Consider the following 56,990-nt stretch of genomic DNA (forward strand, 5'->3'; position numbering starts at 1 on the left):
ACGCGCGGGCGTTGGTGAACGCGGAGCGGCTGTTCGGGCGTGCCCGTGGCAGCGGCAGCGTGCTGCACCTGTTCGTCGGCAACGTCGTCGACGCGGCCTTCGCGACCGGCGACGAGGTGCACCACGGTCCCCGCTCGCAGGCCGGCGCCATCGCCCATCTGCCGGTGCCGGGCGGCACGGAGACCTGCCACTGCGGACGGGTGGGCTGCCTCCAGGTCGAGCTGAGCGAGCGGACGCTGTGCCGCCGGGCGCGGGCGGCCGGGGTCGTCGAGGGGACCAATCCGCGGCATGTCCTGCGTGCCGCGCAGGACGGCGACCCGGTGGCCCTGCGGTTGCTGACCGACCGGGCGCGGATGACCGGGCGGGCGGTGGGGCTGCTGCTCGACGTGCTCAACCCGGAGACCGTCGTCGTCACCGAGCTCGGCGTGCTGAGCCGTGAGGACTGTCTCGCCGCGCTGCGCGACGCGGTCGGCAGCGAGCGGGCGGCCGCCGTCGCACCTACGAGTTTCGCGGATTCCGTGCTCGCGGTGGCCGGCGGTTCGGTGGCTCTGGATGTGCTGTACCGGGATCCGCTGAGCACGTCACCTGAGGCTATTTAATTCAGAAACTCGGAATGTTGACAAGGGGCACCGATGGCCGGGAACCTACTGCTCATGAGCCTGTTCGTGAGCTGTCGCACCCTCTGTTGCTGACTCGCCGCCGCGTGTGAAGCGCTCATTTCCTCCTGCCTGAATTCCCTTTCCCGGCCTCTTTCGGCCCGGAATTCGGCATGCCTTCTTTCCTTTTGAACCCACGGAGTCCTGCCATGCCCGCATCCCCCGTGTCCGGTGTCGACCGACGGCTCTTCCTCACCTCCCTGCTCGGCGCCGCCGCCGGCGTCGCCGGACTCAGCGGCTGCGCCGACAGCAGCGCGGCCGCAGCGAGCAAGGGTGCCTCGACCGCCCCGCTGGCGAAAAAGGTGCCCGCCGGTACGAGCCTGAAGATCTCCTCCTTCCAGAACACCCAGCAACTCCAGTTCAGACTGGCCAAGTTGGGCGATCCGCCCTTCAAGGTCAGCAACTGGCTGAACATCGGCGCCGGGCCCGATGTCATCAACGCCTTCCGGGCCAAGTCGCTGGACCTCGCCAACAACGCGGGCATCCCGCCGATCCAGGCGTACTACCAGGGCTTCGACGCGAAGATCGTGGCGATCAACATCACCCGTAAGCCCAACTACCTCTTCGCCACCAAGCCCGGCAGCGACATCCGGTCGGTCGAGGACTTCAAGGGCAGGCGGCTCGCCTTCTCGCAGGGCCAGGCGCAGGGCGTCGTCCTGCTGCGCGCGCTGAAGAAGGCCGGGCTGAAGTACGACGAGGTGGAGCTGGTCCCGCTGACCAGCAACCAGTTCCTCACGGCCCTGCAGTCCGGGCAGGTCGACATCGCCCCGCTCGGGAACAGCCAGGCGCCCGCCTATCTGAAGCAGTACGAGGGCAAGGGCGCCCGCGTCATCACCACCGACGTCGTCGACCTGCTCAACCTGCTGTGGGCGCCGGCCTCGGTGCTGAACGACCCCGCGAAGGCCGCCGCGGTCGCCGCCTACATCCCGTACTGGGCCAAGGGCCAGGTGTGGACGTACGAGCACCCCGACGTCTGGAACCGGGAGTTCTACGTCAAGACGCAGAACCTGACCCTCCCCCAGGCCGAGGCGATCACCGAGCTCGCCAACAAGCCGCTGTTCCCGCCGAGCTGGGACGAGGCGATCGAGTGGGAGCAGGAGACCGCGGATCTGCTCGCGGAGGGCGGCTTCGTGAAGAAGTTCGACGTCGGCGGGCTCTTCGACCACCGCTTCGAGGGCATCGCCGCGAAGTCCGTACCGGCCGAGTACCGGAAGTGACCACCATGACCACGACCACCCTGCACAAGGCCGCCGTCGTCGTCGACGACGAACGGCCCCGCAAACGGCGCCGCGGGCTCGCCCCCGGCAAACGCCTGCCCGCCGCCCGGCTCGCCGGGCCCCTGCTGGTGCTCGCCCTGTGGGCCGTCGCGTCCGCCGCCGAGGCGCTCGACCCCGCCGCGATACCCGCGCCCTGGACGGTGGTGGAGACCGGCGCCCAGCTGTGGACCGACGGGACGCTGATCACCGACATCCTCACCTCGTTGCAGCGGGCCGCGTCCGGCTTCGCGATCGGGCTGACCGCCGGCGTCGTACTGGCCCTGGCCTCCGGGCTCACCCGCACCGGGGAGGCGCTGATCGACGGCACGGTCAACCTCAACCGGGCCATCCCCACCCTCGGTCTGATACCGCTGTTCATCCTCTGGCTGGGCATCGGCGAGACCTTCAAGATCGCGATCATCGCGATCGTCGTCTACATCCCGATCTACCTCAACACCCACGCCGCCCTGTCCGGCATCGACAACCGGTTCGTCGAACTCGCCGAGGTGCAGGGCCTGTCGAAGCTGCGCTTCATCCGGGAGATCGTCATCCCCGGCGCGCTGCCCGGGTTCTTCGTGGGACTCCGGCTCGGCGTGACCGGGTCCTGGCTGGGCCTGGTGGTCCTGGAGCAGATCAACGCCACCAGCGGCCTGGGCTACATGATGTTCCAGGCCACGAACTACGGCCAGTCGGACGTCATCCTCGTCGGCCTGGTGGTCTACGGCATCTTCGGCCTCGTCTCGGACAGCACGGTCCGTCTCATCGAACGGAGGGTGCTGTCGTGGCGCCGCACACTGAGCAGCTGACCCGTCCCGCCGTCCAACTCAGGTCGCTGACCCGCTCGTTCGACGAACGCGTCGTGCTCGACGGCATCGACCTGGACATTCCCGCCGGCCAGTTCGTGGCCCTGCTGGGGCACAGCGGCTCCGGCAAGAGCACCCTGCTGCGAGCGGTCGCCGGGCTCGACCACGAGGTCACCGGCAGCGGTCAGCTCACGGCTCCGGACCGGGTGTCGGTCGTCTTCCAGGACTCCCGGCTGCTGCCCTGGCGTCGCGTCCTCGCCAACGTCCTGCTCGGACTCGACGGCAGCCAGGCGGAGCAGAAGGGCCGCGACGCCCTCGCCGAGGTCGGGCTGCGGGGCCGCGAGCGGGCCTGGCCTAACGAGCTGTCCGGCGGCGAGCAGCAGCGGGCCGCGCTGGCCCGCTCGCTGGTCCGCGAGCCCGAACTGCTGCTGGCCGACGAGCCGTTCGGGGCGCTGGACGCCCTCACCCGGATCAAGATGCACAACCTGCTGCGGGAGCTGTGGGAACGCCACCGCCCCTCCGTACTGCTCGTCACCCACGACGTCGACGAGGCGATCGTGCTCGCCGACCGGGTGCTCGTGCTCGACCGGGGCCGGATCGGCCTCGACCTGACCATCGACCGCCCGCATCCACGGACGTACCGGGATCCGCTGCTCGGCGAGTACCGCGAACGGCTGCTCGCGGCGCTGGGCGTAACAGAGGACCACTGATGACCAGACAGCTCCACCTCAACGCCTTCCTGATGAACACCGGCCACCACGAGGCCTCCTGGCGGCTGCCCGAGAGCGACCCGTACGCCCATGTGGACCTGGCCCACTACGTCCGGCTGGCCCGGGTCGCCGAGCGCGGCACCTTCGACTCGCTCTTCCTCGCCGACGGCCCGCAGCTGTGGAACAACCTCGCGCAGCGGCCCGCCGGCGCCCTGGAGCCGCTCACGCTGCTGACCGCGCTGGCGACGGCCACCGAGCACATCGGCCTGATCGCGACCGCGTCCAGCTCCTACAACTCCCCCTACAACCTGGCCCGCAAGTTCGCCTCGCTCGACATCATCAGCGGCGGCCGGGCGGGCTGGAACATCGTCACCACGGCGGGTGCGGAGGCCGCCCGCAACTTCGGCCTCGACGCGGAGCCCGCGCACGCCGAGCGGTACGCGCGGGCCGCCGAGTTCCTGGACGTCGCCCTGAAGCTCTGGGACAGCTGGGAGGACGACGCGATCGTCGCCGACAAGGCGGCCGGCGTGTGGGGTGACGACGCCAAGATCCATCCGCCCCGGCACCGGGGGACGTACTTCAGTGTCGAGGGCGCCCTCAACGTGCCGCGCAGCCCGCAGGGCTATCCGCTGCTCGTGCAGGCCGGGTCGAGCGAGGACGGCAAGCACTTCGCGGCCCGGTACGCGGAGGCGGTGTTCACCGCCCAGCAGACGATCGAGGACGCGCGGGCCTTCTACGCCGACCTCAAGGCGCGTACGGCGGCCGCCGGCCGCGACCCCGAGCACATCAAGGTGCTGCCCGGCATCGTCCCGGTGATCGGCTCGACGGAGGCCGAGGCGCGGGCGGCCGAGCAGGTCCTGGAGGACCACATCGTGTACACGCACGGGGTGGGCCGGTTGGAGAGCCTGCTGCAACTGGAGCCAGGGGCACTGGAGTTGGACGCCCCGCTCCCCGACGACCTGCCGTCCGAGGACGCCGTGGAGGGCGCCAAGAGCCGGTACACGCTCGTGGTGGAGCTGGCCCGGCGCGATCGGCTGACCGTCCGGCAGCTGATCGGGCGCCTCGGCGGCGGCCGCGGTCACCTGACCTTCGCCGGTACGCCCGAGCAGGTCGCCGACGCCGTCGAGACCTGGTTCACGCAGGGCGCCGCCGACGGCTTCAACATCATGCCGCCGGTGCTCCCCTCCGGCCTCGACGCCTTCGTCGACCACGTCGTCCCGATCCTGCGCGCACGCGGCCTGCTCCGCGAGGAGTACGGCCCGCGCCGCACCCTGCGCGAGCGCTACGGCCTGCCGCGCCCCGCCAACCAGTACACCGCCCGCGAGAACGCCCTCGTCTGAAAGGACCGCCCATGTCCGGCATCGAAATCCACAAGGTCACCGCACACATCGGCGCCCGTGTCTCCGGCGTCGACATCGACCGGCCGCTCGGCTCCGACACGGTCGCCGCCCTGCGCGAGGCCCTCAACGTCCACAAGGCGCTCGTCTTCGACGACGTGAACCTGGACGACGAGACCCAGCAGTCCTTCGTCCGCCACTTCGGCGACGTCACCACCGCCCACCCGACGGTCTCCTCGATCGCCGGGACCCCGAACGTCCTCCCGGTCGACAGCGAGCGGGGACGCGCCGCCAACCACTGGCACACCGACGTCACGTTCGTCCTCAACCCGCCGCAGGCCACCACCCTGCGCTCGATCACGATCCCGCCGTACGGCGGCGAGACCCTGATCGCCAGTTCGGCGGCGGCCTACCGCCAGCTGCCCGAGCCGCTGCGGAAGCTGGCGGACACCCTGTGGGCGGAGCACACCAACGACTACGACTACGCCGTGGCGGACGAGGAGGTCGACGAGCGACAGGCCGCCAATCGCGCCGAGTTCACGTCGATCAAGTACCGCACGGTCCACCCGGTCGTCCGCGTCCATCCGCTGACCGGTGAGCGCGGCCTGTTCATCGGCGGGTTCGCGCAGCGGATCGTGGGGCTGTCGCCGGGTGAGTCCCGCAAGATCCTCGACCTGCTCCAGACGTACGTCACCCGGCCGGAGAACATCCTGCGGCACCGCTGGTCGGAGAACCAGTTGGTCGTCTTCGACAACCGGATCACCCAGCACTACGCCGTCGACAACTACGACGGGCAGCCGCGCCGCCTGCACCGGGTGACGGTCGCCGGTGACGTGCCGGTCGGTATCGAGGGCAAGGCGAGCTACTCGATCGAGGGGGACGCGTCGCACTACACCGCCGTCGCTGCGTGACAGTGGCGTCACTCACCGTGCGGTGAGTGTCCGCATAGTGGTCAGTCTCTCCTTCTGAACGGAGAGGCTGACCACACTGTGGGCGTTTTTTGCCCTCTCACGCATTGGACGAGCCGCGCCCATGCAGAACAGCACCTCCACTCGGACGCCCGCGAAAGCGGACGACGTCCCCCTCTCCCACGGTCTCAAGCAGCGTCACCTGTCGATGATCGCCCTCGGCGGCGTCATCGGCGCCGGCCTGTTCGTCGGATCCGGGGCGGGTATCGCCGCCGCCGGCCCCTCGATCGTCATCGCCTATGTCATCTCCGGCCTTCTCGTGATGCTGGTGATGCGGATGCTCGGCGAGATGTCGGCCGCGTATCCCTCATCCGGTACCTTCTCCGCGCACGCCGAGCGGGCGATCGGACCCTGGGCGGGCTTCACGGCCGGCTGGTCGTTCTGGGTGCTGCTCTGCACGGCCGTCGGCCTGGAGGGCATCGGTGCCGCGAAGATCGTGACGGGCTGGCTGCCGGGCACGCCGGAGTGGGCCTGGGTGGCCCTGTTCATGGTCGTCTTCTGCGGCGCGAACCTGGCCGCCGTGAAGAACTTCGGCGAGTTCGAGTTCTGGTTCGCCGCGCTGAAGGTCGGCGCGATCGCACTGTTCCTGGTGCTGGGCGGGCTGGCCATCGCCGGTGTCCTGCCCGGCACGGACGCGCCGGGCACCGCGAACCTCACCGGTGAGGGCGGATTCCTGCCGAACGGCAGCGAGGGGCTGATCATCGGCCTGCTGGCCTCGGTGTTCGCCTACGGCGGCATGGAGACGGTCACCATCGCGGCCGCCGAGTCCGAGAACCCGGTCAGCGGTGTCGCGCGCGCGGTCCGCACGGCCATGTGGCGCATCGCGCTGTTCTACATCGGCTCGATGGCGGTCGTGGTCACCCTGATCCCCTGGGACTCCAAGGAGGTCGTCGAGAAGGGCCCGTACGTCGCCACCCTCGACCATCTGGGCATCCCAGGCGCCGGCCAGCTGATGAACGTGGTGGTGCTGGTCGCCCTGCTGAGCGCCATGAACGCCAACATCTACGGCTCCTCACGCATGGCGTACTCCCTGGTCCAGCGCGGCCAGGGCCCCGCGGCGCTGGGCCGGGTCTCGGGCGGCGTCCCGCGCGTCGCGGTCCTCGCCTCCTCCGTGTTCGGCTTCGTCTGCGTCGTGCTGTCCTACTGGCGGCCCGACGACGTCTTCCCTTGGCTGCTGAACATGATCGGCGCGGTCATCCTGGTCGTCTGGATCCTCATCGCCGTCTCCCAGCTCCGGCTGCGCCGCCGCCTGGAGCGCGAGACCCCGGAGAAGCTCGTCGTCCGCATGTGGGCCTTCCCGGTGCTGACCTGGGTCGCGATGGCCGGCATGGCGGGGATCTTCGTCCTGATGGCCCGCGAGCCGGACACCCGGGTCCAGTTGTACTCGACGGGCGTCATGACGGTCCTCCTGGCGGCCGTCGGCTACGCCTGGCAGCGCAGGCGCGCCAACGCCTGACACGCCCCGTACCGCAAGAGAGCCCCCGCGTGATCCACACGGGGGCTTTTTGCTGTTAGCTTGTTGTTGCAAGCTACTTGCAATAAGAGCTCTGAGGGGACCCTTCATGCCCGTCTACACACTCCCGGAACTGCCCTACGACTACTCCGCGCTCGCGCCCGTGATCAGCCCCGAGATCATCGAGCTGCACCACGACAAGCACCACGCGGCCTATGTGAAGGGCGCCAACGACACGCTGGAGCAGCTGGCCGAGGCACGGGACAAGGAGTCGTGGGGGTCGATCAACGGCCTGGAGAAGAACCTGGCCTTCCATCTGTCCGGGCACATCCTGCACAGCATCTACTGGCAGAACATGACCGGCGACGGTGGTGGCGAGCCGCTCGCCGCGGACGGGGTGGGCGAGCTGGCGGACGCCGTCGCCGAGTCCTTCGGGTCCTTCGCGAACTTCAAGGCGCAGCTGTCCAAGGCCGCCGCGACCACGCAGGGTTCGGGCTGGGGCGTGCTGGCTTACGAGCCGCTGAGCGGGCGGCTGATCGTCGAGCAGGTCTACGACCACCAGGGCAACGTCGGCCAGGGCGCCACGCCGATCCTCGTGTTCGACGCCTGGGAGCACGCCTTCTACCTCCAGTACAAGAACCAGAAGGTCGACTTCATCGAGGCCATGTGGCAGGTCGTCAACTGGCAGGACGTGGCCCGGCGTTACACCGCGGCCAGGTCCCGCACGGACGTACTGCTGCTGGCTCCCTGAGCCGGCGAGAACGTCCTGCCTCGTGATCGTCTTCTCACCCTTCACGAACGGCAGGCGGAATGACGGAAGCCCCCGCGAGGACCTGACTCGCGGGGGCTTCCCATGTCGGGTGGCTTCACCGGCATTTCACGCCGCCGATCCACCGTGTGTGGCATGAACAGACCCAGATGGCTGGCAGCGCTGCTGCTGGCGCTGCTCGTCCCGCTCGGCTCGGCTCCGCCCGGGATGGCCGACGACAAGCGGCCGCCGGGGGCGGCGAAGGGCCGCGACCTCTCCATGCAGCAGGACAACCCGCTGCTGGCTTCCCCGTTCGGGCCCGTCGAGAAGCTGCGCTACGACCTCTGGCGCGAGTTGCCCAAGGCGGACAAGGACGAGGCGTGGAACCCGTCCCGCAACGGCGCGGCCGTCTACCTGGACCCGACGGTGCTGGACTACGACGACCAGATCATGCCGCTCCTGAAGGAGACCACCACCCTCAGCTACACGGGTCGCGAGGCGTGGGCGGCATCGGTCGTCCGGGTCGATCCGCTGCGGGAGTATCTGAAGCGCGCAGCCGTCCAGCGGCTCGACGACGCGAAGTGGGGCGAACTCGTCGTTGTCAGCGCGTTGAACATCCAGAAGGACAAGAACCAGAAGGAGAAGACGAGGCACTCCGAGGACGTCATCCAAGAGGTGCTGGACAAGTACGGCATCGGTGACGAGGCGGAGCTCCTCGGCAGCTCCGAACGACAGAACTGCTCGCGATGCGCCCGCCTGTACCGCCCGGACACACCGCTCGTCTTCGGGCACCCGTACGGCATCAGCGTGCGGGAGTACGTCGACCGGGAGGTGGAGATCGCGTGGGCGCGGAACAAGGTTGTGCACCTCGGCCCGGAGGCGGAGCGCAACGCGGAGAAGGGGGTGAGGGAGAAGTACGCGAAAAGGGTGGAGCGGCGCAACGGCACCGCCAAGGACAAACTGGTGACCGACCTCGGCGAGGTGCGGCGCGGTCTGGAGGCGCGGTACGGCCACGAGCCCTCCCCCGCCTTCTCCGTCGACCCGAAAGAATGCCCTGACCAGGGAACCGGAACTCAGTCACTGGGTCTCCAGCAGACGTCGGTACTCACGGCCGCAGCCAAGGCGGCCAACCCCTGCGACGACGCGGAGGACACCCCGCGCGCCGCCACGGGTCTGGGCAGCATGCTCGCCGCCCCCGGTCTGAGCACCGGTGGCATCGACTTCTCCAGCATGGAGTTGCGCTATCTCTCGGACCCCGGTGACGGAAGCGGCCTGCAGTACTCGTTCAGCGCCGACTTCAAGCCGCTGAAGGGGGACGCCCGCACCGCCACGGGGCGCGCGGCCCTGTCCCAGTCCTCGGACGCCTTCTTCGTCTGGCTCTCCCTCACCCCCCAGAACTTCTGGGTCAACCTCAACCCCGACGAGCCGGAGCGCATCGTCGACGGCCGGCTGGGGCGTACGGATGCCGGGAAGGTGCTGCTGGAGGCCGATCTGGAGATGAAGAAGACCGTCGGCAAGCTCATCCATCCCCACAGCAAGCTCGGCCGCAAGTTCTGGAACCGGGTCCGGGGCGACTGCATGTCGTTCCGGAACTGGATCCTGCCCGCCCCGGCGTCGGTTCACCAGGACGGGGACAGGCTCTACATCCTCGACGCGCCCCTCGACGTCAAGATGGAGACCCAGTACCTGAAGGACAACGGGGCGTCGTCCGCGGCCTCCTGCCCCGAGCAGGACAAGGCCACCGAGGACCACAACGAGGCGCTCTTCCGCGACCTGATCCTGCCCAGGCTCAAGAAGGCCATCAACACCGCCCCCGAGTACGCCGAGCTGCGCCGCGTCTATCTGGCCCGGGTCGCCGCCGAGTGGTACCGCGACCTGAGCCGGACCAAGGACACGACGTACGGCGGCCTCATCGACAGCGGCGACATCGAGAGCTGGCGGCGCACCGGCGACTGGCAGCCCACCGACACCTTCGACCGGTACGTCGACTCGTACACCAAGGGCGAGTTCAAGGTCACCGACCGGACCACCGAGGGGAACACCACCTACGTACGCAGCTACGTCTACGGCGGTGTCGACCTCACCAGGATCCCCTTGAAGACCGTCCCGGACGACCGTTTCACCTCGGACTTCGCGGGGCTCCCGCAGAGCGTCGACCGTTCGCTGAGCGCGCCGTCGGCCACCGCCGGGGACGAGACCGTCTGGCTCGGCTCACCGACCCCGCGCCAGGCCAGGGCCGGTATCGGCACACCGGCGGAGCGGGAGGCGCAGGGGAAGCAGGAGGGGCAGGCGGAGCAGGAGGCGCAGGAACCCGTGTCCTCGGGTACACGGGCGCTGTGGCTGCTGCCCGCGCTGCTCCTCGCGCCGATCGCGCTGCTGTGGCTGCGGCGACGCCGTCTGGACGCCGCTCGTCGGGCAAGTCACCTGCGCCGAAACTCTGTCGGGCGGCCACGGAGGTGAGGCGAGGGAGGTAGGCGGAGGGACGGCCGCGCCCGGTGGCCGTCCCTCGTCCTCGTAGATCAGGGCTTGCGGCCCACTCCGCCGTGCTGGCCGATCGGGCGGGGCTCCTCGTCGGAGGGGTCGGGGCGCCACAGGGGGACGGAGACGACGCCCGGTTCGATGAGTTCCAGGCCCTCGAAGAACGCCTCGATCCTGTCGACCGGGCGCAGGAAGTACGGGACGGCGCCGGTCTCGTTGTAGGAGTCCTGGGCGTTCTCGTAGTCCGGGTCGGTGCCCCGGGAGCCGTCGTTGACGCAGAGGTAGCTGCCGGAGGGCAGGCCGGCCAGCAGGCGGCGGACCAGCTCGCGGGCCCGGTCGTAGTCGGCGACGTGGCCGAGGATGCCGCTGAGGATCAGGGCCGTGGGACGGGAGAGGTCGAGGGTCCGGGAAGCCGCCTGAAGGATCTCCTCGGGCTCGTACAGGCTCAGGTCCTCGTACGCCGTCACACCCTCGGGGGTGGAGGTGAGCAGGGCGCGGGCGTGGGTCAGGACCAGCGGGTCGTTGTCGACGTAGACGATCCTCGACTCGGGGGCGAGGCGCTGGGCGACCTCGTGGGTGTTGTCGACGGTCGGCAGGCCGGTGCCGACGTCGAGGAACTGGCGCACGCCCCCCTCGGTCACCAGATACCGGATGCCGCGGCCCAGGAAGGCGCGGCTGCTGCGCGCGATGGTGACGATGCCGGGGAAGACCGCGGTGTAGGCGTCGCCCGCCGCCTCGTCCACGGGGTAGTTGTCCTTGCCGCCCAGCCAGTAGTTCCAGATCCGGGCCGAGTGCGGTACCGAGGTGTCGATCTCCGTCATGTCCCCATGGTGCTACGGCAGGTCGGGGTCACAGGGCACATTGAGGGAGAGAAGTGCGGCGGATCCGTCGGGTTTCACGAGGAGTTCGCTGATCGCGGCGTTGCGCAGCCGGGGGAACACTCTGCGGTACTCCCCCGCCGGGATCGACAGCAGCGTGCACAGCACCAGACGCAGCAGCGTGTTGTGCGCGACCACGAGGACGCGCTCGCCCGGGTGGGCGGCGGCGATCCGGCGCAGGGCCGCGGCACCGCGCCCGGCGGCGGCCGACGGGTCCTCCGCGCGGGGGAACGGGTTCGCCACCGGGTCGGTGCGGAACGCCTCCGCCGCGGCCGGGTCCTCCGTCGCGAACTCCGCGAGCGTACGGCCCTCCAGCACGCCGAAGTCGCATTCGCGCAGGCCCGGTTCGCGGTGCGGGGTGAGGCCGAGGGCCCGGCAGGCCGGGTCGGCGGTGATGACGGCACGGGAGAGGGGCGAGGTCCAGATCGCGTCGACCGGGTGGGCGGCGGCCCAGCGGCCCAGGGCGTCGGCCTGGGCGCGTCCGGTGTCGGTGAGGGACACGTCGCTGACCCCGGCGTAGCGGTTCTCGGCGTGCCAGAGGGTCTGTCCGTGCCGGGCCAGCAGCAGGGTCGCGTCGGTGCTCGTGGTCATGAGTCCGCAGTATCCCCGTCCAGGCGGGCGTGCGCGTGTGCCGCGACCGGGGGCGGCAGCCAGCCCCGGGTGGTCAGCTCGTCGACGAGGCGGGCGTACGGCTCGGCGAAGCGGGCGGTGCGGCCGGGGCGGGGTTCGACGGTCGCGCCGATGCGGACCATGGCCTCCGCGGCCTGCGCGAGGGAGGGCGCCGCGCCTGTGCCGTACGCCGCCAACGCGGCCATCCCCAGGGCGGGTTCCGTCTCCCGCGGCACCCGGGCCGGGCGGCCCAGGACGTCGGCGCGAAGCTGGTTCCAGTACGGGCTGCGGGCGGCGCCGCCGGTGAAGGTGAGGGGGCCGTCGAGGGGGGCGCCCAGGTGGTGCAGGTAGTCCAGGCAGAGGCGTTCGGTGAAGGCGACGCCCTGGAGGAGCGCGGCCCACAGGTCGGCGTCCGACTCCGGTTCGCCGAGGACCAGCGCGGTGGCGTCCGGCGCGTGGAAGGGGAAGCGCTCGCCGGGTGACACCAGCGGGTAGGCGATCGCTCCGGACGGCTCGTACGCGGCGGCCAGCGTGTCCATCACCGCCGGATCGGCGCCCGCGAACGCCGCCGTGAGCACGCCCGCGCCGACGCTGGAGGCGCCGCCGGGCAGCCAGCCGCCGTCCGGGGCACGGTGGTTGTAGACCACGCCGGTCGGGTCGCGGACCGGCGTCGAGGACGCGCCCTTGAGGACCAGCGTGGTGCCGAGCACCGAGTTCCAGGAGCCGGGGCGCAGCGCGGCGGAGGCGATCTGGGCCGCGCAGCCGTCGGTCATCCCGGCGACTACGGGCGTGCCGGCGGGGATTCCGGTGGCGTCGGCGGCGCTCGCGCAGACCTCGCCGAGCGGGCTGCCGGGGCGGACGACCTCGGGGAGCGCGGTGCCGGGCAGGCCGAGGCGGGGCAGCACGGCGGGCCAGGAGTCGTGCTCCAGGTCGTAGCCGGTCTTCAGGGCGTGGCTGGAGTCGGCCGGCGGCAGCTCGCCGGTGAGGAGGGAGACGATCAGGTCGGGCTGGTGGGTGACGCGTCCGGGGCCGTACGTCTCGGTCAGCCACACCGCCTTCGGCAGCGCCCAGGTGTCCTGCACCGCCGCCCCGGCCATCCGCGCCCGTGCCCCCTGCGCGGTCGCGCGTCCGTCGTCGTACATCAGGGCGGGGCTCATCGGCCGCCCCGCCCCGTCCGTCAGCAGCACGGTCCCGGACGTCCCGCACACCGCGAGCCCTCCGATCCGCGTGCCTCTGCGGGAATCCAGCGCGGCCCGGGACGCCGCGCACACGCCCTCCCACCAGTCCCCCGGATCCTGCTCGTGCCGTACGCCGTCGCGTCTGCCGGCCAGGGGCGCCGAGCCGCTGCCGAGGACCGTGCCGTCCCCGGTGACCAGCAGGACCCGCACGCTCTGGGTGCCCAGGTCGATCCCCAGCCAGGCCTCGTGCTCGTCGGTCATCCGGCCTCCCGAACATCTGGATCCGTTAACTTCTCACTCTGCACCGATATTTTCCCGTGCGCGAGGGATTGACGCCCAACTTCCGTCGTTCCACCCTCTGTTAACGAGTCGACTCGCCGTGTTAACCCCAAGCACCCGGATGGCCGAACCCCACGTGGAGGTCACGGATGGACACGCACGTGCACGACCGCCGACGGTTCCTGGCGCTCAGCGCCGCCCTGGCCGCCACGCCTGCCCTGACCGCGTGCGGTGCCGGATTCGGCGGCGACGACAGCAAGAGCGACGGCTCGGCGGCGGACGACGTCACCGGCTCCTTCGACTGGAAGCGGGAGAAGGGCACCACCGTCAAGGCGCTGCTCAACAAGCACCCGTACACCGACGCACTCATCGCCGACCTGAAGTCGTTCACCGAGCGGACCGGCATCAAGGTCGAGTACGACGTCTTCCCCGAGGACAACTACTTCGACAAGCTCACCGTCGACCTCTCCAGCGGACGTGCCTCCTACGACGTGTTCATGCTGGGCGCGTACATGGTCTGGCAGTACGGCCCACCGGGCTGGCTGGAGGACCTCGGTCCGTGGATGCGCAACGCCTCGGCGACCGGCTCCGAATGGGACCAGGCCGACTTCTTCCCCAACCTCCTCCAGGCCGACCAGTGGTCCCTGAAGGCGGGCGCGCCGCTCGGGCAGGGCGGGCAGTACGCGCTGCCGTGGGGCTGGGAGACCAACGTCGTCGCCTACAACACGGACGTCTTCAAGAAGCTCGGTCTCAAGCCCGCCGAGAGCTTCGACGAGCTGCGCGACATCGCCGGCGTCATCAAGCGCAAGGCGCCGGGCGCCGGGTTCGACGGCATGTACGGGATCGCCGTACGGGGATCGAGGAGCTGGGCGACCATCCACCCCGGCTTCATGACCATGTACGCCCGCAACGGGCTGAAGGACTTCACGGTCGAGGGCGGGAAGCTCACACCCGCGATGAACACCCCGGAGGCCGTCGCGTTCACGGAGGACTGGGCGGGCATGGTCAAGCAGGGCGGCCCGCCGTCCTGGACGTCGTACACCTGGTACCAGTGCTCCAGCGACCTCGGCGCGAAGAAGGCCGGGATGCTGTTCGACGCGGACACGGCCGCCTACTTCCAGGCGGTCGAGGGAGCGAGTCCGGCCTCCGGGAAGATCGCCTTCCACCCCGGCCCGAAGGGACCCGACGGGTCGCTGGCCACCAACATGTGGATCTGGTCGCTCGGCATGAACGCCAAGAGCAAGAAGAAGAGCGCCAGTTGGCTCTTCCTCCAGTGGGCGACCGGCAAGGAGCACCTGCGCAGGAGCGCGATCACGCACAACCACATCGACCCGGTGCGCAGGTCCATCGCCGACGACCCCGCCTACAAGGACAAGATGAGGCACCTGCCCGGCTTCATCGAGACCTTCGAGACCGTCGTCGACCAGACGAAGATCCAGTTCACCCCGCAGGCGCAGTTCTTCGACGCCACCACCAGCTGGGCCGCCGCCCTCCAGGAGATCTACGGCGGCAAGGGCGCCGAGTCGGTCCTCGGCAGGCTGGCGGGCGACCTCGCCGACAAGGTGGGCTAGCGCGATGGGATGGCGGCTCGCCCTTCGCCCGTACGTCCTGATCGTCCCCGCCCTGCTGCTGACCTGCGGGATCCTCTACCCCTTCGGGCTCGGCCTCTACTACACGCTGTTCGACTTCTCGGCGAGCAAGCCGCAGCCGGACATGGTGCGGTTCGAGAACTACCAGACCGTCTTCACCCAGGAGGCGTTCTGGAACTCGGCGTGGGTGACGGTGCTGTACGCGGTGGGGGCGGCCGCCGTGGAGACGGTGCTCGGGGTCGCCGTCGCCCTGCTGCTGCACCGGTCGTCCCTCGTCGGGCGGGTACTGGAGAAGATCCTCATCCTGCCGCTGATGATCGCTCCGGTGATCGCGGCGATCATCTGGAAGCTGATGCTCCAGCCGTCCGTCGGCGTGGTGAACCACCTGCTCAGACCGTTCGGTCTTGGCGGGGTGCAGTGGACGGACACGCCGACCGGGGCGCTGCTGTCGTCCATCGCCGTGGACGTGTGGGTGTACACGCCGTTCGTCGCGATCCTCGCGCTCGCCGGGCTGCGCTCCCTGCCCACCTCCCCCTTCGAGGCGGCGGCCGTCGACGGGGCGGGCTGGTGGTACACCTTCCGGCGGCTGACGCTGCCGATGCTGTGGCCGTACGTCCTGGTCGCGGTGATCTTCCGGTTCATGGACTCGCTGAAGGTGTTCGACATCATCTACGCCCTCACCGAGGGCGGACCCGGTGACTCGACCGTCGTGCTGCAGATCCGGGCCTATCTGGAGGCGATCCGCTTCCAGCGCTACTCGTTCGGCATCAGCTACACGATCGTGCTGTGGGCCGTGGTGTATCTCGCCGCGATGGTGCTGGTGAAGCACCTGGGGAAGATCCAGCGGAAGGCGGCCGAGGCGAAATGACCCTGCGCAAACGTCTGTTGGGGTGGCTCGCGGACGCCGCCCTCATCCTCTACTTCGTCTTCGCGCTGTTCCCGATCGCCTGGATGGTGATCCTTTCGCTGAAGCCGACGAACCAGCTCTTCTCCACCTACTTCTCCTTCTCGCCCACCCTCGACGGCTACCGCACGGTCCTCGGCGACAGCGAGGGCATCCCGTTCCTGCGGTTCTTCGTCAACAGCCTGGTCGTGTCGGTCGGCGCGGTGGTCCTGTCGCTCCTCGTGGGGCTCCCGGCGGCGTACGCCTCGGCACGCTGGCGGTTCAAGGGCTCGGAGAACCTGATGTTCACGCTGCTGTCGTTCCGGTTCGCACCCGAACTCACCGTGATCATCCCGCTGTTCGTGCTCTACCAGAAGCTCGGCCTGTTCGACACGTACGTCGGCATGATCTGGGTCCTCCAACTGGTCACGCTGCCGCTGATCGTGTGGATCATGCGGTCCTACTTCGCCGACCTCACGCCCGAGCTGGAACAGGCGGCGCTGCTGGACGGCTACACCCGCAAGCAGGCGTTCCTGCGGGTGGCCCTGCCGCTGGTGAAGCCGGGGGTGGCGGCCGTGTCCCTGCTGGCGTTCATCTTCGCCTGGAACAACTTCGTCTTCCCGCTCATCCTGACCTCCAACGAGGCCCAGACCGTGACCGTGGGCGCGCTGTCCTTCCTAGGCGGCGACCGGCCCAAGTACAACCTGACGGCCGCCGCCGCGCTCGTCTCCGTCGTACCGCCGCTGCTGCTCGCGCTGACGATCCAGCGCTATCTGGTGCGCGGGCTGTCGTTCGGGGCGGTGAAGTCATGATCCGGCTGCGGGACGTACGCAAGACGTACGGCAGGGTCACCGCCCTGGACGGCCTCGAACTGGACGTGCGCGAGGGCGAGTTCTTCTGCCTGCTCGGCCCCTCGGGAGCCGGCAAGACCACGACCCTCAAGACCGTCGCCGGCCTGGAGACCCCCGACGCCGGCACGGTCGAACTCGACGGCAGGGACATGCGCGGCGTCGAGCCCTACGACCGCGGCGTCGCGATGTGCTTCGAGAGCTACGCCCTCTACCCGCACAAGTCGGCCTACGACAACCTGGCCTCGCCGCTCCGCTCCCCACGCCACCGCCTCCCCGCGGAAAAGGCCCGGGAGCGGATCGGCGAGGTCGCCGAACTCCTCGGCATCTCGGCCCTGCTGGACCGCCCGGTCGGCCGCCTCTCCAACGGCCAGCGGCAGCGCGTCGCCCTCGGCCGCGTCCTGGTCCGCCCGGCCCGCGCCTTCCTCCTCGACGAGCCGCTGTCCCATCTGGACGCCAAGCTGCGCCAGCAGATGCGGGCGGAACTGAAAGCGATCGGGGCGGTGCGGCGCACGACCACCCTCTACGTCACCCACGACTCGGTCGAGGCACTGGCCCTCGGCGACCGGATCGGGGTGATCCGGGACGGGCGGATCGTGCAGACGGGGACGCGGGAGGAGATCTGGTACCGGCCCCACGACACGGAGGTCGCGCGGGCCTTCGGACGGCCCCGGATCAACCTGCTGCCGGGCACGGTCACCGCGGACGGCGGCTTCCGTTCCGCCGACGGCAAGGTCGAGTTGCCGATCCGCGCCGAGGCGGCCCCCGGCACCGAGGTCCTGATCGGCGTCCGGCCCCGCGATCTCGCCCTCGTCGAGGGCCCCGGGCACGAGCTCACCGGCACCGTCTACGTCACGGAGGTCCTCGGCCGGTCCGTGGAGGTCACCGTCCGGCTCGGCGAGCAGCACCTGTCCCTGGTGGCCCCGCGCGGCGAGGCGACCGCCCTTCGGCCCGACGATCCGGTACGACTGTCGGTCCGGCCTGAGAACCTGCTGCTGTTCGAGGCCGACCGGCCGGAGCGTCCAGGACGAAGGATCGGGCAATGAACAACGCACAGCAGGGCCCCGCCGCCCGCCAGGCCGCCATGGCCGAGCGGGTCCTCGCCGAGGGTTCCGCGACGGCCGCCGAGCTGGCCGAGCGGTTCGGGGTGAGCCTGATGACCATCCACCGGGACCTCGACGAGCTCGAACGGCAGGGGATCGTAAGGAAGTTCCGGGGTGGGGTGACCGCGCAGCCGTCCGGGGTCTTCGAGTCGAACGTGCAGTACCGGCTGAAGACCATGCGCGCGGAGAAGGCCGCCGTCGCCGAGCGGGCGCTGAAGATGGTCGAGCCCGGCATGGCGATCATGCTGGACGACTCCACCTCCACCCTGGAGATAGCCCGCAGGCTGCGGCTCGGGGAGGTGACCCCGCTGACGGTCGTCACCAACTTCCTGGAGGCGATCAACATGCTCTCCGACCAGCGCGGCATCCACCTCATGGCCCTCGGCGGCGACTACGACCCGCTGCACTCCTCCTTCCTCGGCGTGTCCTGCGTCGAGGCCATCGGGCAGCTGCGGGTGGACGTCTGCTTCGCGTCGACGTCGGCCGTGCACGGGGGTTACGCCTACCACCAGGAGCAGCACATCGTGTCGGTGAAGCGGGCGATGCTCGACGCGGCCGCCCGCAACGTCCTGCTGATCGACCACACCAAGCTCGCCCGGGTCGCCCTGCACCGGGTGGTACCCCTGTCCCGCTTCGACCTGCTCCTCGTCGACGACGGTGCGTCGGCCGAGGCGCTGCGGGACCTGGACGAGAACAAGGTCCCTTACGAAGTCTGCGCGAAGCCGGCGACCGTGACGAAGGGCAGCGATGACCGAGCTGGAGCTACGTGACCTGCGCAAGACCTACGCGGTGCGGGGGCGTCCGCCGGTGGACGCCGTACGCGGCATCGACCTGACCCTGCGCTCCGGCGAACTGCTCGGGCTGCTCGGCCCGTCGGGCTGCGGGAAGTCCACGACGCTGCGGATGATCGCCGGGCTGGAGACGGTGACCGGCGGAGACGTCCTGGTCGGCGGTGCGTCGGTGATCTCCCGGCCGGCGCAGCAGCGCAACATCGGGGTGGCGTTCGAGAACTACGCCCTGTACCCGCCGCTGACGGTGGCGGAGAACCTCGCGTTCGGCCTCAAGGCGCGCCGGCGGGCCGACCGGGGGGACGTGGCCCGCAAGGTCGGGGAGATCGCCGAGCGCGTCGACCTCACCGGCATCCTCGACGCCCGTCCCGCGGGCCTGTCCAGCGGCCAGAAGCAGCGCGTGTCCCTGGCCCGCGCGCTGATCCGCGAACCCGACGTACTTCTCCTCGACGAGCCGCTGTCCCACCTCGACGCGGCGCAGCGCGACACGACCCGCCGTGAACTGAAGCGCATCCAGCGGGACCTGGGCCACACCACCATCCTCGTCACCCACGACCAGGAGGAGGCCCTCTCCCTGGCCGACCGGATCGCCGTGATGAAGGACGGCGTGATCCAGCAGCTCGGCACCCCGTACGAGATCTACGACAGCCCCGCCAACCTCTTCGTCGCGGACTTCGTCGGCGAACCGGCGATCAACCTGCTTCCGGGGGTGGCGACGGACGACGGCCACGCCCGGCTGTCGGACACGGCACGGATCGCGCTGCCGGTGCCGGTGGCGGCGGGCCGCGAGGTGGTGGTCGGGATCCGCCCGGAGGACCTGAGCCTGACCGGCGGGGACGGCCTGGCCGCCCGCGTCGTCGCCCACGAGCCCCTGCTGGAGTCGGGCATCGCGACCCTCGCCCTCGACGGCGTCGAAAGCCCCCTCGTCGTCCTCACCGACGCCGAGGTCCGTCTCGCCCACGACGACCGCGTCCACGTCACCGCCGACCCTGACCTCACCCATGTCTTCGACGCCGAGACGGGAGCATCCCTGCGATGACCAACGGGAACCGCGTGCGCGTGGTGGCCGCCGGCGACCACTTCATTCTGCCGTCGCTCATCAAGGACGCGCTCGGTCATGAACTCGCCTGTGATGTGGGTGAGTTGACGCTCGGGTGGCCGTTGGAGCCGTTCGGGGCGGTGGCCGAGGTCGTGGAGGCCAGTGATGCCGAGGACGAGCTGATCGAGGCGCTCGCCGGGGCGCAGGTGCTGGTGACGCAGATGGGTCCGGTGACGGAACGCGTCCTCGGCGCGTGCCCGGAGCTGCGGCTGGTGGTGGTGTGCCGGGGCGGCCCGGTGAACGTCAACCTGGACGCGGCCAAGCGGCACGACGTGCGGGTCTGCTACGCGCCCGGCCGCAACGCCGCCGCCACCGCCGAGTTCACCGTCGGCATGCTGCTGGCCGCCCTGCGCCGCATCCCGCAGGCCCACCACCTGCTCGCGCTGCGGGGAAGCTGGGACGGCTCGACGTACTACACCTACGACCAAAGCGGCCTGGAGCTGGAGGACCTGCCGGTCGGGCTCGTCGGCTACGGCGCCGTCGGCAGCCGGGTCGCGCGGGCACTGTGCGCGTTCGGGGCGCAGGTGATGGTCTACGACCCCTACGCGCGCGGCGAGATCCACGGCCTGCGTCTCGCCTCCCTCGACGAACTCCTGCGCCGCTCCCGGGTCGTCACCCTGCACGCCCGGCTCACCGCGGAGACCCGCGGGCTGATCGGCGCCCGGGAGCTGGCCCTTTTGCCGCGGGGCGCGGTCGTCGTGAACGTGGCCCGCGGCCCGCTGCTGGACGAGGACGCGCTGTGCGCCGCCCTGGAGGACGGGCACCTCTCGGCGGCGGCCCTCGACACCTACGTACAGGAGCCGCTGCCTCCGCACTCGCGGCTGCACGCCCTGGCCGACCGTGTCGTGCTGACCCCGCACCTGGGGGGCGCGTCGCGGGCGGTGGCGGAGAAGGCGGCGGCGATCGCGGCGGCGGAGGTCGGGCGCTGGGTGCGCGGGGAGCCGCTCGCGCATGCGCTGACCTGAGCGCAGGGAGGTGCGAGGTGGTGCCGCGGTGTGTCGTCGTTCGTCTGCGGCTTCGTGGTGGCTGGTCGCGCAGTTCCCCGCGCCCCTGAGGGGCGCTGACGGACCGTAGAGGAGACCCGTTATGTATGTCGGGATCGACGTAGGTACATCCATGGTGAAGGCAGCCGCCTTCGACGGCGCCGGTCACGAACTGGCCGTCGCGGCCCGGCCGGTGGGCCTGGCGCTGCACGGCGGGTTCGTGGAGCAGGACATGGAGGAGGTGTACGGGGCGGTCGTCGCCGTGCTGGAGGAGGTGACCGCCCGCGTGCCGGAGCCCGTCGAGCTGGCCGGGCTGACCGGGCAGGGCGACGGGGTGTGGCTGGTCGACGCCGAGGGGCGGCCGGTGCGGGCGGCGGCGTCCTGGATGGACGGGCGGGCGCACGAGCTGGTCGACCGCTGGCTGGCGAACGGCACGTTCGAGACGGTGTTCCGGCGGACCGGCAGCGCGATGTTCCCCGGCTGCCCGGGGCCGTTGCTGGCGTGGCTGGAGAGCCACGAGCCGAAGGCGCTGGATGCCGCGGCGGCCGCCCTGTACTGCAAGGACATGGTCTTCCACCGGCTGACGGGAGCGGGGCCGACCACCGATGTGTCGGACGCCTCGATGCCGTTCCTGGACCCGAGGACGCGGAGCTACGACAACCGGGTCGTGGAGCTGCTGGGGCTGACCCACCGGCGCGGCCTGCTCGCGCCGGTCAGTGATCCGGTCGCCACGGCGCCGGCGCTCGGCGAGGGCCTGGCGGCCGGGACCCGGCTCGCGAACGGGCCGTACGACCTGCCGGCCTGCGCGCTGGGCGCGGGCGTGACCTCGCCCGGCGACGGTCTCCTCATCGTCGGCACCTGTCTGGCCAGCCTCGTCGCCACCACCGACCTGGATCTGACCGGTGAGCCGGCCGGCCTGTACATCAGCACAGACCGGCCTGGGCACTGGCTGCGCGCGATGCCCGCGATGGTCGGTACGGCGGCGCTGGACTGGGTGCTGTCGACGACGGGTGTGCGCCACGAGGAGGTCGACGGGCTGCTGGCCGAGACCCCGCCGGGGGCGCACGGGGTGCGGGTGCTGCCGTACTTCGCGCCGTCGGGTGAGCGCGCGCCCTTCGTGGAACCCAGGCTGCGCGCCGAACTGACCGGTGTCTCGCTGGAGTCGACCCGTGCGGACCTGGTCCGGGCGACCTGCGAGGGCATCGGCTACGCGGCCCGGCACTGCCTGGAGGCGGCCGGGCTGACCGGGACGCTCGCCGTCTGCGGCGGCGGGACGCGCAGCCCGGCCTGGATGCGGCTGCTCGCCGACGTCCTGGGGCGGCCGCTCGGGGTCGTCGAGGGCGAGGTCGGCGCGCGCGGCGCGGTGCTCGCGGCGGCCGAGCGGTACGGCGAGGCGCTGGACGCCGGGGCGTGGACCCGGCCGACGGCGGTCGTCGAGCCGGACGCGGCACGGGCCGCGTACTACGCGCGGGGATACGAGGAACACCTGACCCGCCTGAGTGAGGCGCGCGGCCGGGCCCGCGCCTGAACAGTCCTACGACGAAAGGGAGTCGCATGCACCCGAGACGTAGATCCCTGTTGCTCGCGGCCGCCGGCACCACGGCGGCCGCCGCCGTACCCGCGACCGCCACCGCCGCACCCGGGTCCCGTCCCGAGAGGAGGCCGCTCGTCATCGGCCATCGTGGCGCGGCCGGCTGGCGTCCCGAGCACACGGCGGTCTCGTACACGTACGCCGTGCAGACCGGTGCCGACTGGATCGAGCCGGACCTGGTGCCGACGAAGGACCATGTGCTGGTGGTCCGGCACGAGAACGAGATCTCGGGGACCACCGATGTGTCGAAGCACCCGGAGTTCGCGGAGCGCCGGACGACGAAAACCGTGGACGGGCGGGCGGTGACGGGCTGGTTCACCGAGGACTTCACGCTGGCGGAGCTGAAGACGCTGCGGGCGGTGGAGCGGCTGCCGCAGGTCCGCAACCGCAACACCGTGTTCGACGGCCGTGAGGAGGTCCTCACCTTCCAGGAGGTCGTCGACCTGGCGCGCGGGCTGTCCAAGGCGTACGGCCGGACGATCGCCGTGTTCCCGGAGACCAAGCACCCGACGTACTTCCGCTCGCTCGGCCTGCCGCTGGAGCCGGAGCTGGCGCGGCTGATCCGGCGCAACCGGCTGGGGCGGCGCGAGTGCGTGGTGCAGTCGTTCGAGCCGACGAGCCTGAAGCGGATCGCGGCCGAGCGGCTGGGACTGGAACTGTGGCAGGCGCTGGGGACCACGGGCGGGCCCTACGACCTGGTCTCGTCCGGTGATCCGACGACGTACAAGGACATGATGACCCCGGCGGGACTGGCGCGGATCGCGGCGTACGCCGGGTGGATCGGCCCGGACAAGTCCTCGCTCACCGGCACGTCCCTGCTCGCGGACGCGCACGCGGCGGGGCTGCGGGTGGGGCCGTACACCTTCCGCGCGGAGAACCAGTTCCTGCCGGCGGACCTGCGGCGGGGAACCGGACCGAACGATTTCGGGGACGCGTTCGCGGAGTACGCGCTGTACTACGGGCTGGGGGTCGACGCCGTGGTGACCGACTTCCCCGATCTGGCGGTGATGGCGAGGAGGGGTTGATGAGGACCCGCACACTGGACTGCCCGACCTGCGGCACCATGCAGATCTTCCGGATCCTCGACAAGGAGGAGAAGGCGGCGGTACGGGAGAAGGAGGGGCCGGGCTTCTTCGTGGACAACCTGTGGCGGTGCACCGGCAAGGGCTGTCTGACGTACTACCCGCAGTTCGACAAGGCCGGCTACGGCCGTCTCCCGGAGAAGTTCCTGGCGGAGGAGGCCGCAGCCGGCGAGTGAGCCCTACAGGTTGCTGAAGTCCGGGCCCTTGGTGCGGGTGCGCTTGATCTCGTAGAAGCCCGGCACGGAGGCCACGGCGAGGGTGCCGTCCCAGAGCTTGGCGGCGTCCTCGCCCTGCGGGGCGGGCGTGACGACGGGTCCGAAGAAGGCGATCTGCTCGCCGTCGTCGCCTGGGACGGCGATGACCGGGGTGCCGACCTCCTGGCCGACCTTGTCGATGCCCTCCTTGTGGGAGGCGCGCAGCTGCGGCTCGTAGGGGGTGCTGTCCCAGTGGTCCATGAGGGCCTCGGGCAGCCCGGCGTCCTTGAGGGCGGCGGCGACGGTCTCCTTGCCGGAGCCCTCGCCCTGGTTGTGGAAGCGGGTGCCGAGCGCGGTGTAGAGGTCGCCGAGCACCTCGGTGCCGTGCTCCTCCTGGGCGGCGATGACGACCCGGACCGGGCCCCACGCCTTGGTCTCCAGGAAGTCGCGGTACTCCGCCGGCAGGTCGTCCAGCTTGTCCTCGTTGAGGACGGCGAGGCTCATCAGGTGCCAGCGGACCTCGATGTCTCGGACCTTCTCCACCTCCAGTACCCAGCGCGAGGTCATCCAGGCCCAGGGGCACAGCGGGTCGAACCAGAAGTCGACGGGGGTCTTGTCCGACATGTCTCTCCTCATGAGGCAAGCAGGTCTCAGCTGAACCTCTGGGGGAACACCGCTGCCCGCCCGGCCATTCCCCGGTGCCGCGGGTCAGGGGCACATGGCAGGATCGGGCTGTCCGCATACTGAACACGACCCCCAGGGAGTGCCACCCGTGCCCGGTGAGAATCTGTCCCGCGACGAGGCCCGGGAGCGGGCCGCCCTGCTGTCCGTCGACGGGTACGACGTGTCCCTCGACGTCCGTTCCGCGCTCGGCGACGAGGGCTCCGAGAACGGCGGGCCGCGCACCTTCCGCTCGGTGACCACGATCCGCTTCCGCTGCAACGAGCCCGGCGCGACGAGCTTCGCGGACCTGATCGCGCCGAGCGTGACGGCCGTCTCCCTCAACGGCAAGGACCTCGACCCGAGCGAGGTCTTCGACGGCTCGCGGATCGTCCTCGAGGACCTGGCCGCCGACAACGAACTCGTCGTCGACGCCCAGTGCGCCTACTCCCGCACGGGAGAGGGCCTGCACCGCTTCGTCGACCCCGAGGACGGCGAGGTCTACCTCTACACGCAGTACGAGCCCGCCGACTCCCGCCGGGTCTTCGCGAACTTCGAGCAGCCCGACCTCAAGGCGCCCTTCCGCTTCGAGGTGCGGGCGCCCGAAGCGTGGACGGTGTGGAGCAACGGCAGCGGTGAACTCGCGGACGGGACCTGGAGGTTCGCGGAGACGAAGCCGATCTCGACGTACATCACATGTGTCGTGGCGGGCCCGTACCACTACGTCACGGACTCCTACGAGCGCACTCTCGCCGACGGCTCGACGCTGCGGATCCCGCTGGGCGCGATGTGCCGCAAGGGGCTCGCGCCGTACTTCGACGCCGACGACATCTTCCTGGTCACCAAGCAGGGCCTGGACTTCTTCCACGAGCACTTCGACTACCCGTACCCCTTCGGGAAGTACGACCAGGCGTTCGTGCCGGAGTACAACCTGGGCGCGATGGAGAACCCGGGGATGGTGACGTTCCGGGAGGAGTTCGTCTTCCGCGGCAAGGTGACGCAGGCGTCGTACGAGGGCCGGGCGAACGTCATCCTGCACGAGATGGCGCACATGTGGTTCGGCGACCTGGTCACCATGGTGTGGTGGGACGACCTGTGGCTGAAGGAGTCCTTCGCGGACTTCATGGGCACGTTCGCCAACGTCGGCGCGACCCGGTTCAAGAACGCCTGGATCACCTTCGCCAACCGCCGCAAGGCCTGGGCGTACCGGGCCGACCAGCTGCCGTCCACGCACCCGATCACGGCGGACATCCGCGACCTCCAGGACGCCAAGCTCAACTTCGACGGCATCACGTACGCCAAGGGCGCCTCGGTCCTCAAGCAGCTGGTGGCGTACGTCGGCCAGGACGCGTTCCTGGAGGGCGCGCGGCGTTACTTCAAGCGGCACGCGTACGGCAACACCCGGCTCGGGGACCTGCTGTCGGTGCTGGAGGAGACCAGCGGCCGGGACATGGGCGCGTGGGCGCGTTCCTGGCTCCAGACGGCGGGCGTGAACTCGCTGACCCCGCAGGTGCTGCTGGACGGCGAGGGCCGGGTGAGCGAGCTGGCGGTGGTGCAGGAGGCCGCCGAGTCGCACCCTGAGCTGCGCCCGCACCGGGTGGCCGTGGGTCTGTACCGGCGCACCGCGGACGGGGCGCTGGAGCGGTACGCGCGGGCCGAGACGGACGTGGACGGGCCGCGCTCGATCGTGACGGAGCTGGCGGGCGCCGAGGCGCCTGAGCTGGTGCTGGTCAACGACGACGACCTGACGTTCTGCAAGACCCGCTTCGACGACACCTCGCTCGCGACGCTGCGGGCCGCGCTCGGCGAGATGACGGACCCGCTGGCGCGTGCCCTGTGCTGGTCGGCGCTGTGGAACATGACGCGGGACGCGCTGCTGCCGGCGCGGGAGTTCATCGACCTGGTGCTGAGGTTCGCGCACCGGGAGTCCGACATCGGCGTCCTTCAGATGCTGCACGCGTGGGCGGACTCGGCGCTGACGCACTACGCGGCGCCGCGGTGGCGCGCGGAGGGCACCCGGCTGCTGGCCGAGGGCGCCTCGGCGCAGCTGTACGCGGCCGAGCCCGGCAGCGAGCACCAGCTGGCGTGGGCGCGGTTCTTCGCCCGGGTGACGGGCGAGCCGGGCTTCGGGCTGCTGACGGGCCTGCTCGACGGTTCGGCGACGGTCGAGGGTCTGGCCGTCGACCAGGAGCTGCGCTGGGCGCTGCTGGACACGCTGGCCACGTACGGCGTCGTCGGCGAGAAGGAGCTGGCGGCGGAGCTGGCCCGCGACGACACGGCGTCGGGCAAGCGGCACCAGGTGCGCTGCCTTGCCGCGCGGCCGTCCAAGGCGGTGAAGGCGCAGGCGTGGGCGCAGGTCGTCGAGTCGGACGCGCTGTCCAACGCGCTGGTGGAGGCGACCATCGCGGGCTTCGTCCAGCCGTCCCAGCGGGAGCTGCTGGCGCCTTACGCCGAGAAGTACTTCGCGGTGATCGAGCGGGTGTGGGACGAGCGGTCCATCCAGATCGGCATGGACGTGGTCCGGGGTCTGTTCCCTGGGCTCCAGCAGTCGCCGGCCACCCTGGATGCGACGGACGCCTGGCTCACGGCGCACGAGGACGCGGCTCCGGCGCTGCGGCGGCTGGTGCTGGAGGCGCGGGACGATCTGGCGCGGGCTCTGCGGGGGCAGGCGTGTGACGCGGCGGCGTCAACCGACTGAGACCTTTGGCCAACGGTCATGGCCTGCGTGACCGTTACGGAATTCAGGCAATAGCAGCCGTAACCCCTGGTCCCACCCGATTGGACCAGGGGTTTTCGGTGCGTACTCGGCATCCGAACACTCGTCCTTTAGTGCCACGTTGTCCGTTTTTGTCGACGGCCCTGTAACAGCGGTTAGCGAGCCGATCAGGCACGGGAACCTCCGGGTCATGACCCACAACACCCCGCTGTCCCCCCGCCCCCTGCGTCACCTCTCCGAGATCCACCGTCGTGTCATGACGGCCGCTCAGCTGAAGTCGCACGGTGTCGCGACCGCCGAGATGAACGAGCGGTGCCGCCCCGGCGGCCCCTGGCAGCAGCTCCTCCCCGGCGTCCTGCTGCTCCACCCCGGCCCGCCCACCGGCGAGGAGCGTCTGCACGCGGTGCTGATGTACGCGTCGCGGGAGCGCACCCCCGGCGTGCCGGCCCAGCCGAACGCGGGCGAGGAGCACGCCGCCCCCGCCTACCCCGAAGTGATGATCACGGGCCTCGCGGCGCTGACCCTGCACGGCTTCTCCGGCGCACCGCCGCTCAACGCCCTGGACACCGTCGACGTGCTGGTCCCCCGGATGCGCCGGCTGCGCTCCGCGGGCTGCGCCCGCATCCTGCGCACCGCCGCGCTGCCCACGCCCCGGCAGATCACCGGCATCCCGGTGGCGCCGGTCCCGCGCGCCCTGGCCGACGCCGTCGCCGAACTCACCGACGCGAGCGCCGTACGCCGGCTGCTGACCGAGGCCGTGCGCGGCGGGCACTGCGAACCGGCCTCGGTGGTGCGGGAGTTGAACCAGGCGAAGCTGCTCGGCCGCCCGCATGTGGTGGACGCGGTGGACTCCCTGCTCGCCGAGGGCCGCGCCATCGCCGAGGACCGGCTGTACGCGATGGTCCACGAGCACGGCCTGCCCGACCCGGTCTGGAACGTGGACCTGCGCCTGCCGGGCGGCCCCCACCTCGGCGGCCTGGACGCCTACTGGCCGGAGCAGGCGGTGGCGGTGGAGCTGGACACCCGGGCGCCCCGCCAGGAGGAGGACGCGCTGTGGTCGGAGTACGCCCGCAAGCGCGAGACGTTGGAGCGCCTCGGCATCACGGTCGTCCACATCACGCCGAAGAAGCTCCGGGACGGCACGGAGCAGCAGGCCGCGGTGGTCCGTACGGCCCTGATGGCGGCGGCCGACCGTGATCCGGCCGCGTACGTCGTGGTGCTGCCGAGGTAGTGACGGACCGCGAAGGCAGCATCAGGAGGGGAGAGGAGGGGCCGCCGGGGCCTTGCGCCGGCGGCCCCTCCTCGTGTGTCAGGTGAGGTCCGGGCCGCGCGAGACGGTGCGCTCGGGTGCCTTGTCCGTGCCGCAGAACTCCGCCTCGATCACCGCCCCCGTGTCCCCCGACCAGTCCCCGTTGAGGTTGAAGGCGAGTGAGTGGCGGCCGTCCTTGGTGGTGACCGCCTCCGAGGTGGAGCCGTGGATGCCGCCGCCGTGGCCCCAGACGGTGACCCCGCAGGACAGCTCGGACTTCATCAGGCCGAGGCCGTAGCCGTTGCGCTCGTCGACGGCGACGGTCCTGGTCATCTCGGCCAGCTGCTTGCGGGGCAGGAGCTTGCCGCGCAGCAGGGCCGTGTAGAAGCGGCCGAGGTCGGTGGAGTCGGAGATCATCTCGCCGGCCGAGTAGGCGATCGACGGGTTGATCCGCGTGACGTCGTACGTCGGGCCCGTCGCCGTCTCTGCCAGCTTGGAGTAGGCCCGGCTGCTGGGGCCCGGCACGCTCACGCGCGTGCCCGGCACGGAGGTACCGGTCAGGTGCAGGGGCTTGATGATGCGGTCGCGGACCTCGGCGCCGTAGGGGCGTCCGGTCGCCTTCTCGATCACCATGCCGGCGAGGACGTAGTTGGTGTTGGAGTAGTTCCACGACGTGCCCGGCGCGAAGTCCGGCGCGTGGGTCATGGCGAGGGCGACCAGCTCCGCGGGCTTCTTGGTGTCGTAGCGGTGCTCGAAGAAGCCGTCCTTGAGGAAGTAGGTGCGGCCGAAGCCCTCGTCGGCGGTGTAGTTGAAGATGCCGCTGGTGTGGTTGAGCAACTGGCGCAGGGTGATCTGCCGGCCGTCGTGGCCGTTGCCGCGCACCAGGCCCGGCAGCCACCTGTCCACGCTGTCGTCCAGCGACAGCCGGCCCTCGGCCTCCAGCTGGAGCAGCACGGTGGCGACGAAGGTCTTGGTGATGCTGCCCACCCGGTAGCGGTCGTCGGCCGAACGCGGCTTCCCTGTCGTGAGGTTGCCGACGCCCGCCGTCGCCGACCAGGTGCCGTGGCCGTCCCTCGCCGTCACCGTCACGCCGGGGACGCCCGCCGCGACCGCGGCCTCGGCGGCCTTCCGGGTCGCCTCATGGCCGGTGCCGGCGGGCACCGCCGCCGGCGCGGGGGCCGCGAGGGCCGCCGACAGCGCCACCGCCGTCGCCGCCACGAGAACCGCGCGGGTCGTACGTACGCTCATGTCTCTCCCCCTGTCCGAACGCTCACGTCGAGCGTGGTCGCGGGGAGAGACCTGGCGTCGCCTGCGAAGGTTGAGGCGGGGTGGGGCAGTTGAGCGCGAATCAGCCCTTCTTCAGGACCAGCTCCGTGTTGCGGTCCTTGCGGTCGCCGCCCAGCTTGGTGCTCGCGCCGGGGGCGTTCAGCGACAGCTCCCGGTAGAGGGCGGCGAGGCCCGTCTGGGAGAGGTCGGTGAAGTCGGTGCGGTGCGGGGCCGAGGACTCGATCAGCGTGGTGAACAGGGAGATCGTGCCGTCCTTGTTGTCCACCACTTCGATGATCCGGGCGAGCTGGGGGAAGTCCACGTGGGAGGCGGTGGAGATCTCCCAGAAAGCGTGGCCGCCGGTTCCGGAGTGCGGGGTGATGACGTTCTTGTGGATGTGGCCGTTCACCCAGGCCAGCACGTTGCTGTGCTTGCCGAGCAGCTTGAGCAGCTCGGCCCCGCCCACCCGCCGCTCGCCCGGGCGGGCCGGGTCGCGGCGCAGGTTGTCCATCGTCTCGCTGGTGTGATGGCTGAAGATGATCGCGTACGAGTCCTTGTTCTCCCGCAGCGTCCGGTCCAGCCACCTGAACTGGGCCGCCCCGATGGACCCTTCGTAGTGCCCGCCCGGGTCGGTGGTGTCGAGGCTGATGCCGATGACGTCGTCGGCGATGCGGAAGCTGTAGTACTGGGTGCCCGCGTCCAGGTTGGCCGTCGAGTAGCCGTGGCCGACCGGGCCGTGGCCGCGGTGGGCCGGGTTCAGGTGGGCGCGGACGTAGTCCTTGGGCGTGAACGGGGCGCGGCTCTCATCGGGCGTGACCGAGCGCATGGAGCGGGCGTGGGCCTTGAGGAAGTCCTTGAAGACGGTGCCCCGTGGGTCCTTGTCCTGCTTGAGGGAGTCCTGGAGCTTCTTGGCGTCCGCGGCGGAGACGTTCATCAGCTTCTTGCCGCCGACGGCGAGGTCGGTGAGGTAGGAGTCGCTGTGCGAGGCGTAGGTGCCCAGTGGCATCGCGTCGTGGTTGCCGACGGTCGAGTACCACGGGATGTTCAGGCCGGGGCTGCGCATCTCGCGGATCGCGGCGGCGAGGTAGCCGTCGATGTGCGGGAAGCCGAGCTGCTTGTCGGCGTCGCGCACGGAGTCGTCGGCCTGCCAGTACTGCTTCAGGCCGCTGTTCTGGACGCCCTCGTACTGCCGCCGGTCGCCGGTATTGGGGGTGACGCGGCCGCCGCTCATCACGGTCAGGAACCAGTCCAGCTCGGACTTGCAGTTGTTGTCCGTGTTGTCGCCGGTGGTCATGGCGAAGTGGAGCGGGGCGCCGGTGACGGGGGCGCCCCGCAGCGCGTTGATCCGCTCGACGAGCGCGACGGCACCCGGCACGGTCAGCGCCTCCTGCGGGCGCCAGGCGTGCACGTCCGTGGAGCGCAGGTACTCCAGGCGCAGCGGGTGCTGGGCGTCGATCAGGTGCAGGTCGGTGAGCTGCACGAAGGAGGCGAGCGCCGTACGGCGGCTCTCGCGGCCGGACTTTGCGGCGGCCAGGTTCTCGCGGACCACCCGCTTCCAGCCGGGGCCGTCGGCGAGCCGGCGGTAGCCGCCGGTGCCCTGCGGTGTGGCGACGCTCGCGACGGTCGTGCCGCGGGTGTACGGCGCGAGGGCGACCGGCACCCTGCGGGAGGCGCCGACGGGCGCCTCGGCGGCGGCGTTGTCCGCGGCCGCGTCCGGCGCGCCCGCGGCGCCGTGGGTGGTGGCGGCCTCACTGTCCGTGGGCCGCAGGGCGTAGCCGACGCCCGCGGAGAGGGTCACCGCACCGGTGGCGGCGAGCAGGGTACGGCGGTGGACCCCCAGCGCGGAGCTGGCGACAGAGCGTATGCGCGACATGGCGCGGTCTCCCCGAGTGCGAACGCGTCGGCAGTGGTCGCGGGGCGGTCGCGGATGCGAACATCCCGCTCACTGTGGATGGTTGGCACCGGGAGTGACCTGCGCATGAACATGACTGCAACGCGCAGCGCCGATCACCGTACGTGGATCTTGGACTACCTTCCGCGTCCACGGCCGCTCCTCGAACGGCCGGGACGCGGTCACTCCCTGTTCATCTTCCGGGGTATCGGACTACTTCCGGACGGCTCCGATCCGTCCCGCCGCGGGCCGCTCGCGCCACATCGTCAGCCCCTTGCCGACCATGGAGACACAGGTCAGCTCCGACACCGCGGCCACCGGGTGCCAGGCCGCCATGTCGGTGGATCCGTTCGCCTCGTAGCGCAGTTCGCCGCCGGTGATCCGGGCCTCGTAGACGAGCCGTACGCCGTGGTGGTCGACGCGCCGGCCGAAGAGGGCCGGGAACACGCGCCGGGAGGAGTCGATGCCGAGCAGGGCGGTCGGCTCGGCGAGGTAGCCGGTCTCCTCCTCCACCTCCCGCACGACGGTGTCGTAGGGATCCTCCCCGTGTTCCATGCCGCCGCCGGGCAGCACCCATTCGAAGCCGCCGCCGGGCGCGGGGGAACGCGCGAGGAGGAGCTGTCCGTCACGAACGCATAGGGCGTAGGCCGCCACCCTCAACTTCTTCCGCACGTGGGGACGTTAGTCGGCCGGGGACGATTCGGCAGGTGAATATCCGGCACTACGGGCGGCTCACCCCTTTTACGTCGCCTGTCCGATATGCATCGGGGGTTTTCCCCACCCGTTCATTTCGATTGGGTCAACTCTTCCCAAACATCCTTCCCTTGCATAAGGCTGTGCGGTCGTCCGGGATCACATTCCGGACGCCCGTTGCTCCTTTACCAACAAGGGATGCCGATGACCCTCACCCCGCAGCGCGAACCGAAGCCGGGCCCGAGACGCGCCGCTCGCATAGCCGTGGCAGCCGGTCTCGTCGCCGCGCTCTCCGCGGCCGGGCCGATACCCATGGCCATGGCCGTGGACCCCGCCCCGGCCGCGACGGACCCGAGCGTCAAGTCCGCCCATGACAAGCTCGGTTCGGACGACGCCGACCTGCTCGCCGAGGCCAAGGCCGGCGACGCCAAGAACGTCACGATGATGATCGCGACGGCGCCCGGGCAGACCGAGCAGGTCGCCGAGCAGCTGGACGAGGTCGGCTCCGTGGGCCGCACCTACGACAAGCTCGGATATGTCCGGGCCACCGTCCCCACCGGCAAGGCCGACAAGGCCATCGCCGCCGCGGCGAAGCTCTCCTCGGTGCACGGCATCGACCTGCGCGAGGAGATACCCCTGGACGACCCCGCCGTCGACACGAAGAAGTCGACGGCCGCCGCGACCACGTACCCGGCACCCGGCAAGCAGACCCCGGCCGAGAACCCGTACAACCCGTCCTTCGAGACGGGCGCCGTCGACTTCGTGAAGAAGAACCCGAGGGCGGACGGCCGCGGCATCACCATCGGCATCCTCGACTCCGGCATCGACCTCGCCCACCCCGCGCTGCAGAAGACCACCACGGGCGAGCGGAAGATCGTCGACTGGGTCACCGCCACCGACCCGCTGGTCGACAACGACCGCACCTGGCGCCCGATGGTGACCTCCGTCTCCGGGCCCAGCTTCACCTACGGCGGCAAGACCTGGACCGCGCCCGCCGGCAACTACCAGGTGAGCACCTTCCTGGAGTCGTACACCACGGGGGGCGACGCGGCGGGCGACGCCAACCGCGACGGCGACAAGACCGACTCCTGGGGCGTCCTGTACGACGCCGCGAACGGCACCGTCCGGGTCGACCTCAACAACAACTTCGACTTCGGTGACGACACCCCGATGAAGCCGTACAAGGACGGCTACCAGATCGGGTACTTCGGCACCGACGACCCGGCCACCGATGTCGCCGAGCGGCAGCCGTTCGTCGTGCAGATCCGCAAGGACGTGCCGATGGACCCGCTGGGCGGGGACTGGGTCGGCCAGAAGCGCGACTTCGTCAACATCGGCGTCATCGAGTCCGAGCACGGCACCCACGTCGCCGGCATCACCGCCGCGAACGGCCTGTTCGGCGGGAAGATGAACGGCGCGGCGCCGGGCGCGAAGCTCGTCGCCTCGCGCGCCTGCACCTGGACCGGCGGCTGCACCAACGTCGCGCTCACCGAGGGCATGATCGACCTCGTCGTCAACCGCGGCGTCGACATCGTCAACATGTCCATCGGCGGTCTCCCGGCGCTGAACGACGGCAACAACGCCCGCGCCGAGCTGTACACGCGCCTCATCGACACCTACGGCGTGCAGCTGGTGATCTCCGCCGGCAACTCCGGCCCCGGCGCCAACACCATCGGCGACCCGGGCCTGGCGAGCAAGGTCATCTCGGTCGGCGCGACCATCTCCAAGGAGACGTGGGCCGCCAACTACGGCTCCGCCGTGGAGAAGAAGTACGCGATGATGCCGTTCTCCTCGCGCGGTCCGCGTGAGGACGGCGGTTTCACCCCGACGCTGTCCGCGCCGGGCGCCTCGATCAACACCACCCAGACCTGGCTGCCGGGCGGCCCGGTCGCCGAGGCGGGCTACTCCCTGCCGGCCGGCTACTCGATGCTCCAGGGCACCTCGATGGCGTCCCCGCAGGCCGCGGGCGCGTCCGCGCTGCTGCTGAGCGCCGCCAAGGCCAGGCACATCGACCTCGCCCCGGCGAAGCTGCGCACCGCGCTGACCTCGACCGCCGACCACATCAAGGGTGTGCAGGCGTACGAGGAGGGGGCCGGCCTCATCAACATCGAGGACGCCTGGGACTCCATCCGTGACGGCGCCACCGCCCACGAGTACACGGTCAAGGCCCCGGTCGACACCGCGATCGACCAGTTCCTGAAGACGCCGGGCTTCGGCACGGGCGTCTACGACCGCGAGGGCGGCCTGAAGGCCGGGCAGAAGAAGACGTACGACGTGACGATCACGCGTACGTCCGGCGCGGACAAGGCGATCCGGCACGAGCTGAACCTGGAGAACAACGCCGGTGACACCTTCCGCATCGTCGGCTCCGACGAGATCAGCCTCGGCCTGAACAAGCCGGTCACCGTCAAGGTCGCCGCGAAGCCGTCCTCGGCCGGCATCAAGAGCGCGATCCTGGAGGTCGACGACCCGCGCACCGAGGGCGTCGACAAGCAGATCCTCAACACGGTCGTGGTCTCGCAGCCGCTGAAGTACAGCTACTCGGCGTCCGGTTCGGTGCAGCGCAACAGCACCAAGTCGTACTTCGTGACCGTCCCCGAGGGCGCGAAGTCGCTGGAGGTCGCGATCGGCGGGCTGAAGGGCAAGAGCCAGACCCGGTTCATCGCCATCCACCCCTACGGTGTCCCGTCCGACAACACCGGCACCCCGTACTGCTACAACAACTACCTCGACGGCAACGGCTGCAAGCCGGACGTGCGTGCCTACGCCGACCCGCAGCCCGGCGTCTGGGAGATCGAGGTCGAGTCGCGCCGTACGTCGCCGCTGCTCGACAACCCCTACAAGCTGGACGTCACCGTCCTCGGCGCGGCCTTCGACCCGGAGACCGTGACCGTCCCCGAGGCCAAGGTCGGCACGCCGGCCGCCGCCTCCTGGAAGGTGACCAACAACTACGCGGCCCTCGACGGCAAGGCTGTCGGCGGCCCGCTCGGCTCGTCGAAGACGGCGCGCCCGGACATCACCGAGGGCGTCACGCAGACCACCACGGTCGACGTGCCCGCGGGCGCCACGTCCCTGGACGTCTCCATCGGCAACGTCTCCGACGCCGCCGCCGACCTCGACCTGGTCGTCTACGACGCGGCCGGCACCGAGGTCGGCAGCTCCGCCGACGGTGACTCGGAGGAGTCGGTGTCGGTCGCGAACCCGGCGGCCGGCAAGTACAGCGTCGAGGTCATCGGCTACTCGGTCCCGAGCGGCTCGACGGCGTACGACTACCTGGACGTGTTCTTCTCCTCCGCGCTCGGCACCGTCTCGGTGTCCGACGCGCCGGTGAAGCTCGGCACGGGCCAGTCGGCGACCCTCACCGGCAGCGTCACCGCGCAGGCGGCCGCTCCGGAGGGCCGTGAGTTCTTCGGCCAGGTCCAGCTGCTGAACGCGCGCGGCACCGTCGCGGGCGTCGGCAACGTGAAGATCGAGAAGGTCACTCCGTAGTCCGGAGTACGGCCATCGGGGGCGGGCGTCCGTACGGGCGCCCGCCCCTTGCCGTTCAGCAGCCGAGTGCCCGCGCCTCGGGCAGCGAGGCGGTGATCCAGGCCCGCTCGGGGGCGATGTCCGCCTCGCCGACGGCCCAGAAGTCGGGCTCGCGGGCGCCCTTCCTGATGCCGATGAGCACGGGGTCGCCCTTGCGGAGACCGGGCACGAGGCTCTCCTCGACGGTGAACGTCAGCTCCGGCTCGCCCTTGTCCGGCTTGTAGTAGCGGGTCATGTCGAGGGTGACGCGCAGCGAGGCCGTCCCGGGAACCCGCTCGACGGAGGTGGCCCGCCCCTCGGCCACCAGTCGCGAGCAGGCGAGGTAGGGCGGGCTGCCGAACTCGGTGCCGATGGACTGCTGCGAGGGGGCGGCCTTGTCCGCGTTGCTCGCCCCCGCGTCGGAACTCACCCCGGACCCGGCCTGCGTCAGCAGCCAGCCCATGCCCACCAGCACCGACCCGGCGGCGGCCACGGCGAGCGAGCCGAGGGCGACGGTGAGGATCCGGCGCCGGGCGCGGACGGGCCGTCGTACGGGAGCCGGCTCGGGCGCCGGTGGCGGGGGCTCGGCGAGCGCGTGCCCGATGATGCCGAGCTGCTCGCGCAGCAGCGCCAGGTCGGCCGCGGCGGAGGCGTGCTCGGCCATGAAGGCGGCGTCCGCCCGGGCCTCCTCGGACAGCGGTTCACCGGTGATCGCGGCCATCAGCGCGTCGGCGCCGCGGCCCTGGTTCTCGGCGGTCACGTCACACCACCTCGTCCTCGTGCAGGCGGGCGCGCAGGGCCCGTACCGCCGTGTGCAGCCTGCTCTTGACCGTGCCCTCGGGGATGCCGAGCTCCGCGGCTATGTCGCGCACCGGGAGATCGCCGTAGAAGCGCAGCACGAGGACCTGACGCTGGGCGTCGGGCAGCTCGTCCAGGCCCTGGGCCACGGCGAGGGAGAGCAGGCTGCTGTCCTCGCCGGAGGGGTGCTCCGTCTGGCGCAGGGAGGCCAGCCGTTCACCGAGGCGTTCCTGGCGCTTCTTGGCCCGGTGCCAGTCCATGGCGAGGTTGGAGGCGACGACCGCCGCCCACGCCGACACGTCCCGCGGCGCCTCGCGTCCGCTCGCGGCCCGTTCGAGCAACCGCAGCCGGACCTGCTGTACCCCGTCCGGCAGGTCCGTCTGCGGCACCCCGCCGAGCGCGAGCACCGCCCGCACCCGACGCTCCTGGGCCGCGTCCAGGGGATCGGTGTGATCGTCCTCCTGGGCACGGCGGGCCTTTCTGCGCAGCACAAGCCACCCCCTCACCGCGTTTCCTCTACGACGCCGCGGCGCCCGGAAACGTTCGGCCGGGTCGCCGGAAGTTTTCCGCGAGGTGTACGTCACACCGGTGCGCGAGCGCAGCACAGCTTGCGGCGCGAACACCCCGCGGGGCGAATTTATGCAGCTCAGCATGGGTGCGGACGGGAGTTCCGGAACCGTCCGGCCGGTCGGGGTGTCCTTGTCCGGGGGTATGAAGCACAAAGAATTGGACAGGCGGACCTGGGTCGGCCGCATGATGGAAAGGCCGCAGACATGCAAGAACGCCCAGAAGGAGTCACCGTGAGGGTCGGAATCGTCGGAGCCACCGGTCAGGTCGGCACGGTCATGCGCAGGATCCTCAAGGAGCGCGACTTCCCGGTCACCGAGCTGCGGCTGTTCGCCTCGGCCCGCTCGGCGGGCTCGGTCCTGGACGGCGTGACGGTGGAGGACGCGACGACCGCCGACTACTCCGGCCTCGACATCGTGCTGTTCTCCGCGGGCGGCTCGACGTCGAAGGCGCTGGCGGAGAAGGTCGCCTCCCAGGGCGCCGTGGTGATCGACAACTCCTCCGCGTGGCGCCGTGACCCCGAGGTCCCGCTGGTCGTCTCCGAGGTGAACCCGCACGCGATCGCCGACCGTCCCAAGGGCATCATCGCCAACCCGAACTGCACCACGATGGCCGCGATGCCGGTGCTGAAGCCGCTGCACGCCGAGGCCGGCCTCGAAGCGCTCGTGGTCGCCACCTACCAGGCCGTCTCCGGCTCCGGCCTGGCCGGCGTGGACGAGCTGTTCGAGCAGGTCAAGAAGGTCGGCGACGACGCGCCGAAGCTGACCCACGACGGCTCGGCGGCGGAGTTCCCCGCCCCGAACAAGTACGTGGCGCCGATCGCGTACAACGTCCTGCCGCTGGCCGGCTCCATCGTCGACGACGGCCTGAACGAGACCGACGAGGAGCAGAAGCTCCGCCACGAGTCCCGCAAGATCCTGGAGATCCCCGGTCTGAAGGTCTCCGGCACCTGCGTCCGGGTCCCGGTCTTCTCCGGCCACTCCCTCCAGGTCAACGCCCGCTTCGCCCGCCCGATCAGCGCGGAGCGCGCCAAGGAGCTGCTGGCCGGTGCCCCCGGCGTGGCCCTCAGCGACGTCCCCACCCCGCTCCAGGCGGCCGGCCAGGACCCGTCCTACGTGGGCCGTATCCGCGCCGACGAGACGGTCGAGCACGGCATCGCGCTGTTCGTCTCCAACGACAACCTCCGCAAGGGCGCCGCGCTGAACGCGGTGCAGATCGCGGAGCTGGTGGCGGCCGAGCTGAAGGGCTGACGCCCACCCGTACCCGGCGCAGGGGCGCCCACCCTCACCGGTGGGCGCCCCTGCCGCGTTCAGCGGGGCCTGCGCACCTCGTACAGGAAGCACCCGTACTCCACGGCCCTGACGTGCAGCAGCACCACCTCGGGGTCGGCGAACGCCGCCGTGAACGCCTCCTCGAAGGCACCCGACTCCACGAGCCGGCCGCCGAGGATGCGGCCGTCGGCCGAGTAGCGGCGCACCGTGCGGTGGGCGTTCGCGAAGGGCAGGGCGTCCCCGTCCGGTCCCCCGCACTCCTCGGCGTGGATGAACACCGGGCCCTGCTCGTCGTACGCCCCGGGATCGACGCCCGTACCGGCCGCCCAGCGGCGCAGGGGAGCGTACGAGACGAGGGCGATGCGCTCGCCGGGGGCGCTGCGGCGAAGGCAGCAGCGCAGGGGCGCGCCGCCCTCCTCGTCGGTCACGGGACGCATGCGGCGGCCCGCGTCGTCGGCGGTGCGCAGCTCCGTCAGGGCCGTCGGATCGATGGGGTGTGCACGGCGGATCGTCATGCCCCCAGCCTCACGCGCGAGGGCCGAGCTCACCGGCGGTCAACGGACATCGCGTTCCGGTCACGTCCCGTGGAAGGATGACGCAACCGACACATATCGAGGAGATGACCGCGTGCCTGGCACAAACCTGACTCGCGAAGAGGCGCAGCAGCGGGCGAAGCTGCTCACCGTTGACTCGTACGAGATCGATCTCGACCTCTCCGGCGCGCAGGAGGGCGGCACCTACCGGTCCGTGACCACGGTGCGCTTCGACGTCGCTGAGAGCGGCGCCGACTCCTTCATCGACCTCGTGGCTCCGACCGTCCACGAGGTGACCCTCAACGGCGACGCGCTGGACGCCGCCGAGGTCTTCGAGGACTCCCGGATCGCCCTGCCCGGCCTGCTCCAGGGCCGCAACGTCCTGCGGGTGGTCGCCGACTGCGCGTACACCAACACCGGTGAGGGCCTGCACCGCTTCGTCGACCCCGTCGACCAGCAGGCGTACCTGTACACCCAGTTCGAGGTGCCCGACGCCCGGCGCGTCTTCGCCTCGTTCGAACAGCCCGACCTGAAGGCCACCTTCCAGTTCACCGTGCAGGCCCCGGAGGGCTGGACGGTGATCTCCAACTCGCCCACCCCGGAGCCGAAGGACAACGTCTGGTCCTTCGAGCCGACGCCGCGCATCTCGACGTACATCACCGCGCTCATCGTCGGCCCGTACCACTCCGTGCACAGCGTGTACGAGAAGGACGGCCAGAGCGTGCCGCTGGGCATCTACTGCCGTCCGTCGCTGGCCGAGTTCCTGGACTCGGACGCGATCTTCGAGGTGACCCGGCAGGGCTTCGAGTGGTTCCAGGAGAAGTTCGACTACGCGTACCCGTTCAAGAAGTACGACCAGCTGTTCGTGCCGGAGTTCAACGCGGGCGCGATGGAGAACGCGGGCGCGGTGACCATCCGCGATCAGTACGTGTTCCGCTCGAAGGTGACGGACGCGGCGTACCTGGGCCGCGCGGAGACCATCCTGCACGAGCTGGCCCACATGTGGTTCGGCGACCTGGTCACCATGGAGTGGTGGAACGACCTGTGGCTGAACGAGTCGTTCGCCACGTACACCTCCATCGCCTGCCAGGCGCACGCCCCGGGGACGCGCTGGCCGCAGGCGTGGACGACGTTCGCGAACCAGATGAAGACGTGGGCGTACCGGCAGGACCAGCTGCCGTCGACGCACCCGATCATGGCGGAGATCCGCGACCTGGACGACGTGCTCGTCAACTTCGACGGCATCACGTACGCCAAGGGCGCCTCCGTGCTCAAGCAGCTCGTGGCGTACGTCGGCCAGGACGAGTTCTTCAAGGGCGTGCAGGCGTACTTCAAGCGGCACGCGTTCGGCAACACGCGCCTGACCGACCTGCTGGGCGCCCTGGAGGAGACCTCCGGCCGTGACCTGAAGACCTGGTCGAAGCAGTGGCTGCAGACCGCGGGCATCAACATCCTGCGGCCCGAGATCGCCACGGACGCCGACGGCGTGATCACGTCCTTCGCGATCCGCCAGGAGGCCCCGGCCCTGCCCGCGGGCGCCCAGGGCGAGCCGACGCTGCGCCCGCACCGCATCGCGGTGGGCCTTTACAACCTGGACGAGACCTCCGGGAAGCTGCTGCGCGACGAGCGCATCGAGCTGGACGTCGACGGTGAACTGACCGCCGTGCAGCAGCTCGTGGGCACCCGCCGCCCGGACGTCGTCCTGCTCAACGACGACGACCTGTCGTACGCGAAGGTCCGCCTCGACGAGCAGTCCCTCGCCGTCGTCACCGAGCACCTGGGCGACTTCGAGGCGTCGCTGCCGCGGGCCCTTTGCTGGGCGTCGTCCTGGGACATGACGCGGGACGCCGAGCTCGCCACCCGCGACTACCTCTCGCTGGTCCTGTCGGGCATCGGCAAGGAGTCCGACATCGGTGTCGTGCAGTCGCTCCAGCGGCAGGTGAAGCTGGCGATCGAGCTGTACGCCGCTCCCGCCACCCGCGAGGCCCTGCTGACCCGCTGGACGGACGCCACGCTGGCGCACCTGCGGTCGGCCGAGCCGGGCAGCGACCACCAGCTGGCGTGGGCGCGCGCGTTCGCCGCGGCGGCCCGCACGCCGGAGCAGCTGGACCTGCTGGACGCGCTCCTGGACGGCTCCCAGACGATCGAGGGCCTGGCCGTCGACACGGAGCTGCGCTGGGCGTTCGTGCAGCGTCTCGCGGCGGTGGGCCGCTTCGACGAGACGGAGATCGCCGGCGAGTACGAGCGGGATCGGACCGCGGCCGGTGAACGGCACGCCGCCACCGCCCGTGCCGGCCGCCCGACCGCCGAGGCGAAGGCGGAGGCGTGGGCGTCGGTCGTCGAGTCCGACAAGCTGCCGAACGCCGTGCAGGAGGCGGTGATCGGCGGCTTCGTGCAGACCGACCAGCGTGAGCTGCTCGCCGCCTACACCGACAAGTACTTCGAGGTGGTCAAGGACGTGTGGGACTCCCGCTCCCACGAGATCGCCCAGCAGATCGCCGTCGGCCTGTACCCGGCGCTGCAGATCTCCGAGGAGACCCTGCGCAAGACGGACGACTGGCTGTCGTCGGCACAGCCGAACGCGGCCCTGCGTCGTCTGGTCTCGGAGTCCCGCGCGGGCGTCGAGCGCGCGCTGCGGGCGCAGGAGGCGGACGCGGCCGCGGAGTGACGGCTCGTCACCCGGCCGCGGAGTGACGGCTGGTCACTGAGGCCGACACGTCGGCAGGGGCGTCCGGTGCCATGGCACCGGGCGCCCCTCGCGCGTGCGCGACCCCACGTCAGGCGAACTGGAGGGCGAGGCCCTTCTCGATCGCCGCGGCGTCCGCGTCCTCCGCCGACCAGGCCACGTATCCGTCGGGCCGCACCAGCACGGTCGTGCGGCTCTCGCCCGCCCAGCGCTCGACGGCCGGCAGGTCCTCGCGGCCGGCCCGGCTCCCGTACGGCTCCGGCAGCGCCCGCGGAGCGATCAGCACGAACCGTCCGCCGCGCAGCGCCTCGTACAGTCGCCCGCTCTCCAGCGCCACGTCCGGGATGCGGGTGCCGACCAGGCGGTGGGCGCCGCGCGGGGCGGGGTAGCGGTAGCCGATGCCCGAGATCTGGGCGAGGGCCTTGGTACGGACGGGCCTGGCGGCGTTCGCGAAGGCGGAGACCAGGGCGCGTACGGCGCGCAGGGCCGGGTTCTGGGCCCTGGCCAGCCGGACCAGCCCGCCGCTGCTGCGCAGCACCGCCCTGCCGACGGGGTGGCGTTCGGCCTCGTAGGTGTCCAGGAAGCCGTCGGACGCCCGGCCCTGGACGACCGCGGCGAGCTTCCAGCCGAGGTTCGCCGCGTCCTGGAGGCCGGTGTTCATGCCCTGGCCGCCGGCCGGTGAGTGGATGTGCGCGGCGTCGCCGGCGAGCAGGACCCGGCCGACCCGGTACCTCGGCACCTGGCGTTCGTCGCTGTGGAACCGGGACAGCCAGCGGGCGTCGTGCATGCCGTAGTCGGTGCCCAGGGCCCGCCGGGCGATCTCCTTGACCTCGTCGAGGTCGAGCGGGGCGTCGTCGGGGACCTCGTGGTCGCGGTTCCAGCCCATGACGCGGTACCAGCCGTCACCGAAGGAGGCGATCATCGCGAAGGCGTCGCCCGCGCCGTTGACGGTGAGCACGCTGTCGGGCCGCTCGGTGAGCCGGACGTCCGCGAGGATCAGCGACTTGATGACCGAGGTGCCGGGGAAGGGCAGGCCGAGCGCCTCGCGTACGGCGCTGCGGTGGCCGTCGGTGCCGACGACGTAGGCCGCGCGGTGGGTGACGACCGTCCCGTCGGCGCCGCGCACGTCGAGGTCGGCCCCGTCGGCGTCCTGCCGCAGCCCCACGACCTCGCTCTCGTACCGGAACTCCACGCCGAGCTCGCGGGCCCGCCGCTCCAGCAGCCGCTCGACCTCGTACTGCGGGGTGATGAGCAGGAACGGGAAGCGCGACGGCAGCGTGCCCAGGTCGAGGGAGAGCCGGCGGAAGAGGCGGAGCCGGGTGATGGTGCTGCCGGTGGTGATCAGCTCGTCGGCGAGGCCGCGGGCGTCGAGCTGCTCCAGGGTGCGGGCGTGGACGCCGAAGGCCCGGGAGAGGTTGCTGATCTTGCGGGGGCGTCGCTCGACGAGGGTGACGGGGACTCCGGCGGCGGCGAGGTCACCGGCCAGGAGCAGGCCGGTGGGGCCGGAGCCGACGACGACCACGGGGTGCGGGGAGACGGTGCCGGTCATGGTGGCCTCCTGCCAACGATTGTTTGCCAAACATTGTTTGCCAACGGTTGTTGGTCAACGCTTGTTGGCAACATTAGGAGGGCCGACCGGAGCTGTCAACACTTGTTGGCCTACATCCGTTGACCTACGGTTGTGGGCATGAACGAGAACAGCCCCCCGCCCCCCGCCCCACCCCGCCGTTCCGACGCCACGCGCACGGCGATCCTCGACGCGGCCCGCGAGCGCTTCGCGGCCGACGGGTACGAGCGCGCCACCATCCGCGCCATCGCCAAGCACGCGAACATCGACCCGTCGATGGTGATGCGCTACTACGGCAACAAGGAGGGCCTCTTCGCGGCGGCCATGGCCATCGACCTGAAGCTGCCGGAGCCGGGGGCACTGAGCCGGGAGGACGTCGGCCGGGCGCTGGTGACGCACTTCCTGGGCATGTGGGAGGAGAACGAGGTCCTCACGGCGCTGCTCCGGGTCGGCGCGACCAACCAGGCCGGCGCCGAGCGTATGCAGGGCATCTTCGCGGACCAGCTGCTGCCGCTCGCCCACCGCGTGTGCCCCGACCCCGAGCAGGCCCCCGCCCGGGCCGCGCTGGCGTCGTCACAGCTGCTCGGACTGGCCCTCACGCGCTACGTGCTGCGCTTCCCGCCGGCCGTGGCGCTGTCCCCCGAGGAACTCGTGGCCTGGCTGGCGCCCACGGTGCAGCGGTATCTGACGGCACCGCATCCCGCGTGAGAGCGGCCTCGCGGGGGCCGAGCGGCCTCGCGGGGGTCGGGAACGCGTCGAGGGCGCCTGCCTCGTCGTGCGTACGGCGGATGCGCGTACGCACGACGAGGCAGGCGCCCTCGACGGAAGCAGGGATCGGGCGGGAAACGCCTGATCGGGGTCGGGCTTCGCCCGGCCTTGTCAGGCCTTCGCCTTGGCCTTGGTCTTCGGCTCGCGGTCCGAGCGGTCCAGGACCATCACGAGGCCCACGATGACCAAGAAGATCACGGTCGGGGCAATGACGAACTGGGCCACCGTCTCCATGACGGTCAGGCCCTGACCGGGGTCGTCGCCGTCGTCACGCGTGAGCGCGAGCGCGGGGGACGACATCAGGAGCATCATCAGCGTCGTACCGGCAGCCAGGGCGCCGGCGCGCAGGGCGTTCTTCTTGTCCACGGGGCCAAAAGTATCGAACGACGCGAAGGCCCGCGCGCCCGGGGTGCCGTATGAGGCCCGCCCCGGCCGGACGCGGGCCACAGCACGCCCCTCGCCGCGTCACTCCTGCGGCCCGATCCCGCCCCGCAGCACCTCGACCAGCCCCCACATCCGAGACGACCCCGCGAGCTCCTCCAGGGTCATCGGTTTCCCGTCCGCGTCGGCGATCGGCAGGCGCCAGTTCGGGTACTGGTCCCACGTACCCGGCAGGTTCTGCGGGCGGCGGTCGCCGACGCCGTCGGGGAGCCAGACGCCGATCATCCGGGCCGGGGTGCGCAGCAGGAAGCGGTGGACGGCCTGGATCTCGGCCTCCTCCTCCGAGGCGCAGTGCCCGCCGTGCGCTCCCCGCAACATCCCCAGCCGGGACAGCAATTCCAGCCACTCCCCCGTGTCCGCCGCGGCCTCCGCCCGCTCCTGTTCCAGCGGCCGGGTCAACAGACCCAGGCTGTCGCGGAGTTCGACGTGTTCGCCGGTGAGGCGGGCCGCGCTGGAGGGCAGGTCGTGGGTGGTGGCGGTGGCGAGGCAGTCGGCGCGCCAGGACTCCGGCGGCAGCGGCCGTCCGTCGCCGTCCCAGTCCCGCTCGAACCAGAGCACGGAGGTGCCCAGCACGCCCCGCGAGCGCAGCGCCTCCCGCACCCCCGGCTCGACCGTGCCGAGGTCCTCCCCTATGACCACAGCGCCGGCCCGCTCGGCCTCCAGCACCAGGATCGCGAGCATGGCCTCGGCGTCGTAGCGGACGTACGTCCCCTCCGTCGGTGCCTGTCCCTGCGGTACCCACCACAGCCGGAACAGCCCCATGACGTGGTCGATGCGCAGGGCGCCGGCGTAGCGGCAGAGGGCCCGCAGCAGGCGGCGGTACGGCTCGTACCCGGACTCGGCGAGCCGGTCGGGGCGCCAGGGCGGCAGCCCCCAGTCCTGGCCGCGCGCGTTGAAGGCGTCCGGTGGCGCGCCGACCGACATGCCGGCGGCGAAGTACTCCTGCTGCGCCCAGGCGTCGGCGCCCCCGGGGTGCACCCCGACCGCCAGGTCGTGCACGATCCCGACCGGCATCCCGGCCTCCCGGGCGGCCCGCTGGGCGGCGGTGAGCTGGCCGTCGGTGAGCCAGGCGAGTCGGCAGTGGAAGTCGATCCGGTCCATCAACTCGCTGCGGGCGCGGGCGGTTTCGGGCGACCGCGGGTCCCGCAGCCCCGCCGGCCACTGCTGCCAGTCCGAGCCGTGCACCTCGGCCAGCGCGCACCAGGTGGCGTGGTCCTCCAGCGCGTCGCCCTCCCGGGCGAGGAAGTCGACGTACGCGGCGCGCCGCCCGGGTCCGAGCGGTACCTCGCGCACGAGTTCCAGCGCCTCGCGCTTGGCCTCCCAGACGGCGTCCCGGTCGATCAGCGCGCCCTTGTCCAGCACCGCCTCGCGCAGCCGCCCGGCCCGTTCCAGCAGTGCCCGCACCCGTGTGCGGTCCTCGACGTAGGCGAACTCGGGCACGTCCTCGACCCGCAGGTGCACCGGGTCGGGGAAGCGGCGGGAGGACGGACGGTAGGGCGAGGGGTCGGTCGGGGTTCCGGGTACGGCCGCGTGCAGCGGGTTGACCTGGACGAATCCGGCGCCGAGCGCCCGGCCGGCCCAGGTGGCGAGTTCGGTGAGGTCACCGAGGTCGCCCATGCCCCAGGAGCGGCGCGAGAGCAGGGAGTAGAGCTGGACGAGGAGGCCGTAGGAGCGTCCGGTGGGGGTGGGAAGACGGGGCGGGGCGACGACGAGATGACTGGTCGTCGTACGGCCGTCCGGTGTGGTGGCCGTCAGCCGGTGGACGCCGGGCGGGAGCCGGTCGGCGGCGGTCCGGGTCTCGCCCTGCTCGGTCTCGATGTGCAGCCGGGTGCCGGACGGCAGCGCGGCCAGTGCCTCGGGTTCGGCCCCGCTCCAGCTCACCATCGTCGGCGGCAGCAGCCGCTCGCGCAGTTCGCGGTCCCGGGCGGCGAGCGCGGCCGCGACGGCGGCGGGCGTGCTCGTGTCCACGTCGAGGGCGGCCAGGGCGCGGGTGAGCGCGGTCGCGGTGGCCGTGACGGTGCGGTCGGCGGACGGCTGGAAGGAGGTGGCCACGCCGTGCAGCCCGGCGAGGCGCGTCAAAGCGTCGGAAGGGAGATCCTCAGAGCCTTCGGGCCCTTCGGCACAGGCTTCGGCCGACCGCTGCGCTGTCATCTACGGCCTCGTGCAGTCCATGTCCATACCGGTGTCCATACCCAGGTCCCAGGTCGCCGCCTCACTCGTCAGGGGCGCGGCGTCGGCGAGCGGCGGCTCACTGGTGAGCGGCTCGAAGTCGGGGAGGGGTGGTTCGCTGGTCAGGGGGGTCTCGACGCAGGCGCCCTCGGCGCTGAAGACGCAGTCGTGCATCTCGGGCTCGATGGGCGCCTCAGGTTTGGACTGGGCCGGGAGCAGAAGGTGTGCCGATGCTGCCACGGGGGCCTCCTCTTCATGGTGCGGCGTACGGGATACCGCAGCCCTACCCAGCAGGCGCGGCGGCAGACGTACAGAGTCCAACAACGTGCCCCTCCTCACATTCCGCGCCGCCGGCGCCGAGGATTCCCCGGATCACTTCAACGCTCACTATTCACTCAGTACATGTACTCAGTACATAATGATCGCCATGAGCACCCGTCACATCCTGCTGGGCCTGCTCGCCAAGGGGCCGAGCCATGGCTACGACCTCAAGCGACGCCACGACGAACGCTTCCCGCAAGCCCGCCCGCTGGCCTACGGGCAGGTCTACACGACGCTGCAACGGCTGGTCCGCGACGGACTCGCCGAGATCGACGGCACCGACTCCGACGGCGGGCCCGAGCGGACGATGTACCGCACGACCGACGACGGAGCGCGCGAACTGGCCCAGTGGGCGGCCGAGATCGCGCCGCCGGCGCCGTTCGTGACGAACGAGATCTTCGCCAAGGTCGTCGTGTCGATCCTGTCCGGCGGCGACCCGGACGGCTATCTGCTGGCCCAGCGCGCCGCCCACATGACACGCATGCGGGAGCTCACGGCCCTCAAGACCGCGCCCGGCGCCGATCTCGCGTCGGTGCTCTCGGCGGACTACGCCCTCAACCACCTCGACGCCGACCTCCGTTGGATGACGACCACGGCGGCCCGGCTCACCACCCTGACCGCGGAGGTCGACCCAGCATGAGCAACGAAGAGGACGGCGCGGTACCGCTTCTGGCGGCCCGTGACCTCGTCAAGGCGCACTGCAGGACCGAGGCCCTGCGCGGCGCCACGGTCGAGCTGCGGCCCGGCGAGATCCTCGCCGTCACCGGCGCGAGCGGCAGCGGAAAGTCCACGCTGCTGCACTGCCTGGCCGGCATCGTCCGCCCGGACACCGGCGCGGTGACGTACGGCGGCGAGCGGCTCGACCAACTGCCCGAGCGGCGGCTGAGCGAGCTGCGGCGTACGGAGTTCGGGGTGGTCTTCCAGTTCGGGCAGCTGATCCCGGAGCTGACGGCCCTGGACAACGTGGCGCTGCCGCTGCTGCTCGGCGGTGCCCGGCGGCAGGAGGCGCAGGCGAGTGCCGGTGAGTGGCTGGAGCGGTTCGGGGTGCGCGGGCAGGAGGAGCTGCGGCCCGGCGAGATGAGCGGCGGCCAGGCCCAGCGGGTGGCGCTGGCCCGGGCCCTGGTCACCGGCCCGAAGGTGGTCTTCGCGGACGAGCCGACCGGGGCCCTGGACTCCCTGGCGAGCGAGCAGGTGATGTCGGCGCTCACGCACACGGCCCGCGAGTCGGGCACGGCCGTACTGCTGATCACCCACGACGCCCAGGTGGCGGCGTACGCGGACCGCGAGGTCCGGCTGGCGGACGGCGCCGTGCTGCCGCTGGAGGTGGGGGTATGAGCACCGATCTCCGGCTGGCCTGGCTGCTCACCCGGGGATCGGACCGGCGCGAGTGGTGGCGGGCCGCGCTCACCGCGGTCGGCGCGGCCCTCGCGACCGGCATCGGGCTCGCGGTCGCGACCTTCGCCTCGATCAGGGGCCATTACTCGGTGTCGGTCGGCTCAGGGCTGCTCGATGCCGCCAGTGACCGCCAGGGCGTGATGGTCACGCTGCTGATGCTGCTGGTGCCGGTGCTCGGGTTCCTCGGGCAGTGCGCCCGCGTGGGGGCCGTGCACCGCGACCGGCGCCTTGCCGCGCTGCGGCTCGCGGGTGCCACGCCCGCTCAGGTGCGCCGGATCGCGGCGCTGGAGGCGGGGCTGGCCTGCCTCGCCGGGTCGGCCCTGGCGACGGCCGTCTCCGTCCCCCTCCTGCTGAGTCTGTGGCAGCACCCCGAGCCCCTGGCCTGGGTCGGAATGACCCTCGTCGCCGTGGCCGTCCCGGTGCTGGGCGCGGCCGTGAGCGCGCTGGCGCTGCGCCGAGTGGTGGCCTCGCCCCTGGGCTGGGTCCGGCGGGTGCGCCCGACTCGGGGGCCGGGGAGGGTGTTCGGCGTCTTGACCGTGCTCCTGGTGGTGCTCGCCGCCTACGTCGGTCTGAACACGTACCGCGGCAACCGGCCCGGCATCGCTCTCGGGCCGCTGACGGTGTTCGCCACGAGTCTGCTGCTCGGCGCCGCGGCCGTCTGGCTGGCGGGCTGGTCCTCGCGGCGGCTGGGCACCTCTCTCGCCGCCCGCGCCCAGCGCCCCGCGCTGCTGATCGCGGCGGAGCGCCTGCGGGACGACCCGTGGGCGACGGCCCGCACCCATGCCGCGGTACTGCTCGTGACGGTCGTCGGTACGGCCTTCGCCGGGATCCGCGCCGTGATGCTGCACATCGTGAACGGCACCACCCAACTGTCCGAGCGCAACGAGTACTACACCACCGGCCTCGACCTCACGGGCGCCGCGATCCTCGTCGCGCTGGCGCTGACGCTGTCGGCCCTGGCCGTCGGCACGGCCGAGTCGCTGGCCTCCCGTCGCCGGGGACTGGCCGCGCAGGCCGCGGCGGGCGTGCCGCAGAGCGTGCTGGGGCGGGCGCTGCTGCTGGAGACCGCGCTGCCGCTCGCCCCGGCGGTGCTGCTCGCGGGCGCCGGCGGCACGGCGATCTACGTGGGCTGGGCCGAGCTGATCGACGACGCGGTCGGACCCGTACCGCTGTTGCCCGTCCTGGTCCCGGTGGCCGTGTACGCCGCCTGTCTGCTGGCCGCGGCCATGTCACTGCCGCTGCTGCGCCGCTCGGTACGGCCCGCGGAGCTGCGGTACACCTGAGCCGGCGTAAGGCGGAGTCGCGGTGCGCATGATCCGACGTACGGCGGAGTCGCGGCACTTATGAGCCGGCGTACGTGCTGCCGCCGCGCACCCGGGCAGCCGTCCGGCCCCGAGGGCACGGGGGACCCTCGGGGCCGGTGGCACGCGCGCCGTCCTCCAGGTGTGCGAAAGCCCGGATCGTCAGGCGGAAATGCCGTCGATCCGGGCCATGGCGTCGTCCGCGCCGAATGGTTGCAAGTACGGCAACCAGCGCGGGTCCCTATGCCCGGTGCCGATGATGCGCCAGGCGAGTCCGGTGGGTGGAGCGGGTTTGTGGCGCAGCCGCCAGCCGATCTCGAAGAGGTGTCGGTCGGCCTTCACGTGGTTGCAGCGGCGGCAGGACGCCACCACGTTGTCCCAGACGTGCTTGCCCCCGCGGCTGCGCGGAATGACATGGTCGACGCTGGTTGCGACGCCACCGCAGTACATGCACCGGCCCCCGTCGCGGGCGAAGAGCGCCCTGCGGGTAAGAGGAACGGGCCCCCGATAGGGAACCCGGACGAATCGCTTGAGCCGGACCACGCTGGGTGCGGGGACTGTGACGGTTGCGCTGTGCATGAAGGCGCCGGACTCCTCGAGGCATACGGCCTTGTTCTCGAGGACGAGGACGAGCGCGCGGCGGAGCGGTACGACGCCGAGTGGCTCGTACGACGCGTTGAGGACCAGGACATGCGGCACGGATGCCTCCTTGGGCGTCGGCGGCGCGTGGCTCGCGCCGGGACGATCTGTAGTCAGTCTCCCCTCATGCCTGGTGAAAGCGCCACCATGTGCCGGTAACGGGCTGGGAGTGTTTTCGACCACATCTCATTCATCCCCAGGACGATGAACGGTTCATCCCACCAGTTCATCCCCAGGTAGGCACGTTTCCTCCCTCGAACATGGCGACGATCCACACACGATGCCCCGATAGTGTGGTGGGCCTGCCCCGCCGGTGACCTTTTCGTGACCTTGACCGACCTTGACCGCCGACCGGTGGAGCGGGCCGCTTGGAGGTACCTGCCGTGTCCCTGTCCGCCGTCCTACTGGCCGCCGACCCGTCCCCGACGCCCTCGGAGACGACGACCCCGGCGGTCCCCTCGATCCGGGACGCCCACGAGAGCGCGGCCGAGGCCGCGAGCTGGGTCGAGCAGAACTGGAGCACCTGGCTCGCGATCAGCCTCCGGGTCCTGCTGATCCTGGTGATCGCGGGAGTGCTGAGAGTCTTCGTGCGGCGGGCGATCACCAAGCTCATAGACCGGATGAACCGCACGGCCCAGGCGGTGGACGGCACGGCCCTGGGCGGTCTGCTGGTCAACGTCGAGCGCCGCCGTCAGCGCTCACAGGCCATCGGCTCGGTGCTGCGCTCGGTGGCCAGCTTCCTGATCATGGGCACGGCCGCCCTGATGATCCTGTCCACCTTCGAGATCAACCTGGCCCCGCTCCTGGCGTCCGCCGGTGTCGCGGGGGTGGCGATCGGTTTCGGCGCCCGGAACCTGGTCACCGACTTCCTCTCCGGCGTCTTCATGATCCTCGAGGACCAGTACGGCGTCGGCGACTCGATCGACGCGGGCGTGGCCTCCGGCGAGGTCATCGAGGTCGGCCTGCGCGTGACCAAGCTGCGCGGCGACAACGGCGAGATCTGGTACGTCCGCAACGGCGAGGTCAAGCGCATCGGCAACCTCTCGCAGGGCTGGTCGACGGCCGGCGTGGACGTCACCGTCCGCTCCTCGGAGGACCTGGACAGGGTCCGGGAGGTCGTCGGCGAGGTCGCCGAGCGGATGAGCAAGGAAGAGCCCTGGAACGAGCTGCTGTGGGGCCCGATCGAGGTACTCGGCCTGGACAGCGTGCTGCTGGACTCGATGGTGGTCCGCGTCTCGGCCAAGACCATGCCGGGCAAGGCACTGACGGTGGAGCGCGAACTGCGCTGGCGCATCAAGCGGGCCTTCGACGCCGCCGACATCCCGATCGTCGGCCGGGTTCCCGTCATGGTCGAGGAGGAGACCTCGGCCGACCCGACGGCGGGCATGGCCGCGCCCTCGGCCTACTCCAACACCACCTCGCCCCAGTCCCAGGCGGCCACACCGCTGACGCCGCCGAGCGTGACGAAGTAGGCGGGACACGACAGAGGGGCTCCGGGCATCGCCGGGAGCCCCTCTTCTCTGCGCGCGGCGAGCTCCGGCCCCGCCTGCGCGGCGGCGTACATCCGCCGGTTGTACGGCCCGGCCCCTCGGTTGTTTGATCCGCACGCGTCCACCTGGCTTGGATGGCCCGGTCCGGCAGGGCGGTCGCGGGTGAGCGGGGTGGTGGGCGGTGACGGGCGGGCGGTCGTTGGGGCGGCGGTTCGGGTGGCTGTGGGCGGCCTACGCGGTCAGTTCGCTCGGGACGTGGCTCGCCTTCGACGCGTTCTCGCTGATCGCGGTCGTCGTGCTGCACGCCGGGTCGACCGAGGTGTCGCTGCTGGCGGCCTCGGGGCTCGCGGTGGGGGCGGCGCTGGCGGTGCCGCTCGGCGCGTGGGTGGAGTTCCGGCCGAAGCGGCCGGTGATGGTCGCGGCGGATCTGATCCGGTGCGCGGCGCTGCTGAGCCTGCCCGTCGCGTTCGCGCTGGACGCGCTCGATCTCGGGCAGTTGCTGCTGGTGTCGGTGGCGGTGGCCGCCGCGGACATCACCTTCAACGCGGCGAGCGGGGCGTATCTGAAGTCCCTCGTGCCGCCGCAGGACCTGCTCGTGGCGAACGGCCGCTTCGAGGCCACGATGTGGACGGCCACGGCACTCGGCCCACCGCTGGGCGGCGCGGCGTTCGGGATGCTCGGCCCGATGGCGACGGTGCTGGCGAACGCGGCCAGCTTCCTTCTCTCGGCGCTCGGCATCAGGGCGATCGGCGGTGAGGAAGGGCAACAATCCCGCGGGCGGGGCTTCGTGGCCCGTAAGGAAAGGCAACAACCCCATCCTGACGCCCCCTCAGGGCGCCCCCGGGCGCGCGACCTGCGGGCCGGCTGGCGGCACCTGCTCGCCGAGCCCACCCTGCGCCCGCTGTTCCTCAACACCGTCCTGGTGAACTCCCTGATCATGGCGTCGGCTCCGCTGCTCGCCGTCCTCATGCTCGGCCGGCTCGGCTTCGCCCCCTGGCAGTACGGCCTCGCCTTCGCCGTGCCCTGTCTGGGCGGGCTGCTGGGCTCGCGGCTTTCCCGGCGTCTGACCGCCCGGCACGGCAGCCACCGGGTCCTGCTCGCCGCCGGCAGCCTGCGCGCCTGCTGGCCCGTCGGCCTGGCCTTCGTCGGCCCGGGCACCCCCGGCCTCCTCCTGGTCATGGCCGTGGAGTTCGGCCTGATCACCTGCGCCGGCGTCTTCAACCCGGTGCTCGCCACGTCCCGCCTGGAGCTGACCCCGCCGGACCGCGTCACCCGCACCCTCGCCGCGTGGTCGATCAGCACCAGGACCGCGACCGCCGCGACGACCGCGCTGTGGGGATGGCTGGCGGCCCTGACCGGCCCGCGCACGGCGATCGCCCTCGCCGGCGCCCTGTTGCTGGCGACCCCCCTTCTGCTCCCATGGCATGAGCACGCTCGGCGGGTCGGCGCCCTCAAGTAACGACTCGGTTGCCTGCCGGACCACCTCTCTTGACGCCGACTTCCCGCCGGGCTTACGTTCCTCCGCAGCGAATAGGAAACTTTCCTAACAGTGACCTTGGATGGACTTCCGTCGTAGATCACTGAGAAGCTGGTCAGCCGAGAGGCAGGTGTCGACACCATGGCAGGAACCGCCGGTACGCCGGGCACCCCGCGCGTCCTGCGCGCCATGAACGACCGCGCCGCCCTGGACCTCCTCCTGGAGCACGGACAGCTGTCCCGCACGCGGATCGGCAAGCTCACCGGCCTGTCCAAGCCGACCGCCTCCCAGCTGCTGGCCCGCCTGGAGGCCGCCGGCCTCGTCCTGGCGACCGGCACGACGGAGGGCCGCCCCGGCCCCAACGCCCAGCTGTACGAGGTCAACCCGAACGCCGCGTACGCCGCCGGGCTCGACGTCACCCCCGAACGCATCCTCGCCGCCGTCTCCGACATCACGGGCCGCACGGTCGGGTCGTACGAACTGCCCACCCCCGGCAGACGTCCTGCGCAACCCGTGGTCCGGCAGGTCACCGACGCGCTCGACGGCGCGGTGAAGGCGGCGGGACTGGCCCGCGACGACGTCCACCGGCTCGTCATCGGCACCCCCGGCGCCTTCGACCCCAACACGGGCCGGCTGCGCTACGCCTCCCACCTCCCCGGCTGGCACACCCCCGCACTCCTGGACGAACTGGCGGCGGCCCTGCCGATGCCGGTGGAGTACGAGAACGACGTCAACCTCGTGGCGGTGGCCGAGCAGCGGCTCGGCGCGGCCCGCGGTCACGAGGACTTCGTGCTGCTGTGGAACGAGGGCGGTCTCGGTGCCGCCCTGGTCCTCGGCGGCCGACTGCACCGCGGCTGGACCGGCGGTGCGGGCGAGGTGGGTTTCCTGCCGGTTCCCGGCACGCCCCTGGTCCGCCAGGTGACCAAGGCCAACAGTGGTGGCTACCAGGAACTGGCCGGTTCCCAGGCCATCCCGCGCCTCGCACGCGAGATCGGCATGTCGTCGGTCCCGTCGACGCCGTACGCCGAGGCCGCCGCCACCCTCGTCGAGCGGGCCGCCGGCGAGGACACCGTCCTCAACCGGCTGCTCCTCCAGACCTACGCGACCCGGCTGGCCACCGGTCTCGCCTCCCTGGTCTCCGTCCTCGACCCCGAACTGGTCGTCCTCAGCGGCGCCTCCCTGACCGCCGGCGGCGAGGTCCTGCGTGCCCTCGTCCAGTCCGAGCTGGAGGAACTGGCCGCGTCCAGGCCCCGGCTCGTCGTCGGCGACGTACATGAACACCCAGTGCTGCGGGGCGCGTTGGAGAGCGCGCTGGCGACCACGCGCGACGAGGTCTTCAACACCTCACGCTGACCACCCGCCCCGTTCGACCCACCTCTCGCCTCACCCCCCGCCTTCCCTTCACCCACCCCGTCCCGCCCCTGGGAGACCTCGCCATGCCCGGAAAGTCCTGGAAAGTCATACCTTCAGCGTCCCGGAAGACCGCCGCGGCGCTCGCCGCCTCCGCCTCTCTGGCCCTGCTCGCCACGGCCTGTACGGGCCAGTCGGAGTCCGCTGCGAACGACGACCCCAACGCCAAGACGACGATCACCTTCTGGCACGGCTGGAGCGCGCCCGCCGAGGTCAAGGCGATCCAGGCGAACGTCGACGCGTTCGAAAAGGCGCACCCGAACATCACGGTGAAGGTCGTCGGCAACATCAACGACGACAAGCTCAACCAGGCGCTGCGCGCGGGCGGTTCGAACGGGCCGGACGTGGTGTCGTCGTTCACGACCTCCAACGTCGGCAAGTTCTGCTCCTCCGGCGCCTTCCTCGACCTGAAGCCCTTCATCGAGAAGTCCAAGCTGGACCTCGACAAGCTCATCCCGAAGCCGATGCTGGACTACACCCAGTTCGAGGGCACCCGCTGCGCCCTGCCGCTGCTGGGCGACGCCTACGGCCTCTACTACAACAAGGACGCCTTCGAGAAGGCCGGCATCAAGTCGCCGCCGAAGACCTGGTCGGAGTTCGCGCAGGTCGCGAAGAAGCTGACCGTCGACAAGGGCGACAGTTACCAGCAGCTCGGGTTCATGCCGACGTACCACGGCTACGAGACGGTCGTGGACCACTACATGTCCCAGTGGGACCACGCCTACTTCGACAAGGACGGCAAGTCCAACATCGCCGAGGACCCGGCGTTCGCGGAGATGTTCACGTACCAGAAGAAGCTCATCGACGACCTCGGCGGCTTCGCGAAGCTGGAGAAGTACCGCAACACCTTCGGTGACGAGTGGGGCGCCAAGCACCCGTTCCAGACCGGTCAGGTGGCCATGCAGCTCGACGGCGAGTGGCGCCTCGGGATGGCGAAGGACGCCGGCGTCGACTTCGAGATCGGCACCGCCCCGATGCCCGTCGCCGACGACGAGGCCGACGAGTACGGCAAGGGCTTCCTCTCCGGCACGATCATCGGCATCGCCCCGCAGAGCGAGAAGCAGAACGCGGCGTGGGAACTGGTGAAGTACCTGACCACCGACACGCAGGCCGTCGTCTCCTTCGCCAACGCCATCCACAACGTGCCCTCCACGTTCGAGGCGCTGAAGTCGCCCGACCTGAAGGTCGACCCCGGCTTCAAGACGTTCCTGGACATCGCCCAGAACCCGCACTCGAACACGCCGCCGGCGTCCGTCAACGGCTCCACGTACCAGACGACGCTCCAGGACTTCGGCTACCAGTACGAGTCGGGCAAGGTGAAGGACCTCAAGGCCGGTCTGGAGAAGACCGCGAAGCAGATCGACACCGACATCGAGCAGGCGAAGTAGCCCCCGATGTCCACGCACACTCTCCGCGCGAAGCGCCGCAGGTCGGCGCTTCGGACGGTGGCCTTCCTGTCACCGTGGCTCATCGGGTTCGGCGTCTTCTTCGCCTATCCGCTGGTGTCCACCGTGTACTTCTCCTTCATGAAGTACGACGGCTTCGGCACACCGGTGTTCCGCGGCCTGGGCAACTGGGCCTACGTCTTCAACGACTACCCGCTGTTCTGGCCCGCCCTGCGCAACACGCTCTGGCTAGTCCTGGTGATGGTGACCTGCCGGGTGGTCTTCGGCCTCGGCGTGGGCCTGCTGATCACCAAGATCAAGACCGGCACGGGCGTCTTCCGGACCCTCTTCTACCTGCCCTACCTCGCCCCGCCGGTCGCGGCGACCCTCGCCTTCGTCTTCCTCCTCAACCCCGGTACCGGGCCGGTGAACTCGGTCCTCGACAGCCTGGGCCTGCCGACCCCCGGCTGGTTCACGGACCCCGCCTGGTCCAAGCCGGCCCTCACCTCGCTCGCGCTGTGGGGCGTCGGCGACCTCATGGTCATCTTCATGGCCGCGCTGCTCGACGTACCGAAGGAGCAGTACGAGGCCGCCGAGCTGGACGGCACCTCCGCCTGGCAGCGGTTCCGCTACGTCACCCTGCCGAACATCTCGCCGATCGTGATGTTCGCCGTGGTCACGGGCGTGATCCAGACCATGCAGTACTACACCCAGCCATTGGTGGCCGGGAAGGTCGCCTCCGGCATCATCGGCGGCTCCGGCCAGCAGTTCGAGCCGGGCTACCCCGACAAGTCGACCCTCACCCTCCCCCAGCTCGTCTACAACCTCGGCTTCCAGCGCTTCGACTACGGCTCGGCCTGTGTGGTCGCACTCGTACTGTTCGCCCTCGCCATGGCGTTCACCGCGCTGCTGATGCGGCGCCGGGGCGGACTGATCCAGGCAGGTGACTGACCATGACCCAAGTGCTGGACAAGCCGACGCAGTTGGACACCCCGACCACCGCCGAGCGCACGGCCCGCCGCAGGGCGCTTCTGGAATGGATAGCGGTCCACTCCCTCGGCGTCGCGGCGGCGCTGTTCTTCACGCTGCCCTTCGTCTTCGTCGTCCTGACCTCGCTGATGAGCGACCAGCAGGCACTCACCCGCGATCTGGTCCCGGACACCTGGGAATGGGGCAACTACACCAAGGTCTTCGACACCCCCGGCTTCCTGACCTGGTGGAAGAACACGCTGATCTACGCGGGCCTGGGCACCGTCCTCACGGTCGTGTCGTCGATC

The 56,990-nt window shown here is 71.0% G+C and carries 49 protein-coding genes (2 of these 49 only partly in view); 34 read left to right on the forward strand and 15 right to left on the reverse strand.

Going from position 1 to position 56,990, the window contains the following annotated elements; translation table 11 throughout:
- The 9 genes from PGH47_RS14780 to PGH47_RS14820 all read left to right on the forward strand — a co-directional run.
- Window positions 1-599, forward strand: the 3' end of a protein-coding gene (locus PGH47_RS14780; protein WP_271663818.1) for an ROK family transcriptional regulator. 604 nt of this gene lie to the left of the window's left edge; 599 of the gene's 1,203 nt are visible here — the last part of the coding sequence; its start codon lies off the left edge, out of view; the stop codon is at window positions 597-599.
- A 206-nt stretch (window positions 600-805) separates the two neighbouring features.
- Entirely contained in the window at window positions 806-1,873 is a 1,068-nt protein-coding gene (locus PGH47_RS14785; RefSeq protein ID WP_271663819.1) for an ABC transporter substrate-binding protein, read from the forward strand.
- A gap of 5 nt (window positions 1,874-1,878) precedes the next feature.
- Window positions 1,879-2,718 carry an ABC transporter permease gene (locus tag PGH47_RS14790; protein WP_269638046.1) on the forward strand — a complete coding sequence of 280 codons (840 nt, stop codon included), beginning with the start codon at window positions 1,879-1,881 and terminating at the stop codon, window positions 2,716-2,718.
- Window positions 2,694-3,425: an ABC transporter ATP-binding protein gene (locus PGH47_RS14795; protein WP_271663820.1), complete on the forward strand. Its 732-nt coding sequence runs from the start codon at window positions 2,694-2,696 to the stop codon at window positions 3,423-3,425. Before PGH47_RS14790 ends, PGH47_RS14795 begins: the two co-directional genes overlap by 25 nt.
- Entirely contained in the window at window positions 3,425-4,765 is a 1,341-nt protein-coding gene (locus PGH47_RS14800) for an LLM class flavin-dependent oxidoreductase (RefSeq protein WP_271663821.1), read from the forward strand. Before PGH47_RS14795 ends, PGH47_RS14800 begins: the two co-directional genes overlap by 1 nt.
- A gap of 11 nt (window positions 4,766-4,776) precedes the next feature.
- Entirely contained in the window at window positions 4,777-5,673 is an 897-nt protein-coding gene (locus tag PGH47_RS14805) for a TauD/TfdA dioxygenase family protein (protein ID WP_150502640.1), read from the forward strand.
- Between the two features lie 121 nt (window positions 5,674-5,794).
- Complete coding sequence (locus PGH47_RS14810; RefSeq protein ID WP_271663822.1) at window positions 5,795-7,186, forward strand: amino acid permease; 1,392 nt, start codon at window positions 5,795-5,797, stop codon at window positions 7,184-7,186.
- Window positions 7,187-7,292: 106 nt separating this feature from the next.
- Window positions 7,293-7,934, forward strand: coding sequence for a superoxide dismutase (locus PGH47_RS14815; RefSeq protein WP_126899294.1), 642 nt, complete (start codon window positions 7,293-7,295; stop codon window positions 7,932-7,934).
- Window positions 7,935-8,087: 153 nt separating this feature from the next.
- The gene (locus PGH47_RS14820) at window positions 8,088-10,391 is read left to right on the forward strand and encodes a hypothetical protein (RefSeq protein ID WP_271663823.1); all 2,304 of its coding nucleotides are present in this window, start codon (window positions 8,088-8,090) and stop codon (window positions 10,389-10,391) included.
- Window positions 10,392-10,450: 59 nt separating this feature from the next.
- Here the strand turns inward: PGH47_RS14820 and PGH47_RS14825 are convergent, their stop codons facing one another.
- The 3 genes from PGH47_RS14825 to PGH47_RS14835 are packed head-to-tail and all read right to left on the reverse strand — an operon-like array spanning window position 10,451 to window position 13,335.
- Window positions 10,451-11,230: an SAM-dependent methyltransferase gene (locus PGH47_RS14825; protein WP_271663824.1), complete on the reverse strand. Its 780-nt coding sequence runs from the start codon at window positions 11,228-11,230 to the stop codon at window positions 10,451-10,453.
- A 12-nt stretch (window positions 11,231-11,242) separates the two neighbouring features.
- On the reverse strand, window positions 11,243-11,878 hold the full coding sequence (locus tag PGH47_RS14830; RefSeq protein WP_271663825.1) for a histidine phosphatase family protein: 636 nt from the start codon (window positions 11,876-11,878) through the stop codon (window positions 11,243-11,245).
- Entirely contained in the window at window positions 11,875-13,335 is a 1,461-nt protein-coding gene (locus PGH47_RS14835) for an FGGY-family carbohydrate kinase (protein ID WP_271663826.1), read from the reverse strand. The genes PGH47_RS14830 and PGH47_RS14835 overlap by 4 nt, the downstream gene beginning before the upstream one ends.
- Window positions 13,336-13,502: 167 nt before the next feature.
- On the opposite strand from PGH47_RS14835, the gene PGH47_RS14840 reads away from it, so the two are divergent.
- The 10 genes from PGH47_RS14840 to PGH47_RS14885 all read left to right on the forward strand — a co-directional run bounded on the left by PGH47_RS14840 (window position 13,503) and on the right by PGH47_RS14885 (window position 23,495).
- Entirely contained in the window at window positions 13,503-14,924 is a 1,422-nt protein-coding gene (locus PGH47_RS14840; protein ID WP_271663827.1) for an ABC transporter substrate-binding protein, read from the forward strand.
- Window positions 14,925-14,928: 4 nt separating this feature from the next.
- A complete protein-coding gene (locus PGH47_RS14845; protein WP_107906515.1) occupies window positions 14,929-15,810 on the forward strand; it encodes a carbohydrate ABC transporter permease in 882 nt (293 codons plus the stop codon).
- Window positions 15,807-16,637 carry a carbohydrate ABC transporter permease gene (locus PGH47_RS14850; RefSeq protein ID WP_271663828.1) on the forward strand — a complete coding sequence of 277 codons (831 nt, stop codon included), beginning with the start codon at window positions 15,807-15,809 and terminating at the stop codon, window positions 16,635-16,637. Before PGH47_RS14845 ends, PGH47_RS14850 begins: the two co-directional genes overlap by 4 nt.
- Window positions 16,634-17,719 carry an ABC transporter ATP-binding protein gene (locus PGH47_RS14855; RefSeq protein ID WP_271663829.1) on the forward strand — a complete coding sequence of 362 codons (1,086 nt, stop codon included), beginning with the start codon at window positions 16,634-16,636 and terminating at the stop codon, window positions 17,717-17,719. Before PGH47_RS14850 ends, PGH47_RS14855 begins: the two co-directional genes overlap by 4 nt.
- Window positions 17,716-18,546, forward strand: coding sequence for a DeoR/GlpR family DNA-binding transcription regulator (locus PGH47_RS14860; protein WP_125525978.1), 831 nt, complete (start codon window positions 17,716-17,718; stop codon window positions 18,544-18,546). The genes PGH47_RS14855 and PGH47_RS14860 overlap by 4 nt, the downstream gene beginning before the upstream one ends.
- Entirely contained in the window at window positions 18,524-19,603 is a 1,080-nt protein-coding gene (locus tag PGH47_RS14865) for an ABC transporter ATP-binding protein (protein WP_271663830.1), read from the forward strand. The genes PGH47_RS14860 and PGH47_RS14865 overlap by 23 nt, the downstream gene beginning before the upstream one ends.
- Window positions 19,600-20,628: a 2-hydroxyacid dehydrogenase gene (locus PGH47_RS14870; RefSeq protein ID WP_271663831.1), complete on the forward strand. Its 1,029-nt coding sequence runs from the start codon at window positions 19,600-19,602 to the stop codon at window positions 20,626-20,628. The genes PGH47_RS14865 and PGH47_RS14870 overlap by 4 nt, the downstream gene beginning before the upstream one ends.
- Window positions 20,629-20,749: 121 nt before the next feature.
- Window positions 20,750-22,174 carry an FGGY-family carbohydrate kinase gene (locus tag PGH47_RS14875; protein ID WP_271663832.1) on the forward strand — a complete coding sequence of 475 codons (1,425 nt, stop codon included), beginning with the start codon at window positions 20,750-20,752 and terminating at the stop codon, window positions 22,172-22,174.
- A 26-nt stretch (window positions 22,175-22,200) separates the two neighbouring features.
- The gene (locus PGH47_RS14880; RefSeq protein ID WP_271663833.1) at window positions 22,201-23,262 is read left to right on the forward strand and encodes a glycerophosphodiester phosphodiesterase family protein; all 1,062 of its coding nucleotides are present in this window, start codon (window positions 22,201-22,203) and stop codon (window positions 23,260-23,262) included.
- Complete coding sequence (locus tag PGH47_RS14885; protein ID WP_271663834.1) at window positions 23,262-23,495, forward strand: hypothetical protein; 234 nt, start codon at window positions 23,262-23,264, stop codon at window positions 23,493-23,495. Before PGH47_RS14880 ends, PGH47_RS14885 begins: the two co-directional genes overlap by 1 nt.
- A gap of 3 nt (window positions 23,496-23,498) precedes the next feature.
- Here the strand turns inward: PGH47_RS14885 and PGH47_RS14890 are convergent, their stop codons facing one another.
- Window positions 23,499-24,137 (reverse strand): mycothiol-dependent nitroreductase Rv2466c family protein, encoded by a 639-nt coding sequence (locus PGH47_RS14890; RefSeq protein ID WP_271663835.1) that lies wholly within the window; start codon window positions 24,135-24,137, stop codon window positions 23,499-23,501.
- A gap of 148 nt (window positions 24,138-24,285) precedes the next feature.
- On the opposite strand from PGH47_RS14890, the gene pepN (PGH47_RS14895) reads away from it, so the two are divergent.
- Both pepN (PGH47_RS14895) and PGH47_RS14900 read left to right on the forward strand, forming a co-directional pair.
- Window positions 24,286-26,871: an aminopeptidase N gene (pepN, locus tag PGH47_RS14895; RefSeq protein ID WP_271663836.1), complete on the forward strand. Its 2,586-nt coding sequence runs from the start codon at window positions 24,286-24,288 to the stop codon at window positions 26,869-26,871.
- Window positions 26,872-27,079: 208 nt separating this feature from the next.
- Window positions 27,080-28,120 (forward strand): hypothetical protein, encoded by a 1,041-nt coding sequence (locus PGH47_RS14900; protein ID WP_271663837.1) that lies wholly within the window; start codon window positions 27,080-27,082, stop codon window positions 28,118-28,120.
- A gap of 78 nt (window positions 28,121-28,198) precedes the next feature.
- Here the strand turns inward: PGH47_RS14900 and PGH47_RS14905 are convergent, their stop codons facing one another.
- From PGH47_RS14905 to PGH47_RS14915, 3 genes are all read right to left on the reverse strand, one after another.
- Entirely contained in the window at window positions 28,199-29,386 is a 1,188-nt protein-coding gene (locus PGH47_RS14905) for a serine hydrolase domain-containing protein (protein ID WP_271663838.1), read from the reverse strand.
- Window positions 29,387-29,486: 100 nt separating this feature from the next.
- A complete protein-coding gene (locus PGH47_RS14910) occupies window positions 29,487-31,277 on the reverse strand; it encodes a TIGR03767 family metallophosphoesterase (RefSeq protein WP_271663839.1) in 1,791 nt (596 codons plus the stop codon).
- A 231-nt stretch (window positions 31,278-31,508) separates the two neighbouring features.
- The gene (locus PGH47_RS14915; protein ID WP_271663840.1) at window positions 31,509-31,967 is read right to left on the reverse strand and encodes an NUDIX hydrolase; all 459 of its coding nucleotides are present in this window, start codon (window positions 31,965-31,967) and stop codon (window positions 31,509-31,511) included.
- 225 nt (window positions 31,968-32,192) lie between these two features.
- Between PGH47_RS14915 and PGH47_RS14920 the strand changes: the two genes are divergently transcribed.
- Window positions 32,193-35,477 carry a S8 family serine peptidase gene (locus PGH47_RS14920; RefSeq protein ID WP_271668059.1) on the forward strand — a complete coding sequence of 1,095 codons (3,285 nt, stop codon included), beginning with the start codon at window positions 32,193-32,195 and terminating at the stop codon, window positions 35,475-35,477.
- A 55-nt stretch (window positions 35,478-35,532) separates the two neighbouring features.
- Here the strand turns inward: PGH47_RS14920 and PGH47_RS14925 are convergent, their stop codons facing one another.
- Entirely contained in the window at window positions 35,533-36,255 is a 723-nt protein-coding gene (locus tag PGH47_RS14925; RefSeq protein ID WP_271663841.1) for a hypothetical protein, read from the reverse strand.
- A 1-nt stretch (window position 36,256) separates the two neighbouring features.
- Window positions 36,257-36,784: an RNA polymerase sigma factor gene (locus tag PGH47_RS14930; RefSeq protein ID WP_271668060.1), complete on the reverse strand. Its 528-nt coding sequence runs from the start codon at window positions 36,782-36,784 to the stop codon at window positions 36,257-36,259.
- Between the two features lie 309 nt (window positions 36,785-37,093).
- Here PGH47_RS14930 and PGH47_RS14935 point away from each other — a divergent pair, with 309 nt between their 5' ends.
- Entirely contained in the window at window positions 37,094-38,110 is a 1,017-nt protein-coding gene (locus tag PGH47_RS14935; RefSeq protein ID WP_271663842.1) for an aspartate-semialdehyde dehydrogenase, read from the forward strand.
- Window positions 38,111-38,169: 59 nt separating this feature from the next.
- Here PGH47_RS14935 and PGH47_RS14940 read toward each other — a convergent pair whose 3' ends face one another.
- Entirely contained in the window at window positions 38,170-38,646 is a 477-nt protein-coding gene (locus PGH47_RS14940) for a DUF1203 domain-containing protein (RefSeq protein WP_271663843.1), read from the reverse strand.
- Window positions 38,647-38,758: 112 nt separating this feature from the next.
- On the opposite strand from PGH47_RS14940, the gene pepN (PGH47_RS14945) reads away from it, so the two are divergent.
- Window positions 38,759-41,332 (forward strand): aminopeptidase N, encoded by a 2,574-nt coding sequence (gene pepN, locus PGH47_RS14945; protein WP_271663844.1) that lies wholly within the window; start codon window positions 38,759-38,761, stop codon window positions 41,330-41,332.
- A gap of 109 nt (window positions 41,333-41,441) precedes the next feature.
- Here the strand turns inward: pepN (PGH47_RS14945) and PGH47_RS14950 are convergent, their stop codons facing one another.
- A complete protein-coding gene (locus PGH47_RS14950; RefSeq protein WP_271663845.1) occupies window positions 41,442-42,899 on the reverse strand; it encodes an FAD-dependent monooxygenase in 1,458 nt (485 codons plus the stop codon).
- Window positions 42,900-43,037: 138 nt separating this feature from the next.
- Between PGH47_RS14950 and PGH47_RS14955 the strand changes: the two genes are divergently transcribed.
- Window positions 43,038-43,625: a TetR/AcrR family transcriptional regulator gene (locus PGH47_RS14955; protein ID WP_271663846.1), complete on the forward strand. Its 588-nt coding sequence runs from the start codon at window positions 43,038-43,040 to the stop codon at window positions 43,623-43,625.
- Between the two features lie 171 nt (window positions 43,626-43,796).
- Here the strand turns inward: PGH47_RS14955 and PGH47_RS14960 are convergent, their stop codons facing one another.
- The 3 genes from PGH47_RS14960 to PGH47_RS14970 all read right to left on the reverse strand — a co-directional run bounded on the left by PGH47_RS14960 (window position 43,797) and on the right by PGH47_RS14970 (window position 46,535).
- Window positions 43,797-44,051 carry a hypothetical protein gene (locus tag PGH47_RS14960; protein ID WP_271663847.1) on the reverse strand — a complete coding sequence of 85 codons (255 nt, stop codon included), beginning with the start codon at window positions 44,049-44,051 and terminating at the stop codon, window positions 43,797-43,799.
- Between the two features lie 99 nt (window positions 44,052-44,150).
- Window positions 44,151-46,277 carry a 4-alpha-glucanotransferase gene (gene malQ, locus PGH47_RS14965; RefSeq protein ID WP_271663848.1) on the reverse strand — a complete coding sequence of 709 codons (2,127 nt, stop codon included), beginning with the start codon at window positions 46,275-46,277 and terminating at the stop codon, window positions 44,151-44,153.
- Entirely contained in the window at window positions 46,278-46,535 is a 258-nt protein-coding gene (locus tag PGH47_RS14970) for a hypothetical protein (RefSeq protein ID WP_107905435.1), read from the reverse strand.
- A 187-nt stretch (window positions 46,536-46,722) separates the two neighbouring features.
- Here PGH47_RS14970 and PGH47_RS14975 point away from each other — a divergent pair, with 187 nt between their 5' ends.
- From PGH47_RS14975 to PGH47_RS14985, 3 genes are read left to right on the forward strand one after another with little or no spacing between them, the layout of a single operon-like run.
- Entirely contained in the window at window positions 46,723-47,256 is a 534-nt protein-coding gene (locus tag PGH47_RS14975) for a PadR family transcriptional regulator (RefSeq protein WP_271663849.1), read from the forward strand.
- A complete protein-coding gene (locus tag PGH47_RS14980; protein ID WP_271663850.1) occupies window positions 47,253-47,951 on the forward strand; it encodes an ABC transporter ATP-binding protein in 699 nt (232 codons plus the stop codon). The genes PGH47_RS14975 and PGH47_RS14980 overlap by 4 nt, the downstream gene beginning before the upstream one ends.
- Window positions 47,948-49,294, forward strand: a complete 1,347-nt coding sequence (locus tag PGH47_RS14985; protein ID WP_271663851.1) for an FtsX-like permease family protein — start codon at window positions 47,948-47,950, stop codon at window positions 49,292-49,294. The genes PGH47_RS14980 and PGH47_RS14985 overlap by 4 nt, the downstream gene beginning before the upstream one ends.
- 180 nt (window positions 49,295-49,474) lie before the next feature.
- Here PGH47_RS14985 and PGH47_RS14990 read toward each other — a convergent pair whose 3' ends face one another.
- A complete protein-coding gene (locus tag PGH47_RS14990) occupies window positions 49,475-50,011 on the reverse strand; it encodes an HNH endonuclease (RefSeq protein WP_016435120.1) in 537 nt (178 codons plus the stop codon).
- Window positions 50,012-50,334: 323 nt separating this feature from the next.
- Here PGH47_RS14990 and PGH47_RS14995 point away from each other — a divergent pair, with 323 nt between their 5' ends.
- From PGH47_RS14995 to PGH47_RS15020, 6 genes are all read left to right on the forward strand, one after another.
- On the forward strand, window positions 50,335-51,423 hold the full coding sequence (locus PGH47_RS14995) for a mechanosensitive ion channel family protein (RefSeq protein WP_271663852.1): 1,089 nt from the start codon (window positions 50,335-50,337) through the stop codon (window positions 51,421-51,423).
- Between the two features lie 199 nt (window positions 51,424-51,622).
- Window positions 51,623-52,900: an MFS transporter gene (locus PGH47_RS15000; protein ID WP_271663853.1), complete on the forward strand. Its 1,278-nt coding sequence runs from the start codon at window positions 51,623-51,625 to the stop codon at window positions 52,898-52,900.
- 159 nt (window positions 52,901-53,059) lie between these two features.
- Window positions 53,060-54,271, forward strand: a complete 1,212-nt coding sequence (locus PGH47_RS15005) for an ROK family transcriptional regulator (RefSeq protein ID WP_271663854.1) — start codon at window positions 53,060-53,062, stop codon at window positions 54,269-54,271.
- An 83-nt stretch (window positions 54,272-54,354) separates the two neighbouring features.
- On the forward strand, window positions 54,355-55,716 hold the full coding sequence (locus tag PGH47_RS15010; protein ID WP_271663855.1) for an ABC transporter substrate-binding protein: 1,362 nt from the start codon (window positions 54,355-54,357) through the stop codon (window positions 55,714-55,716).
- Window positions 55,717-55,722: 6 nt separating this feature from the next.
- Window positions 55,723-56,664 carry a carbohydrate ABC transporter permease gene (locus PGH47_RS15015; RefSeq protein ID WP_107905442.1) on the forward strand — a complete coding sequence of 314 codons (942 nt, stop codon included), beginning with the start codon at window positions 55,723-55,725 and terminating at the stop codon, window positions 56,662-56,664.
- 2 nt (window positions 56,665-56,666) lie between these two features.
- Window positions 56,667-56,990, forward strand: the beginning of a protein-coding gene (locus PGH47_RS15020; protein ID WP_271663856.1) for a carbohydrate ABC transporter permease. The gene runs 567 nt beyond the window's last position; the window shows 324 of its 891 coding nt (coding positions 1-324); the start codon lies at window positions 56,667-56,669; the stop codon falls past the right edge of the window.

Origin of the sequence: Streptomyces sp. HUAS 31 (assembly GCF_028198125.1) — a bacterium.
Taxonomy (GTDB): Bacteria; Actinomycetota; Actinomycetes; order Streptomycetales; family Streptomycetaceae; genus Streptomyces; species Streptomyces chartreusis.

Bases quoted from the DNA above. Each gene is read 5' to 3' on its own strand.
- PGH47_RS14985 (WP_271663851.1), top strand. From the start codon at position 47,948: ATGAGCACCGATCTCCGGCTGGCCTGGCTGCTCACCCGGGGATCGGAC.
- PGH47_RS14800 (WP_271663821.1), top strand. From the start codon at position 3,425: ATGACCAGACAGCTCCACCTCAACGCCTTCCTGATGAACACCGGCCAC.
- PGH47_RS14920 (WP_271668059.1), top strand. From the start codon at position 32,193: ATGACCCTCACCCCGCAGCGCGAACCGAAGCCGGGCCCGAGACGCGCC.
- PGH47_RS14905 (WP_271663838.1), bottom strand. From the start codon at position 29,386: ATGAGCGTACGTACGACCCGCGCGGTTCTCGTGGCGGCGACGGCGGTG.
- PGH47_RS14785 (WP_271663819.1), top strand. From the start codon at position 806: ATGCCCGCATCCCCCGTGTCCGGTGTCGACCGACGGCTCTTCCTCACC.
- PGH47_RS14950 (WP_271663845.1), bottom strand. From the start codon at position 42,899: ATGACCGGCACCGTCTCCCCGCACCCCGTGGTCGTCGTCGGCTCCGGC.
- PGH47_RS14975 (WP_271663849.1), top strand. From the start codon at position 46,723: ATGAGCACCCGTCACATCCTGCTGGGCCTGCTCGCCAAGGGGCCGAGC.
- PGH47_RS14940 (WP_271663843.1), bottom strand. From the start codon at position 38,646: ATGACGATCCGCCGTGCACACCCCATCGATCCGACGGCCCTGACGGAG.
- PGH47_RS14790 (WP_269638046.1), top strand. From the start codon at position 1,879: ATGACCACGACCACCCTGCACAAGGCCGCCGTCGTCGTCGACGACGAA.
- PGH47_RS14820 (WP_271663823.1), top strand. From the start codon at position 8,088: ATGAACAGACCCAGATGGCTGGCAGCGCTGCTGCTGGCGCTGCTCGTC.
- PGH47_RS14805 (WP_150502640.1), top strand. From the start codon at position 4,777: ATGTCCGGCATCGAAATCCACAAGGTCACCGCACACATCGGCGCCCGT.
- PGH47_RS14825 (WP_271663824.1), bottom strand. From the start codon at position 11,230: ATGACGGAGATCGACACCTCGGTACCGCACTCGGCCCGGATCTGGAAC.
- PGH47_RS15005 (WP_271663854.1), top strand. From the start codon at position 53,060: ATGGCAGGAACCGCCGGTACGCCGGGCACCCCGCGCGTCCTGCGCGCC.
- PGH47_RS14890 (WP_271663835.1), bottom strand. From the start codon at position 24,137: ATGTCGGACAAGACCCCCGTCGACTTCTGGTTCGACCCGCTGTGCCCC.
- PGH47_RS15015 (WP_107905442.1), top strand. From the start codon at position 55,723: ATGTCCACGCACACTCTCCGCGCGAAGCGCCGCAGGTCGGCGCTTCGG.
- PGH47_RS14880 (WP_271663833.1), top strand. From the start codon at position 22,201: ATGCACCCGAGACGTAGATCCCTGTTGCTCGCGGCCGCCGGCACCACG.
- PGH47_RS14885 (WP_271663834.1), top strand. From the start codon at position 23,262: ATGAGGACCCGCACACTGGACTGCCCGACCTGCGGCACCATGCAGATC.
- PGH47_RS15010 (WP_271663855.1), top strand. From the start codon at position 54,355: ATGCCCGGAAAGTCCTGGAAAGTCATACCTTCAGCGTCCCGGAAGACC.
- PGH47_RS14835 (WP_271663826.1), bottom strand. From the start codon at position 13,335: ATGACCGACGAGCACGAGGCCTGGCTGGGGATCGACCTGGGCACCCAG.
- PGH47_RS14875 (WP_271663832.1), top strand. From the start codon at position 20,750: ATGTATGTCGGGATCGACGTAGGTACATCCATGGTGAAGGCAGCCGCC.
- PGH47_RS14865 (WP_271663830.1), top strand. From the start codon at position 18,524: ATGACCGAGCTGGAGCTACGTGACCTGCGCAAGACCTACGCGGTGCGG.
- PGH47_RS14830 (WP_271663825.1), bottom strand. From the start codon at position 11,878: ATGACCACGAGCACCGACGCGACCCTGCTGCTGGCCCGGCACGGACAG.
- PGH47_RS14870 (WP_271663831.1), top strand. From the start codon at position 19,600: ATGACCAACGGGAACCGCGTGCGCGTGGTGGCCGCCGGCGACCACTTC.
- PGH47_RS14840 (WP_271663827.1), top strand. From the start codon at position 13,503: ATGGACACGCACGTGCACGACCGCCGACGGTTCCTGGCGCTCAGCGCC.
- malQ (WP_271663848.1), bottom strand. From the start codon at position 46,277: ATGACAGCGCAGCGGTCGGCCGAAGCCTGTGCCGAAGGGCCCGAAGGC.
- PGH47_RS14955 (WP_271663846.1), top strand. From the start codon at position 43,038: ATGAACGAGAACAGCCCCCCGCCCCCCGCCCCACCCCGCCGTTCCGAC.
- PGH47_RS14810 (WP_271663822.1), top strand. From the start codon at position 5,795: ATGCAGAACAGCACCTCCACTCGGACGCCCGCGAAAGCGGACGACGTC.
- PGH47_RS14980 (WP_271663850.1), top strand. From the start codon at position 47,253: ATGAGCAACGAAGAGGACGGCGCGGTACCGCTTCTGGCGGCCCGTGAC.
- PGH47_RS14845 (WP_107906515.1), top strand. From the start codon at position 14,929: ATGGGATGGCGGCTCGCCCTTCGCCCGTACGTCCTGATCGTCCCCGCC.
- PGH47_RS14860 (WP_125525978.1), top strand. From the start codon at position 17,716: ATGAACAACGCACAGCAGGGCCCCGCCGCCCGCCAGGCCGCCATGGCC.
- PGH47_RS14855 (WP_271663829.1), top strand. From the start codon at position 16,634: ATGATCCGGCTGCGGGACGTACGCAAGACGTACGGCAGGGTCACCGCC.
- PGH47_RS14850 (WP_271663828.1), top strand. From the start codon at position 15,807: ATGACCCTGCGCAAACGTCTGTTGGGGTGGCTCGCGGACGCCGCCCTC.
- PGH47_RS14815 (WP_126899294.1), top strand. From the start codon at position 7,293: ATGCCCGTCTACACACTCCCGGAACTGCCCTACGACTACTCCGCGCTC.
- PGH47_RS14900 (WP_271663837.1), top strand. From the start codon at position 27,080: ATGACCCACAACACCCCGCTGTCCCCCCGCCCCCTGCGTCACCTCTCC.
- PGH47_RS14910 (WP_271663839.1), bottom strand. From the start codon at position 31,277: ATGTCGCGCATACGCTCTGTCGCCAGCTCCGCGCTGGGGGTCCACCGC.